Source organism: Trueperella abortisuis (genome assembly GCF_030811095.1).
GTDB lineage: Bacteria > Actinomycetota > Actinomycetes > Actinomycetales > Actinomycetaceae > Trueperella > Trueperella abortisuis.
Window position 1 is genome coordinate 2,061,247 of sequence record NZ_JAUSQL010000001.1, and the last position, 57,671, is coordinate 2,118,917.

The following is a 57,671-nucleotide window of genomic DNA, read 5'->3' on the forward strand; positions in this document are numbered from 1 at the left end:
TATCGTCAATCGAGAAGACAAGGGTGTCACCTATGAATCGACGATTGAAGCCCGTGGCCATCGCCGCGGCACTTGCACTCGGCGCCGCCTCGCTCGCAGGTTGCTCCACCGGCTCCCGCAAGGAGGTGCGCTTCACCTTCTCCAAGCGCGAAGCCATCTCCTTCATGCAAAACGTGGTCGACGACTACAACGCGTCCCAGAATCGCTACCACATCAACCTCGACACCTCGGGCGTCGACGTCGTGTCGGCGAGCTTCGTGCGCGGCAATCCGCCCGATCTCATGCTCGCCAACTACAACTACGAAGTGGCGCGCTTCGTCGAACGTTGCACGCTCTCGGACCTATCCGATACCGACGCCGCAGCCGCAGCTGACCTCGACACGTTCGGTCCGCTCATGATCCAGTATGGCGAGTGCGAGGGCAGGGTCAGCGCCCTTCCCTATTCGATCATGTCCTCGGCCGTCATCTACAACAAGGAGATCTTCGCCGAACAGGGACTCGAGGTCCCCACCACGTGGGACGAACTCATCGAGCTGTGCGACAAGCTCGAAGCCGCCGGCGTCGATCCGTTCTACGCCACGTTCAAGGACGACTGGACGGTCGGCCAGGGCTGGTTCGACTACGCGGTGGGCGGCTCGCTCGACGTCATCGACTTCTACGACCAGATCCACGCCGAGGGTGACCAGGTCGGACCGGGCGCAGCGGCGTCGTTCGAAAAGGACTTCGCCGAACCGATGGAGAAGATGAAGACCCTCACGAAGTATGTCAACCGCGACGCCGCCTCCCGCGCGTACGGCGACGGCAACCTCGCAATCGCCCAGGGTAAGGCCGCCATGTATCTGCAGGGTCCGTGGGCGTTCAGCGAGATCGCGAAGTCGGCACCAGACCTTGACCTTGGCACCTTCCCGCTACCGATGACGAACGACCCGGCCGACCTCGCCGTCCGCGTCAACATCGACCTCGCGGCCATGATCCCCGCCGACGCGAAGGAGCCCGACGGCGCCCGCGACTTCCTCGAATACCTCTATCAGCCGCAGATCATCTCCAGCTACAACGCCTCCCAGCTCGGCTTCACGCCGTTGGTCGGAGCTCCCGCCCCGGATGATCCCCGCGTGGCCGGAATGATCCCCTACTATGACGCCGGCCAGATCTACCAGGGCCCATCCGTCCTTATCCACAAGTCGATTCCCGTTTTTAGCTACGCCCAGGCCATCGCCGTGGGAGGCGACGCCCATTCCAACCTCGCCATCCTTGACCAAGACTGGTCGCGCCTTGCGTATCGCCAGCCGAAGGAGGATTAAATGTCTGCCGCTCCTCTCTCTACAACTACAACAGCCAGCAAGCCGGCCGCGTCAGCGTCCAGCGGGGTTGATGTGCACACGCGTCACCCCCGCACCCGTCGCCGGCGGGTCGAGCCGCTGTACTATCTCTTCCTCGTCCCGAGCGTGATCCTGTTTACGCTTGCAATTACCCTGCCCGGCGTCGTCGGAATCTTCTACTCGTTCACCGACTCGATCGGCATCGGAGATTGGAAGTTCATCGGCCTGACTAACTACAAGGCCCTCTTCACGGATCCGGCGGTCCTGCACGCCTACGTGTTCACGTTCGGTATCGCGATCGCCACGGTGATTGTGGTCAACCTGGTGTCCTTCTTCCTCGCGATCGGTCTGACCTCCCGGATCCGTTTCACGACCACGCTTCGCGCGATCTTTGTGATCCCGATGGTCATCTCGGGCATCATCATCGCCTACGTGTTCAACTTCCTGTTCTCCAACTCGTTGCCGGCGCTGGGCGAGGCCCTTGGGATCGAGTGGATGCAAACCTCCATCCTCGCCAACTCCAACCTGGCCTGGATCGCGATCGTCATCGTCACGGCGTGGCAGGCGATCCCGAGTACGATGCTCATCTACATCGCGGGTCTTCTCTCTATTCCCGGCGAGGTCTACGAGGCCGCCGAAATCGACGGCGCCTCCAAAACTCAGAAGCTCACCCGCATCACGATCCCGCTGGTGTTTGGCTACGTGGTCATCAACATGATCTTGGGATTGAAGAACTTCCTCAACGCCTACGACATCATCGTCGGTTTGACGAACGGCGGCCCCGGTACCGCCACCCGTTCGATCGCAATGACGATCATCACCGGCTTCAACGGCGGTGACTATGCCTACCAGATGGCGAATGCCACGATCTTCTTCATCGTTGCGGTCGCGATTGCCCTGCTTCAGCTTTCGATCACGCGTGGAAGGAACCGACTCTGATGCCTGCTAACGACGCCGTTGCCACGGCCCGTACCCACTCTCCCGCTGTAGCCGGCTCGCCTTCTCGCGACGCCGTTGCACACGCGAAGCCCGCCCGCGGCAAGTCCAGCCGGAAGATGGAGCGGGTGAGCTGGTCAACCACCATCTTGCTCATGCTGGCCTCCATCACCGTGCTTCTGCCTCTCTACGTCACGATCTCGATGGCGTTTAAGTCTGGCTCCCAAGCGGTGGACGGCAACGCGTTCTCCCTGCCCAACCCGATCAGCTTCTCCGGCATTGTCGAGGCCTGGAACCTCACCAAGTTCCCGGTAGGCGCGGGCGTGTCGCTGGCCGTGACAGCCGGGACAGTCGCCTGCACGGTTGTGCTGGCGGCCTGCGCGTCGTACGCGATCGTGCGCAACTGGGACCGCAAGCTATTCCGCTACTCGTTCTACTATCTACTTGCCGCGATGTTCATCCCGTTCCCGGTGGTTGCGCTGCCGCAGATCCAGCTGACCGGCCGCGTCCACCTGGATAACCCGCTCGGCGTGATGGTGCTGGCCACGATGTTCCAGCTGTCCTTCTCGATCATGTTGTTCACCGCTTTCCTGCGCTCGATACCGGAGTCGCTGGAGGAATCGGCACGAATTGACGGCGCCTCCACGTGGCAGACTTTCTGGAAGATCGTCTTCCCGCTTCTTGCCCCGATGGCGGCGACAGTGGGCATCTTTGCCTTCCTCTACGCCTGGAACGACTTCATGATGCCATCCCTCATTATCTCCAACCCGGATCTGCAGACCTTGCCCGTCCGCCAGAATCTGTTCCAGAACCAGTTCTCGAACAACTACAACGTCTCCTTCGCCTCCTACCTCATGGCGATGGCGCCGGCGATTATCGCCTACATTTTCACCCAGCGCTGGGTGATGGAGGGCGTGACTCAGGGCGCGGTCAAGGGCTGAGGACTGATCGCTCTGGCGGCGCGTCATGCGTCGCAGCCATCAACAACGTCAACAACTGAAAGGACCGACATGACCAACGCACACGCAATCACTGCCGAAACGCCGTGGTGGCGCCAAGCCGTGGTCTACCAGATCTATCCGCGTTCCTTCGCGGATGCGAGCGGAGACGGGATTGGCGACATCGCTGGCATCACCTCGCGCGTCGACTACTTGGCCGAGTTGGGGGTCGACGCCGTGTGGCTGAGCCCCTTCTACCCTTCCGAGCTCGCCGACGGCGGCTACGACGTCATCGACTACCGGGATGTCGACCCGCGCTTGGGCACGCTGGAAGACTTCGACGCGATGCTCGCCGCCCTCCACGAGAGAGGGATCAAGCTGGTGGTGGACATCGTCCCGAACCACACGTCGAATAAGCACGTGTGGTTCCAGGAGGCGCTGAAGGCTGGTCGCGGATCAGCCGCGCGCGAGCGTTACATCTTCCGGGAGGGCAAGGGCGAAGACGGGTCGGAACCGCCGAGCGACTGGGTTTCCGCGTTCGGGGGGCCGGCCTGGACTCGTGTGGAGGACGGGCAGTGGTACCTCCATCTGTTTGCCTCCGAGCAGCCCGACCTCAACTGGGCCAAACGGGAGGTACGCGACGAGTTCCTCAAGACGCTCAAGTTCTGGTCTGACCGGGGCGTGGACGGGTTCCGCATTGACGTTGCCCACGGCCTGGCGAAGGACATGAACGAGCCATTGGCGTCGTGGGCGACGATCCAGGCGATGCCGACGACGGGTGGCACGAACCCTCTCTACGACCGCGACGAGGTTCAGGAGATTTACGCCGAGTGGCGCACCCTTTTCAACTCCTATGACCCGCCGCGTACTGCCGTCGCCGAGGCGTGGGTGGACTCCTCGCGCGTGCCACGCTACGCCAGTCCGGCCAGCTTGGGGCAGGCCTTCAACTTCGACCTACTCGAAGCCGATTTCGAGGCCGGCCAGTTCAAACCCATCATCATGCACAACCTGGCGCTCGCGAAGGAGTCGGGGTCGTCGAGCACATGGGTGCTGTCCAACCACGACGTCGTCCGGCATGCCACCCGCTACGGCCTGCCAAACCCGCCGCGTACACCTGGCAGTTGGCGGCCTAACGAGCGGCATGGCGCCCGATGGTTGCTTTCCCGCGGCGAGCTACCGATGGACCGGGAGCGAGGGCTACGTCGGGCACGTGCGGCCACGTTGTTGATCTTGGGGTTGCCCGGCTCCACCTACATCTACCAGGGTGAGGAACTCGGCCTGCACGAGGTGGCAGAGATTCCGGACGACCGCCGCCAAGATCCGACCTTCTTCCGCACCGGCCATGCCGAGATCGGCAGGGATGGTTGCCGCGTGCCGCTGCCGTGGGAGCCCGACGGGGTGTCGTTCGGCTTCGGTTCCACCGAAGCCCATCTACCCCAGCCGGGATGGTTCGCCGATTGCGCCGCTTCGACGGGCGGCAACGAGGGAACGCTTGAGCTGTACCGGAACGCCTTGCACCTGCGCCGCGAGCTGGAGACTCTGGAGGAACTCACGTGGGTGGAGGACATGGGAGCGAACGTCCTGCACTTCCGCCGGCCGAATGGGTGGGAAGTGATCACCAACTTCGGCGAGGAACCCGTGGAGTTGACGGAGGAACAGGCGAAGCGTGTTGTGCTGTGGTCTTGGCCGGCCGCGCCTGACGGGACCTGTGACGCTGGTCGGAGCGGAGCCGGCAACCCCGGCATGAGCGGCACCCTTCCGGGCGAGACCACGGTCTGGCTCCGCGGGTAGCCCCCACCGGCAGCAGGGCCAGCTCCCTGGCTGGTTGCCGGCGGGCCAGCTCCCTGGCGAGATCTGGAGCGTTGCAGGGAAGCTGGGGCGCTGTAGGGACGGCTGTGGGCCCGGACTTGGAAAAGTCCGGGCCCACAGTGCCATCTAGGCTGGCGCTACCTCAGGTCGTACTCGGTAAACTCGCGCGGCCCGCTCTCTGAACCAACGGGCGCGCCGGGTGCGGCTTCCGCACCCGCGGCACCGGCGGCGAAAGCGCCCGGATCACCAGCACCCGGCTGGCCCGCACCCGCGGCGAAAGCACCGGGCAGCCCAGCACCCGGCTGACCCGCGTGCGCTACGACATCTGCCGCGGCAGCGCGGTAAGCCGCACCGGCGTCGCGCGCCGCATCGGCCACGCCCGCGGTCGCCGCCGAGGCCGACTTTCCAAGCCCGGAGAAGAGCTTGGCAAGGCGCTTGCGGAAGATGATCGCCAAGATGATAAGCAGGAGGACGACCACGCCCGCCACGATCCAACCGATGAGCTGGCCCATGGTCGGCCCGGAGGCGTAACCGGTGAACATGATGTAGTTCGAATCGGAGGCCTCGTAACTGACCTGCGAACCATCGCGCGACCAGGTGGACATCGGGTCTTCCCCCCAGTCGTTCATGGTGCCGAGCTTGATCTTGCCCGTCACCTGAGAAACCTCGGACCCGGCCGCGAACTGGTGAGGATCAAGCCCCAGGCCGACGGCGTAGTCGGCGTCGACGTAGTCCTTCTCCCCCTCGGCCAGGTCGCCCACGGTGAAGTAACCGCCAAGGGCTGCGGCGACGCTATCCGCGTCGTCGTCGGACGTGAACGTGAAGGAGTACGTGCGCTTGCCGTCGGCGTCGGAGGTGGTCATCTTGCCCGTCGACGGCGTCAAGGACTTCTCGATGTCGTCAAGAAAGTCCGCGTAGTCGTTCGTGTCGATCACCAGGTCCATGTCAAGGGTCCAGCTCCGGCTCATCGAGATGTCGGCGGTGAAGTCGAGGGAGTCGAAGACGATGCCGCGCTCGAAGCTGAGGTTGAAGTTGCTGCCCGAGGAGTAGGCCACGTTCTCCCCGGACTCAGTGGTAAACCCGCTGGGTGCGTAGACTTGCACCGCCGTCGAGCAGTAATCGGCGCAGATCTGGGTCGAGTCGACCGAGCCGCGATACGTGCGCTTGACCTTCGGCTTGCCCTTGGCCTCCTCGGTGGAGACCTGGAAGGAGGCCGCTCCCTTGCCGAACACCGCCTCCAACTTGGTGGCGACCTCGTCGGCGGATGCCGCCTGGAAAGACGCCGTACGCTGGTAGTTGCCCGCGGCCGGGTCGACGTCGGCATCGACCTTCACGTCCTTCAGGGCTCCGAGGAACTTGTCGTCGAGGGCCTTGACGTCACTGCTCGGCGTCGACATGCGGCTCATGCGGACGACGACGCCGTAGCTCTCGTCGCCGCCGTCGGTCACGTCGACGGTAACGCCGTCAAAGCCGTGGCCCTCGGTCTCGGTGATGGCGATTTGCCCACCCCACTCGTTGGTGTAGGTCTGCCCGCCATAGGTGACGGTGGCGCCGTCCTCGCCCTCGATGACGTTCGAAGCGTCGTCCTGCGCGATGACGCCCTCAGCGACGAGCGCGTCACTGACCCAGGACAGCAGGTGCATGGAGGAGAAGTTCTCAGTGAACTCGAAGCCCTTTTTCAAGGCGTTGTCGGAGGCGAACATCGTGACCTCCGGCTCGAGGTCCTCGCCGGAGGCCTTGACGATAGCGGCGACCTTCGCCTTGTAATCGTCCAGGTCGGTGAAGGACAGGGTGAAGTTACCCGTGACCTCTTGCTCGCTCACGGTCAGCCCCGAGAACTGCAGACCCTCGGGCAGGTGCTTCTTGATCGCGGCCTCGACGGCCTCGTAGCCGCCGGTGATGCGATCCTGGGTGCCGGCGTCGTTGGCCATGGTGAAGGAGATCGTGCGCGTGCCGGCGCCGTTCTCCTCGAGCGCGACCTGCGTGCTCAGGCGCGCGCCACACGCGGTGAGCGTCAAAAGGAGCGCCACTAAGAGCGCAACTAGGCTAAAGCGGTTCTTCGTCATGACTACGACACCAGCTGCACGACGACGAAGAAGATCAGCACGGTCACCACCGCGGCAAGCCCATTAAACAGCGTAAACGGGACAAGCATCGACTTTTCCACCTGCGCGATCCGATTCACGCCCACGTAGTTGGCGATGTTCGCCGCGTAAGCCGTCAGCGCCACGCCCACCAGGAACACGAGCACTCCCAGGAATACCGTGACCACCGTGGGGATGATGAACAAGATCGCGCTCAGTGCGAGCATGAAGGTAGTCGGCGTCGCGGAGACCGTCCACACCGAGGCCACCCGGCCGAACGGCACGGTGACGCCGCGGATCTTCAACGTGAAGTACATAGCGGCTATGTGGCAGAACACCGCCGCCGCGAACACCACGACGCCGAAGAAGAAGATCTCCACCGCGACGCCGAACACGTCTCCCGAATCGAAGACCCTGAAGCCGTAGCTGTCAAAGAAGCTAGCAATGCCATTGAGCGAGGCACCTGCCGCGCCGGCGGGGATGAGCGCCCCAAAGAACACGAAGAGGGCGAGGGCCACGTGCCAGTAGTGCTTGTACGCCTCACCGACCTTGAACGCCTCCACCAGTCGGCCCGACAGGATCAGCTTGCAGACGGCCCACATGGCCGGGAAAGCCCCGCCGACAGACTCTGTCGAGTTCGCGGGCGCCGCGGGGTCGGCCGGCTGCGTGGGGTTCGCGGCGTACGCCGCGTTCGGGTCGTAGGGCGCGGCCGGCTGAGCCGCGCTGGGAGCGTAAGGGGCGATCGGCTGCTGAGCCGCGGCCGGGTCGTAGGGCGCGGCCGGCTGCTGCGTCGCGCTGGGAGCGTAAGGGGGAATCGGCGGCGTGGGCGCCTGTGCGATCGGCGTCGTGGGCGCTTGTGCGATCGGCGTCGTGGGCGCCTGTGCGATCGGCTCGGTCGGCGCCGCGTCGCCCGTCACTAGCGGACGGGTCGCGTCGTCGAGCGGCGCATCCTCGTCGCCATTTTTGCCAGGCATGGGATCATTCTGATTATTCACGATATCCCTTTCATTTGTGCGTATGAGGGGCACGTTTTGTGCAGATTTATTCTAGCGCGGGGCCTCCCGGCCGCGGCGGCCCTTCCACACTCCGACGCCGCCGACAGTTCTCTTGAATATTCCGACTGCCGATCACTATACGGGCCCGCTCCCCCTCACATTCATGAGTTGTGACGGGCAGGGCAGACGGCCGGCGCGAAAGGCCGGGCACAACGGCGTGCTCCCCGGAAGATGGATCTTAACAGTCCAACTTCCGGGGAGCACTTACTGTTGCGGGACCCTTTCAGCTGAGCCCTTTCAGCTGAGCCCCTCCGACTGCCCGCGAGCCGCAAGGCCCACCTACGCTTTACAGGTCGTTGAAGTGACGCACGTAGGTGCTCTCGTTGTCGATCGCCGCACGGCCAGCCTCCAGGCGAGCCACCGGCACGCGGAACGGCGAGCAGGAGACGTAGTTCAGGCCGACCTTCTCGAAGAAGTGGATCGAGTTCGGGTCGCCGCCGTGCTCTCCACACACGCCCATCTTCATGTTGGGCTTGGAGTGGCGACCACGCTGGACACCCATGTCGACCAGCGCGCCAACTCCACCGAGGTCGACCGACTCGAACGGCGAAATGCCGAACACGCCGTAGTCGAAGTACTCGTTGAAGAAGGTGCCCTCGACGTCGTCGCGCGAGAAGCCCCAGGTGGTCTGGGTCAGGTCGTTCGTGCCGAAGGAGAAGAAGTCGGACTCGGTGGCGATCGTGTCAGCCGACACGGCCGCGCGCGGCAGCTCGATCATGTTGCCGATCGGCAGGGACAGCTCCACGCCCGTCTCCTGCGAGACCTCGTCGATGACCTCGACGGCCATGTCGCGCACGATCTGCAGCTCACGCACCCCGCCGATGAGCGGGACCATGATCTCCGGCTTCGGATCCTTGCCTTCCTTCTTCAGGTGGGCGGCGGCCTCAGCAATCGCGCGCACCTGCAGACGGATCAGCCCCGGGATCTTCAGGCCGAGGCGCACGCCGCGCAGGCCCAGCATCGGGTTCTGCTCGTGGTGGGCCTTGACGGCGGCGAGCAGCTCGCGCTCCTCGTCAGTAATCTCCTCGCCCTTGGCCTCCTTGACCGCGAGCTTGACGGACAGGTCGGTCAGGTCGGGAAGGAACTCGTGCAACGGCGGGTCGATGAGGCGCACGGTGACCGGCAGGCCGTCCATCGCGTCGAAGATGCCGATGAAGTCCTCACGCTGGTAGGGCAGTAGCTCAGCCAGCGCCGCGGTCTGGGTCTGCTCGTCGTGGGCGAGGATCATCTTCTCGATCAGCTTGCGGCGCGACCCGAGGAACATGTGCTCGGTGCGGCACAGGCCGATGCCCTGGGCGCCGAAGGCGCGGGCGCGCTTGGCGTCCTCAGGAGAGTCAGCGTTGGCGCGCACAAGCATCCGGCGCTTCTCGTCGGCGTGGCTCATGATGCGGTCCACGGCGCCAACGAGGTCCTTGTCGTCGTCGGTGTGAGCCGCGGCGAGTCCGGCCTCGAGGCCCTCGGCCAGGTAGGTGGTGACCGGGGAGTCCGTGACGGGCACCTCGCCCTCGAAGATCTCGCCGGTGGTGCCGTCGATCGCGATGATGTCGCCGACCTTGAATTCCTTGCCGGTGGACTTGACCTTCATGGTGCCGGCCACCTCATCCACGAGGAGGTCGTCCGCGCCGACCACACAGCAGCGGCCCATGCCGCGCGCCACGACGGCCGCGTGCGAGGTCTTGCCGCCGCGGGCGGTGAGGATGCCCTCGGAGACCACCATGCCCTGGAGGTCTTCGGGGTTGGTTTCACGACGAACGAGCACCACCTTCGCGCCTGCCTGCGTGCGTGCCACCGCGGTGGCGTTGTCCATGACGATCTCGCCCACGGCCGCGCCGGGGGAGGCCGGCATGCCGCGGGTGATGGTGACCTTGGCGGCGTCCTTGTCGAACTGCGGGAAGAGCAGGGAGGTGAGCTGGTCGCCCGTCACGCGGGTGACGGCCTCGTCGCGGGTGATGAGACGCTCGTCGACGAGCTGGTCCGCCACGCGGAACGCCGCGGCCGGGGTGCGCTTGCCCACGCGGGTCTGCAACATCCACAGCTTGCCGCGCTGGACGGTGAACTCGATGTCGCACAGGTCGCGGTAGTGAATCTCGAGGCGGTCCATGATGGACAGCAGCTCATCGTAGGACTTCTTGTCGATCTCGCCGAGCGCGGAGAGCGGGAGGGTGTTGCGGATGCCCGCCACCACGTCCTCGCCCTGGGCGTTCTCGAGGTAGTCGCCGTAGACGCCCGAGTGGCCCGTGGAGGGGTCGCGGGTGAAGCACACGCCGGTGCCGGAGCCCTCCCCCATGTTGCCGAACACCATGGTCTGGACGTTGACGGCGGTGCCGATGTCGTTCGGGATGTGCTCGCGGCGGCGGTAGATGCGGGCGCGCTCGGTGTTCCAGGAGTTGAACACGGCCTCGACGGCGAGGTCGAGCTGCTCGCGCGGGTCCTGCGGGAAGTCGTTGCCGGTGGCCTCCTTGACGATCGCCTTGAACTCCACCACGAGGCGCTTGAGGTCCTCCGTGGTCATGTCCGGGTCGCCGGCGTAGCCCTTCTCAGCCTGGAGGGCGTGGAGGGCGTCGCCGAACGGGTCGCCGTCGATGTGGAGCACCGTCTTGCCGAACATCTGCACGAGGCGGCGGTAGGAATCCCACGCGAAGCGCTCGTCCCCGGACTGCTCCGCAAGTCCGATCACGGACTCGTCGTTGAGGCCGATGTTGAGCACGGTTTCCATCATGCCGGGCATGGAGAACTTCGCGCCGGAGCGCACCGACATGAGCAGCGGGTCAGCCGGGTCGCCCAGGTGCTTGCCCATCTTCGCCTCGACCTCACGGATCGCGCCCGTGACCTGCACATCCAGCTCCTCAGGCGCCGCGCCCTCGCCGAGGTACACGCGGCAGGCCTCCGTGGTGATCGTGAAGCCTGGAGGCACGGGGAGGCCGAGGTTGGTCATCTCAGCCAGGTTCGCGCCCTTACCGCCGAGGAGGTCCTTTTGGTCCTTGTCACCCTCGGTGAAGTCGTATACGTACTTTGTCATCTGCCCTCCGTTGGGAATCATCGTTGTCATGCCAGTATGGGGTGGCTGTAGCCGCCTTGTATCGGCGACCTTCGCCACCCGCATGGGCGGTTGTGCCGCCTAGTATGGGTGGCCTGAGCCACCGCGCACCGCCCTCAAATGTATCACCGGCCGGGCGCCATATGCGACTTTCGACCCGGCTCGCGCCACGGCAGGCTCGCGGATGACGGGCCCGCCCCGCGATGACGTGGGTCGGGATGCCTAGGCGGCGTCACGACGCCGGGTCGGGGTCCGCCGCCTCGATCCTCTCATGCCGCGACAGCGGTTAGCGCTCGGCACTGTTGCGGCAACTTGGCCCATGCACATGTAGGTTGAGCGGACTTGCTGGTGGGCTCGCGTTGTCAAGCCCAGGTTGAAGGGTGTTTTCGAAGTGCCTCCGGTAATAATCTGTTGAGTTCTTCTCTCGTGAACACCTTCAGTCCGGCCTTGTTCAAGCGCTCTTGAGCGATATAGAAACTCTTATCGTCCGTGCGTTCCGTGTCACAGTAGACCTCAGCGGTCTCTGCTATTAGCATGTCACGACGCTTCCGAGCTTCAGCGACGTCAAGATCTGAGAAATCAGCCAGCAGGGACAAGTACTTTCGGCTAAGAAGCCACAGTTGATCACCGGCTTTACGGTGTCGTGCTGCCTTTGCTCCAATCTCGAGACGGAAGCTGTACGAGTTGAGAACCAACAGAAAGAAGGTAATAACCGCAGTGACGGAGGTTATCCAAATATGCTGGGTAAAGAACACCCCTACCAGTCCAGCGGTTGAAAGTGCGGACAGCACAATCTGGGCCACTTTGATACGGTGTTCGATGGTTGCGTCCTTTAGTGTGGTGTATCTGGACCCGGGACTGACCGCGTGCTGATGTGCCAAGTGGCGGTCATCGCGGGTACCTTTCGAATCAACTTCCAATTCTGTCGAAAGGATACAATCACGATGACCGCCGATCCCCATCATATCGACCCCACTGGTTATCTTGAAGAGCTGCTAACCCAGGCCTGGCCTGACTTGATGCGTCAGATGCTTGCCGATTTCATGAACCAGATCCTGTCTGCCCAGGCAGATAGCGTGTGCGGGGCTTCCTATGCCACGGTCTGACCTGAGCGCACTAACAGCCGTAATGGTTATCGTCACCGCCAGTTCGATACCCGCCTGGGCAGTATCGATGTGGCTATCCCCAAGCTAGGCATGGGCTCCTTCTTCCCTGACTGGCTCTTAGAGCGCCGTAGCCGCACCGAGCGGGCCCTGACCAGTGTCATTGCCACCTGCTACTTCAAAGGGGTCTCTACCAGGGGTATGAACGACCTGGTAAGCACGCTCGGTATTGACAACCTATCGAAGTCCCAGGTCTGGCAGATGGCCAAGGAGCTCGATGACACCGTTGAAGACTTCCGCACCCGACCACTAGACAACGGGCCTTATTACTTCATCGCCTGCGATGCCTTGTCGATGAAGGTCCCCGAAGGGGGCCGGGTGGTTAAGACCAGCGTGCTGCTCGCTACCGGGGTCAATGCCGAAGGCTACCGGGAGTTGCTGGGCATGCAGGTGGCTACCAGTGAATCTATCACCTCCTGGACGGGCTTCTCACCTGACCTTCTCGCCCGCGGGCTGAGCGGGGTGTTCATGGTCACCAGTGATGCTCACATGGGCATTCAGGCCGCTGTCAGTGAGTGCCTGCCCCAGGCGAGCTGGCAGCGGTGCCGGACCCATTTTTCTAAGAACCTGTCCTCCATGGTCTCTAAGACCCAGTGGCCGACCCTTTCAGCGATGTTCCACACCATTTTCGCCCAGCCTGACAAGGAGGCCGTTTGGCACCAGGCGAGGGAGGTGGTCAACTTTTGTCAGGCTAGGTTCCCCCACGTGGCTGACAAGCTCGAAGAGAGCCTTGATGACCTGCTGGCCTTCACCGCCGCCCCGAAGGCGGTATGGACCAAAATCTGGTCCAATAACCCCACCGAAAGGCTCAACCGTGAGATCAGGCGCCGCACGGACGTGGTAGGGATCTTCCCCAACCGTGACTCCGTCACCGGCCTGGTTGGGGCGGTCCTAGCCGAACAACACGATGAATGGATCCAACAAAACCGCTACATGTCCCTCACCAGCCTCGAACTGAAGCGTCCTGGGTTTAGTTCCTACCTCAGCTAAGGAAGGATTGAACTATGCCTAGAAAGTATTCCGTCGAGTTCAAGGAAAAGGCGGTCCATCAGATCATCGAAATGGTCCGCCTGGAGTCTTGCTCACTCCACCGCGCCTACACGGAGGTCGGTGAGCTCCTTGGAGTATCTCACCACACGTTGCGGGCTTGGTACCGTGACAGCGCTTCAGTACGTGATGACTCTGACGCTTCAGGTGGCGAAACAATGGAAGAAGAGCTCAAGCGTCTGCGCCGTGAAAACCGCGAACTAAAACGAGCAAACGGGATTCTTAAGACAGCTTCGGCTTTTTTCGCAGCGGAACTCGACCGACCCACGACCAAATGATCTCCTACATCGACGCGTACAAAGATCAGTTTGGGGTCGAGGCCATCTGCAGAGTTCTAAAACAGGCAGATCGTGGATTCATCACCTCTCGTGGCTACCGCAAGGCGACCACTCGTGTTCCCAGCGCAAGGACCTTAAGCGATAGCCTGCTTATCCCAGAGATACAGCGTGTGCATGCGGAGAATTTCTCGGTCTACGGCATCCGCAAAATGTGGCACGCGATGAACCGTGAAGGCTTTCATATCGGCCGCGATAAGACTGCACGACTGATGAAGCTAGCAGGTGTTTCCGGCCGCCGACGTGGGCGAACCCCTGTGACAACGATTAGCCCGAAGACACCGGATCATCGCCCGGACCTAGTGCAGCGAAACTTTCGTGCACAAGCGCCAGGCAGGTTGTGGGTTGCCGACATTACCTACGTTCGCACCCTGTCAGGATTCGCCTATACCGCGTTTGTCGTGGATGTATTCAGCCGAAAAATTGTTGGTGTTGCTACACGCTCGACGATGCGTACCGATGCGCTGCCCATGGAGGCTTTGGAGCATGCGTTAACGACTGCCGGACGAATCCATGGAAACCAGTTAATTCACCATAGTGATCGGGGCAGCCAGTACGTGTCACTGAAGTATTCCACCGCCCTAGCGGAATCCGGAATCCGTCCGAGTGTGGGAACAGTCGGCGATTCTTATGACAATGCTCTAGCCGAAACAGTCAATGGTCTCTACAAGGCTGAACTGATTCATGCCCGGGGCCCGTGGACGTCGGTCGGAGAAGTCGAATTGGCCACCTTGCGGTGGGTGCATTGGTGGAACACCAAGCGGCTTCATGAAGCTTTGGACTACGCTACCCCACAGGAAGTAGAAACCGAGTACTATCTCACCCAGCCCATCAACACAGGGCCGTAAAAGAAGCGGAACTAAACCCAGGACGCTTCACACAGGTCAAGCTCACCATCGCCACCAACACCATCGACCACGACACCATCGACCACCCCAAGCAGATCACCGCCTAACCACCCAACAACCACCCACCAATCAAAATCGAAAGGCAGATACACCACGACCGTGGACTTGACCCAACCATGTCGGTGCGCACGTTCTCCGAGGTTGCGGTAGAGGTCGATAGCTACTCTGAGATGAGCATTTCATCAGCGGATCTCGATAGTAGATGTTTTGATGCAAGTGTTAGGAACGTGCTTTTTGAAGCAGGGTGGTGACGATCGTGAAGCGGTGTGGTGACGATCGTGAAGCACTTTCGGTGGGCTGATAACTATTTCTACTAGCACGTGACAATCCGGTTGCGTGCTTGTTAGAAAGGACGTCAGCCGTGACTGATTACCGGTTGATTATCAAGCTCCTGCTTCAGGGGCTCTCGTATCGGCAGATACAACAACGCTGTGGTGCTGCTCAGGCCACGATTGCCAAAGCGCGCAAAGCCATTGATTCCCATGGCATCACCAGTGAACTTTTAGAGTCGTTAGACGATTCGGCGATTACTGATCTCATTGGTGATGGTCGACTCGTAGTCGCTGATGACTTCGTTGGTATCGATTTCGATGTTGTGATCAAAGCTCGTACCGGCAGGAACAAGACTCCACTGCGAGTGCTGTGGTCGACCTATCTTGACCAACCAGCACCACGTGGTCTGAAGTTCTATAGCTATGAGCGCTTCCGCCAGCTGGTGGCTGCCCATGTTGCCACCCAAGGCGTGACCGCACTGATTGTGCACCAGCCGGGCCATACCATGCAGGTGGATTGGGCGGGGTCGACCATGGCAGTTGTTGATCCGATTACGGCTAAACGCAGCAAGATCCATATCTTTGTTGCTTCACTGCCGTATTCAGGAATGGTCTTTGCCCATGGCTTCATTGATGAAAAACAACCCTCGTGGCTGGAAGGGCACCGCTTGGCCTTCGAGTATTTCGGTGGCGTTACTGAGGTGGTTGTTCCTGATAATGCGTCTACGGCATCGAATCAGATTGCCAAAGGTGAACGCGCACGACGAGTCAACGCGAAGTATGAGGAATTTCTCGAGCACTACAACACTGCTGCTCTTCCAACTAATCCTGTTCGCCCACGTGAAAAAGGCAATGTGGAATCTGGAGTCAAGATTGTAACCAACTGGGTGATTCGCAAACTTGCCGATGTGGTCTTTGCCAGCCTTGACGACCTTAATGACGCGGTTGCCGGACAGGTTGAGGCGATTAATCATCGCCGCCCGTTTCGCAATCAGCAACGTAGCCGCCAGGATATCTTCGAAGAACTCGAATCTGACGAACTAGGTAATCTTCCTGCAACAGGGTGGGTAGATACCGTGTGGAAGAAGTCGAAAGTCACTCCTGACTGGCATATCACGATCAATACCGTGAAATACTCGGTGCCTTACCAGCTGGTGGGACGAAGTGTTGATGTGCGTATCCGTGGGCAGATCCTTGATGTCTTTGCCGATGGCCAAGCTCAGGCTCGTCACCAGGTCAGTGTCCAACGCGGTGCCTATGTCACCGATGTTGAACACGCTCCGCCGGGGATGGCCCAGGCTAGGAACCTATGGACACCGTCGTACTTTGTGACCCAAGCATCCCGGATTGGGCCGTATACCCGGCAAGCTGTTGAAGCGTTGTTGGCATCGAAAAAGATTACAGCCCAAGGCTTTCAACCAGCCCGCAACATCATCAAGCTAGGTAAAGCTACAGAGAATAAACTAATTCTCGAGCAAGCATGCCAGCGCCTTCTAGGAGATGAAGGCCACCGCCAACGAGCTATTAGCTACACCGCGGTCAAGAACATGATGGCAGTCATCCGCCATGAACAATCCACACGGCCAACCGCCCCGCCCACGCGGGAATCTGCACCAGCAACTCCATCACAGCCAGCACCGTCATCGCGTTCCCAATCACGCGGCATGCTCGGCGGGCGTGAGCAATTCTCACTGAGTGCTTTGATGAAAGAAGGAGACAACTAATGACTTTTTCTACCGCACCACGTCAGCATCTAGACGACACGTGGATGGAAACCTTCACCAAGCTACGCATGACTGCCTTTGGCCAGACCGTTATCAGTATGGCCAATGACAGTGCCTTTGATGAGTGGACGTTTTCAGACAAGATCATCTTCGCTGTAGAAAAAGAGGTTGCAGCTCGAGCAGAGCGACGATTTGCAAAACTGCTCAAGGCATCAATGACACCCCTGCCCGATGCTTGTGCTGCTGATATCCGTCACACACCAAAGCGCAACCTCACCCGTGAGTTAACTAGCCGGCTAGCGCATTGTCAATGGATAGAACACGCCAGCAACGTCGTTATCCTGGGCAAATCATCAGTCGGAAAGACCTATCTAGCCTGCGCTCTCTTACACGAAGCATGTAAGCGGGACTATTCAGCCAAGTTCTTCCGAACCGCAGACCTAGCCGACCAACTGGCCGTACTCGACCGCAGCGATCCCGCACGGTTGAAATTCATCAACCAGATAGTTGGCTGTGACCTGCTCGTCCTCGATGACTTTCTCACCACTCCAATTAGTGGTGAAACCGCCAACGAGCTGTTCAATCTTCTAGCAGCACGAGAAGGCAGAGGATCGACCATGGTCACTTCCCAATTCGCCCCAGAAGACTGGTACGAATCAATGCCTGATCGAGTCGTGGCTGAATCCCTACTCAACCGCCTTGTCGGCGGGGCAGAAATCGTCAACGTCGACGGACCGAACATGAGGCTGGCACCAACAGTGTCCTAGTCCTCAGCAATAACTAAGCGCGTGGGTGACAACCGCTTCACAATCGTCACCCACGCGCTTCACGATGCTCACCATCGCGCTTCACGATCGTCACCACACCGCTTCATTTTCCACGCTCGCAACAGCAAGATCAGGTGTGCGCATTCGTGGGCGATAGTGAATCGGGTGCGACTCTCCGGAGAATCCCGTAGCACCTCATGGTCGATGACGATTGTCTGCGCTGGGAATACGATGTCAGCTTTGGCCCCACCTTCGCGAACGATCGATTTCTTGAGGTCCTGGAACACTGACATTCCGAGGATACTTCCATCCAAGCTGAGTTCTTGGTAGTCAATATTGGCGTCGAGCTGAAATTCGGCAAATGCTCACTATCGAGCGGTATTGCTTCGCGCAGGTGTGCGCCATCGTGGTACTTGGCAAGCAGCCTTTCAGCCTTCGTTTCAAGCCTATTTTTGCTGAGGTAGAGTGGTTGGAGGGTCACTAGTTTGAATCCCCGCCTTCAATAATGTTGATGATGTTCTCCCACTACCTGTCGCGAGATTCTGCTCTTTGGCGCGGCGAAGGGCAACGCGAGCAAGATCTGTTTCCATGGTGTAGCCGGACAGATCTGCGGAAACTTGGTTCTCGCGAGTCAATGCGGCCAGGTCAAACATTTGCTCGCGCTCAGCCCTGCTCAGTTTCAGAGCAGTTGCAATCTCCTCCAGCTTGCCATCGGGTGCGGCGCGACGGCCTTTCTCAATATCACTGAGATAAGGCGCAGTCACGCCGATCATGTCAGCGAAACGTCTCATGGTGTACTCATGCTGTTTGCGACGTTCGGCGACGAATCTCCCGAACTCAAATTGGTCGCTCATGTATCCTCATAGCGTGTTCGCTACCATGCGAACACGCGAATCCTGCGGGCTGCAAGAGGTCTTCTTGGGACGCGTCGTGCGATCCTTCAGGCTGTCCGGGCAGCTAATCCTTGCGGTTGAGACGATCGTGAATCAGGGGCAGGAGCACGCGGTCAATATCTGCTTTGAACTGTGGATCGGAGAGGTACTTGATCGCAAAATCCTGGTTCTGATTCATGCGTTCGAGCACAATGTCCTTGATGCGCTCGTCGTAAACGATGGCGAACATGTCCAGCGAGTTGCGGGCACGTGACTGAACCTCAGGGTCGTCAACCATGTCCTCGGTCAGCTGCTCAATGACTTTGTCCATATGAGTGAACTCGGTGCCCCAACGGTCGTTGAGCTTGGAGAGGATGTTCGACAAAGTGTCCTTCTCGTCCTCGCTGGCACCACCCGTATCGGGATTGTTCGACAGTTCGCCCTCCTCATCAGCGAGCTCGATCGAACCTTCGTACACCTGCTGCAGGCGGTAGTACTGCAAGGCGACCTCGTCCTCAAGGCTCGGCGCGGGGGCACCGTCGATGTGGAGCTTTCGCACCAGGAGCCTGGCGTATGCGGCAAAGCGGTGGAGGCGCTCGTCGTCGTAGCGGATGATATGTGTCAGGAAGTCATAGTTGCGGGTGAACTTGTTCATCCTTGCCCGCACTTCCAGTTTGTCTTCTTCGTCAAGCTCGTTGAACCGGCCTACCGCTGGGTCAAGGTAGGCGTTGAGCTTGCTGAAGTCGAGATTCGTTTGCTTTTTCTGCTCGGTGAAGAACACCTTGGCAAAGCCCTCGATTTCCTTGTCTGTCCACAAATGGTATGAGGCAAGGAAATGGTACAGGTCGTAGACGATGTTGGGGTCGGTTTCTTCCGTGATACCAGTCGAGATGTAGTAGTCCTGGAAGGACCTTTGAATGTCCTCTGCGGAGTTGACGAAGTCGAGCACGAAGGTGTCGGTCTTTCCCGGGTGCATACGGTTGATCCGTGACAGCGTCTGTACGGCTTTGACTCCGTGGAGTTTCTTATCCACGTACATGGTGTGCAACAAGGGCTGATCAAAGCCTGTCTGGTATTTCTCGGCAACCAGCAGCAGCTGGTACTCGCCGGTGGCAAACCTCTCGGGTAGCTCGGCTTCGGGGATCTGGTTGAGCTGTTCTTCGGTGTACTCGGCACCCTCGTCTTCGACAGTTCCAGAGAATGCCACGAGCACTCCAAGGTCGGTGTAGCCTTTCTGCGCAATATAGTCGCGGAAGGCGAAGTAGTAGCGCACCGCGTGAAGGCGAGATCCGGTGACGAGCATCGCCTTGGCGTTCCCGCCGATCTTGTGGGCAACGTTGGTGCGGAAGTGCTCAATGATGATCTCCGCTTTTTGCCGCAGGTTATATGGGTGCAGGCTCAGATACTTGCCCAGGGCTTTGTTTGCCTGTTTGGTGGAGTACTCGGGGTCATCAGCCGTGGTCTTCCCGACCCGGTAATACGTCTGGTACGTGGTGTAGTTCTTCAACACGTCGAGGATGAAGCCCTCTTCGATGGCCTGACGCATTGAGTACACGTGGTAGGGGCGTGGAGTAGCATCCGGTACCGGAGTGCCGAAGATCTCTAGCGTCTTCTGTTTCGGCGTCGCAGTGAACGCGAAGAACGACAGGTTCTGCTGACGTCCCTGTGTGCGCAGCTCCTCGGCGATCTGCTCGTCAACCTCTAGTTGTTCCGCTTCGACCTGAGCTTCGGCGGCCGCGTAGCGTTCAAGCAGGTCCTCCTCGGACTCCTTGCCAGCAGTGGCGGTGTCTGCAAGCACTTGCTTGAGCTTCTCCGACGCCTCGCCTGTCTGTGACGAGTGAGCCTCATCAACGATGACGGCGAAGCGCTTACCAGTCGTCGCCACATTGCTCACGTCAACAAACGGGAACTTCTGCAACGTGGAAATAATGATCTTCGCACCATCGGCGAGCGCCTCTGTCAGTTGGCGTGCGTTCTTATCGACCCTCACCACCACGCCAGCGGTGTGATCCATTGCGTAGATCGTGTCCTGCAGCTGTTTATCCAGCACGCGCCGGTCTGTGATCACAATGATCGAATCAAAGACTGCGCGCTGCTGGTCATCGTGCAGGTTCGACAGGTGGTGGGCAAGCCACGCAATAGTGTTCGATTTACCTGACCCAGCCGAGTGCTGCACCAGATAGTTCTTCCCTGCACCGTGGATTTTGGCGTCGGCCACGAGCGCACGCACGGCATCAAGCTGGTGGTAGCGCGGGAAGATCAACTTGTCTTTGCGCCGGTCGCTCTCGTGTGGGATGAACTGGACGAACCGATGCAGAATATCCAGTAGGGAGTCCTTCGCCAATACCTCCTCCCACAGATAGGAAGTCTTGTACTTACCCGGCACTGGCGGATTCCCAGCACCATTTTCAAAGCCACGGTTAAACGGCAAAAACACCGTGTCCATGCCCGCGAGCTTGGTGGTCATCCACACCTCGTCAGTATCAACGGCGAAGTGCACCACCGCGCGGCGGTTCAGCCCGAACAAGACCTCACTGGCTGGGCGGGACCGCTTGTACTGGTCAACAGCATCCCTATAGGTCTGGCCGGTGAGCTGATTCTTCAACTCCATCGTCACCACCGGGATACCGTTGACAAACAACACGGTGTCAACGGAGTTGGAGTTCTTCGTCGAGTACTGCAGCTGGCGGACCACAGTCATTCGGTTCGCCCAGTACTTCTCTGCCAGCAGCTCGTTGAGGTCGGAACCCGGGGCGAAGAACACCAGCTTGAAACGGGCACCAAGATCTTCTACTCCGCGGCGCAGCACCTCCACGACGCCGCGCTTGTCGAGCTCGCGAGCAACACGCTTGCAGAACTTCTCACCAGCCTTCGCCCCATGAATGCGCTCTAGGCGCTCCCACTGCTGAGGTTGGGTCTCGCGCACAAAATCGAGTAGATCCTGCGGATACAAACCAAGCTGCTTATCAAAACCGGCCGATGGCCGTGATTCGTAGAGGTCGAACTCGGAAGGACCGACATGAGTCAACCAATACTCGATCTCATCTTCAAACCTGCGCTCCGACGTATCCATCACGCCACCTCTCCCACACGAACCTTGCCCGTCACGGCATCATTAATAACCTGCTTGCGATACCTACCCAAAAGCTCAATCTGCCTGTTAATGCCCTCTATAGTCGAATCAATTACCTGAGTTTCTTTTTCCAGATATGCCACAATTGCGGCTTGCTCGCTCATAGGCGGAGAGAAAAACGGAATCGAGCGGAGTGCAGACATTTTAAAATCCCATTGATCAGTTCTGATCCCATAGGAGTCCCTGCCAAAAAAGGGGATGTACGCGTCCGATCTGATCGCCCAGTTGAAGAATTCTGGATTAGGGTGATTTAGATCAAACACGTAATACGCGGGACTTACGATTCCATCTAGTCTAGAGATGCCGTAAGAACCTCGCCATGCCTTCATTTTATTCATGGCAAACTGCCCGCGATCTACGGCTAAGTATGCGCTAAGGTTGTCCGGGAGCCTATTGTGATTATCCGGAGATCCCTCTGTTTCTCGATCCACAACTCCGTTTACTCGCTCTACTGACAGCACTCGGCGCTTAGGTTTGTTCTTGACACTTACTCTGCGAAGCATACTCTTGAGAGAGGCTTCCGCCCAGTGCGAGGGAATATCACCGATCCATTCGATGCCGCTATCTTTCATGGGCGCGTCAGGATCCAGGCCGCGAGTCACCGTACGTGCAATCAACTCACGCCGATACCGCTCCAACAGCACCACCTGGCGCGACAGCTTTTCGATGAGGGCGTCAATCTCGGCAGTCTTCTGGTCCAAATAATGCACGATTAGTTGCTGCTCATGGAGTGGAGGCTGAAGAATTGTGACGTCATTGAAAATACGCTGTGTGATGCTGTAGACCTTTACCCCCTGAACTGACCGCTGGATCTGTTGACGCCAGCTGGGCGAGATCATCTGATAGGCTATGTACTTGTGGCGGAATCCTGAATTCGGTCGTGCGATAAGCGCGTGATATCCGGCATAGAGGGTGTTGCCGCCTGCAGCGCGAACCATGTTCCCCGCGCCTTCGGTGTCCTCGCTTGTGTCGGCAAAGACGATGTCTCCTTTTTCTAGGAGAGCGCGTCCTAGTTGTGCCTCCTTGACCAATTCTTTTGGAATATAACGAATATGCTGGTCGGAAATGCGAACGCCGGGATTATCTTTGGCGTGTATCTGTCCGTAATTAATCACGGGTAGTCCGTGATCACTGAGGTCCTGCTTCTTTATGTCAAGACCACGAGAAAACCTATAAGCTTTCGAGAATCTTACAAGATTCCAATTGTCTGGAACTCTATCCACCCAGTCCTTTCCACTCATTACTTCACCTGCTCTTGGAAGAGTTTGGCGATGTCCGCTTGGATGCTCGCGGAGAGGGCTTGTATTTCGGCGAGGGTCTCGGTTGGGTCGCCGAGTTCTTCGTATTTGTAGAAGTAGCGGGTAAAGGGGATCTCGTATCCGATCTTAGTTTTGTCGGGGTCGATCCATGCGTCGGGGGCATAGGGGATCACTTCGCGCTGGAAGTATGCCTCGATATCCTCTCGGAGCGAGATCTGCTCGGTATCGCGCAGGTCCGGATCGGGTTCCGGGTTGCCTTTCGTATCAAGGCAGATGTCAGCGTCCGGGTTCTTTACGCCGAGTTCTGCCACGATCTTGCGCAACACCGCAATACTGATCTTCTGGCCGCGCTCCTTGATGCCTTTACGGAGCAAGTCGGTGAACTCGTCTCGGTTGAGGTATATCTTCTCAGGGTCGAGCCCAGCTAGCGTATCAAGGATCGCGCGCTGGAGCCGTTGTCCTTCTTGGATCTGTTCGCTTCGGGCGGGCTCGGTTTTCTTCTTCGAGGTTGCAAGATCCGTGAAGACCTTTGTCTGCTGGAGCTGGTCGAGGGCTTCTGTGGTGGTTTGGAAGCTCAACCTTAGCGGGCGTTCCACGACAACCTCATGGTAAGCAAAGTCTTCGGTGTCGAAGATCTTTGACTCTTCGGTTTCTTGGAACGCGCCGTAGATGCGGGTGATGTCCGCGATGTGCGCGGGCGTGAGCTCCTTACGCTTTTCACCCAAGGGCTTACGCATCCGCTGAAAGTAACTGGTCGCGTCGATCAGTTGCACCTTGTTCTTGCGGCGACGTTCCTTCTTATTTGAAAGAACCCAAATGTAGGTGAGGATGCCGGTGTTGTAGAACATCTGATCCGGTAGAGCGATGATCGCTTCCAACCAGTCATTTTCAAGGATCCAGCGGCGGATCTCAGATTCGCCCTGCCCGGCTCCACCTGTGAAGAGGGGCGATCCATTGAATACGATGCCAATCCGTGTGCCAGGAGCATTCACGAGGTCCTGTGGATCGTAGGGCTTCATCTTCGAGATCATGTGCTGCAAGAAAAGAAACGAGCCGTCTGAAACACGAGGCGTTCCAGCGCCGAAGCGACCCTGGTACCCCTTTCGTTCAGCTTCTTCATGAATCGGGCCAGCGTACTTCTTCCAATTCACACCAAAAGGTGGATTGCACAGCATGTAGTCAAAGTGGAGGCCCGCCGTCTGGTCATTGGTGAGCGAGTTGCCAAAGTAGATGCGTTCCTGGCTTTCGCCCTTGATCATGATGTCCGACTTCGCCACCGCATACGTCTGCGGGTTGAGCTCTTGCCCGTAGACCTCGAGGCGGGCAGTGTCATTCAGATCCTCAACATGCTGCGCAGCGATCGAGAGCATTCCGCCGGTGCCGACCCCGGGGTCATACAGCGACGCCATAGCACCGTCTGCACAAAGCCGGTTGATGTCTTCTTCTGGATTAAAGAGAAGATTGACCATCAAGCTTATGACTTCGCGCGGGGTGAAGTGTTCACCAGCGGTTTCATTTGACAGTTCGGAGAATCGGCGGATGAGCTCTTCGAAGATGTAGCCCATCTGGTCGTTACTGACTACGTCGGGGTGAAGGTTAACCTTTGAGGACGTGAACTCGCTGAGCACCTGATACAGCAGGCCTGCTTTGTCGAGGCGTTCGATGACGTTGTAGAAGCTGTACGCCTCCATCACTTCACGCGCGGCAGGCGCGAACGCTTGCACGTAGTAACTCAAGTTCTGCTCAAGATTGTCCGGGTCATCCAACAAGGTCTTGAGCGTGAAGTTCGACGTATTCCAAAACGGGTAGCCCGTAGCCTTGACGTACTGCAGCTCCTTGATCTTGCTCGGAACTGAGGTGGCCTTGATATTCAGGACTGCTTGCTTCGTATCCACGAGAACGGAATCGAGTCGGGTCAGCACAGTGAAAGGCAACACGACGTCACCGTACTCGTGTTCCTTATAGTCGCCACGCAGAATCTCTGCGATGTTCCAAATCAAAGCAACGTGGCTAGTAAGTCTGTCAGTGCTCACTCGGGTCGATTCCTTCATTCATCAGTCGCTCGTAGCGGTCGTTCGAGATCACCACGGCGATCGGTTTTCCGTAGCGCAGAACGTAAGCAGGCTCGTCCTTGTCTGAGACCTCCTTGATCAGGCGCGATGCCTGACCACGCGAAAGATCACCGATGTTGATGTGACGCATCGGAACCTTGCGCTTCTTGGTCGCCATGAGTCTCCCTTTCGTTCTTACGGACCACCTCAAGTCTCCCACACAAGCTGGGGTCATGGACGGAAAAACGCGGCATCTTTACATGTAGATTACGACCAATAGTTACATGTAAATATGGATGAGAATCTGCGGATTTGACTGTCGAGTAGGTGAACGACCTACAATGACAAGTTCAACTCACGCCCCCTCAACCTGAACTCGCCAACGCAGGGCGCACTCCGCACCCCCTGCTCGGTTGGCGACGCTGCACGTCAGCGCGGAACGGCTCATGGAAGCACACGGACGCTGCGCGTTGAGCGCGACAACCCGCACCAGAAACAAGAAAACCCCTGTTCAACAGGGGTTAGGCGGCAACGGCGAGTCTTATCAAATCCGCGGTCTTCGGCTCGAGCACGCGGCCTTGGTAGGGTTGCAGCATTTCGACCAGGGTTTGTACCACGCTTCGCGGGGTGTAGAACGCACCGCCCTCTTTGCCGGTCTCTTTGCCTGCGAATTGGCCGAGGAAGTATTCGTAGACTGAGCCGAGGACGTCGTCGGAGCCGTGGTCGGCATCCATGCCAAACCCGATGGTACCAATGAGATCAACCAGCCCGCCGAGGCGCTTCTTGTCGAGCCCTTCCCTGCCGTAGTTGCGTGGTAGCACACCGCGCAGGCTGGAGTTCTCACGTTCGATCAGCTGCATCGCTTGGTCAATGAGCTGGCCGATCTCGGGCTGCTTAGCTTTGGGCTTGCAGTTCACTCCAGCGTGCACCTTCGGGCACCCAGAACACGTTGTGGCCGGTGTACTCGTCACGGTCTTCGAGAAAGTCATCGAACTGGCTCTCGTCGATGCCGTCGGCGGCGAGCTCATCCTTGAGCGTGGCGCGTCGTTCCTCGAACCGGTCGGACACGTATTTGAGGAACACAAGGCCAAGCACCACGTGCTTGTATTCGGACGGCTCTTGGTTGCCGCGTAGTTTGTCGGCCGCGTCCCATAGTGTTTGCTCTAGAGTTTTCTTGCTCTTAGCGGCCATTCGCTACTCCTTGCCGGACTGGGGACTGCTGCTGGTTCGGTTAACGATTTTCCTTCTGATTCTAGGCCGCGGGTGACACAGCTTGGTTCCATGATTGTTTCATATTCCGTAGGTGTCAATTCTCCAAAGCCCATTGACGTTTCCTCCGGTAGGTTCTTGCGGTCAATGCACTGCTATGAGGGAGTGTGTTAGCTATGGGAAGGAGTGATCCGGAATCGTCATCGACGAACCCCAAGACTCTGGTTTTACTGTCGCGGACGCCTGCCACCTCATGTCCACCCCGCCAACCAGGGCAGCGGGTCTACTCCTAGACGCGGACGGCTACAAATGCGCCTATTACCGCAAAGATTTGCGTTCAGAAGGAACAATTCCAGCCGGCGGGTATCCCCAAACCGGTGGGATTGACAAGCGGGTTAATTAAAAAGTCGTTGCGGATGAGGCTAGTGATTTTAGCTGGCCAGGTTGTTCCAGGCGAGGTAACTCGGATGAGGCTAGACATGACGGTGAGCACGCCGAACACCTGCCCGCTTTGTCCTTCAGGGAGTGCGGAAAATTGCGGCTGTGTCCGTAGCGCCGCGGTGGGTGCTGGCGCGAACGATTTGTTCCATAGCCTGGCGTGGTGTGCGCAGTGGTTCCGTACGATGGTGAGCTGTTCCATCCACCGTACGAGCGGTGATTGGAGTTTGGCTTTGCGTTGCTGGTTCTTCGACAAAGCCCCTAAGTCGATCACGAATCCCAAGTCCTCGGCAATGACGCGCTGATCGAGCTTGTCAAGTTTGTTGTGTATAAGGGGTTGGTTTTACAGGTAGGGGTTCATGCGGTCGGGGTAGGCCGCGGCCAGTTGGGCCAGGGCCTGTTTCCAGTTTGTTGTCACCTGCCCTTCGATCAGTCGGCCGCCGCCTTTACGCTCAGTAGCGGCTTTGCCTTTGTCCTTGGCTCGTTGACGAGCCCGGGTGTCTTCGATGTCGCAAATGGCTAGCCATAACAGCTTGAGACCCGCATCGTCGTTAGGGAACTGGGAGCGATTCTTCGTCACCTTACGCAGCTGGTAGTTCAGTGACTCGATAGCGTTGGTGGTGTAGATGACCTTGCGTAGGGCTGGCGGGAACTGCAAGAACGCCGGTGTTGCGCTCCCAGGCATTTTCCCAGGTCGCTACCGCCGAGGGGTACTTCTGGCCCAGGTTGGAGGCAGCGAACTTCTCCAGCGCGGCCCGGGCTGCCTGCTCGCTGGCGGCGGTGTAGATCGTCTTCAAGGACGCTGAGACGGCCTTGCGATCTTGGTAGGCCACGAAGTACTTCGCGGCCCGGATCAGGTGGACCACGCAGGTTTGGACCAAGGAATGAGGCCAGGTGGCCTCGATAGCCTCAGGCAGGCCCACCAGGCCATCACAGCACACGATGAGCACGTCTTGCACGTCCCGGTTGGCCAGCTCGGAGCACACGGTCGCCCAAAACGAGGACCCCTCGTTGTCTTGGACCCAGATGCCCAAGACGTGCTTGATGCCCTCGATGTCGACCCCGACCGCGATATGAGCCGCCTTCGAGCGCACTCTGCCTTGGTCGCGGACCTTGACCCGGATCGCATCGAGATAGATCACCGGGTAGAACTCCTCCAAGGGCCGATCCTGCCAGGTCGCAACCGAGTTTTGAACCGCGTCGGTGATCTTGGAGATCGTCTCATGGGACAGCTCCGTGCCGATCGTCTTAGCCAGGTGGTGCTGGATGTCTGGCACGCTCATCCCGCCGGCATACAAGCTGATGATCATCTGATCGAGCCCGCCTAGGCGCCGTGAGCCTTTCGGGACCAGCCTGGGGGTGAAGGACCCTTCACGGTCACGGGCAATAGTCAGCTCGATATCGCCAACCTCGCTGGCCACGGTCTTGGTATACGACCCGTTACGGGCGTTCACTGGCCGGTCAGATTCGGCCTTGGCTTGCCGGTCATGGGGCTTATAGCCCAGGTGGGAGGTCATCTCGGCTTGCAAGCCGCGCTCAAGGGCATCCTTGATCAGGGCAGGAAGCATGCCCCCATCACCGGTGAGCTCGATATCGCCTGAGTCAATCCGGGCAAAGAGCTCATCCAACGCACCACTGGCCTTCAACTCAGCAACAACATCGCCACCAACAGGGCCGGTCTTCTCATCAACTGTCATGGTCATAATCGAATCCTTTCATCAGATCCTCATACACAAACCATTTGACACCCTCGCTGGAAAAGTTCGCTGCCTCCAACCTGGGCCAGAAGTACCCCTCGGCGGTAGCGACCTGGGAAAATGCCTGGGAGCGCAACACCGGCGTTCTTGCAGTTCCCGCCAGCCCTACGCAAGGTCATCTACACCACCAACGCTATCGAGTCACTGAACTACCAGCTGCGTAAGGTGACGAAGAATCGCTCCCAGTTCCCTAACGACGATGCGGGTCTCAAGCTGTTATGGCTAGCCATTTGCGACATCGAAGACACCCGGGCTCGTCAACGAGCCAAGGACAAAGGCAAAGCCGCTACTGAGCGTAAAGGCGGCGGCCGACTGATCGAAGGGCAGGTGACAACAAACTGGAAACAGGCCCTGGCCCAACTGGCCGCGGCCTACCCCGACCGCATGAACCCCTACCTGTAAAACCAACCCCTTATACACAACAAACTTGACAAGCTCCATCGTAATACCGTATCGCGAATCCCTGGGCTTGCCCGCCAGGCTCTGCTCAATCAAACTTCAACGAACCCAGAACAATCCCAAATGGCATCTGACAACTGCTGCAAAATACGAGACAATGTCTCCAGAGCTAAGTACCTCTGAGGTAACCAAAAAACCAGCTACAAAGGAGCATGATGGCAGAACTGCATTTGCGGAAGATCAAGGCCAAGCTCAAGGAGCTTTATTCTGAGTTTTACGACCACTTGAATACAAACCTTCCCAAGGATTCTGAAGCCAGCATCTGGTCAAAACTGCTCGCAGGCCACGCTCTCCATCACTACGGAAATGCGCCCATTGAGAATCTGTCTGCGTTCGTGGTCGACGGGGTCCAGGACCGGGGAATCGACGCTGTGTACTACGATGACGTAAACCACCAACTGACTTTCGTACAGTCAAAATGGAGTTCCGATGGTAGCGGCTCGCTGATCTCCGAAAAGGATGCCGGAGAGTTTGCAAATGGTATCTCCGAAGCGATGACTGGTACTTTTCCCTCTAATGCGAATAAAGCACTGCTATCGCTGAACGAGATGTTCGAAAGAGCTAACACTGACTACGACATCACAATCAAGCTCGTTATCATCTCAACCTCGACTAAGGAAATTCAATCAAACGCGCAAAAGCGAATTGAGGATGGACTCGTACGCGTCCTTGGAGAAGACTATGAACTGGAGATAGCTAATCAGTCAAAGACATACCTGACTTTTTCTAACGAAGAAACCGGCAGAGGCGCAGCCTCCTTCGAACTCCTTCTTCACGATATCGGCGTTTTAGCCGAGCCATATTACGCCATTTATGGCTGGGCTACAGGTCGCGATATTGCTGATCTCGTTAACACAGAAGGAAAGAACATTTTCGCCCGCAACATCCGAGGCGTATTAGGCAACACTCCAGTCAATGAGGATATCCGTCAAACTGTTATCGATGAACCTGAGAACTTTTGGTACTTCAATAACGGATTGACCTTCTTGGCTGACGACGTGAAGGCACCACCACTACGTGACCGAGCGACCGCTAAGCTAAGAATCGACATGGGTTCGATTGTCAATGGCGCCCAGACTTCTTCGACTCTAGCTCGTCTTGGCGAGTCCGATCAATCTGATAAGTTAAATAACGTCCGCGTCCAGGTACGACTGATCAGTGCTAGAAACGCTGGAGAAGACATCGATTTCCCCCGGCAGGTCACTCGCTTCAATAACAGCCAAAACGGCATGGGCGCAAAAGAATTTGTTTCACTGGATGATTTCCAGAAACAGCTCCAGAAGGAAATCGACGCGCAGTTCGGACGGAGCTATTACATCAGGTCTGGAACTGGCCCCTCCGATTTCGCAAATTCTAACGACTTTGACCTACAAACCGCGACAATCGCCCTAACATGCGCAAGGCAGAATACTAACAATGTAGTGCGGGCAAAATCAGGAATTGGAGCATTATGGAAGGATGTAACGAAGCCTCCTTACACTGAGATTTTCGACCACTCCTCCACAACAGCACTAGCGTTAGTCAAGGCTGTCGATGCCTTCAAGGTGATCGAGACCTTCCTTCAGGGTCAAGCAGGATCGACTGTGACAATCGATCGCGGAGGCCAACGACCACTCCGGCATGATAACGTTGCGCGCCATGGCAACAGGTTGTTCCAGCACGCAATCATGCGAAAAGGCCTAATCTTCAACGAGCAGGTTTCTGAGAAGTCCAGCCGCGATTGGGTTAATGGTTTGGATTTTGAACGCCTTTTTTCGGTTTTTGCTGAACAGATCTACGCGAACTACCCAGACGCTTACCTTGCCTACCTTTTCAAGAATCAGGAAAAGTGTTCAGTTCTGATCGAAGCTTTCGATAAGAATCAGGACCTGCTTTGACCAAATGTCCCGAATCTTAACGACTTGGCGGCGCTATCCCACAAACGCACGAATCGACAGATCGTGAGGGAGTCTCACCATTCTGCTTCGTACTAGTTCAAGCTCTCCACCAACGGGTTGCACAGCCTCACCAATGCGATGCCTACGCCAAGCAAGGCGTATTACCCAGGGTGATTGTGAACATTTGAGATAGGTGAAGAGCTCCGAGTCGAGGTTAGCCATAGTCCAACCTCGACTCGGAGGTCTTCATGACTTACACCAGTGCTCCCCTGACCCCGGCGGGGCGTCGTCGCCTTGCTGTGCTTATCGTCAAGAACGGCTGGTCGTTGCGGCGTGCCCCAGAGCACTTTCACAAGGTCGCAAGACTCATCCAGAAATCCTGCGTCTAATTTCAAGCATCACCACATCGAACGGAAGCCCCTCGCCACGGTCGTCCTCACCGCTCTGGGAACCGGAGTCCTGACCGGCTACTTCAGAGTCGGCGGCAGCTTCGTCGTCGTGCCCGCCCTCATCCTCGCGTTCGGCATCCCCATCCGCTTCGTATCGGCGACCTCGCTCCTGGTGATGGCGCTGACAACCGCAAGCTGGCTGCTGGCGCGAATCGGTACCGACCTCGCCATCGACTGGAAGGTGACGCTGGCCTTTGGCATCACCTCCATGGTCGGCGGGCTCATCGACGGGCCGATGTCGAAGAGGCTACCTGCCAAGGCACTTTCCATCACCTTGCCTACCTCCTGCTCGTGGTGGCCGCATTCGTCAGCACGATGAACAGCTGATCGCCACCGACCCCGATAGGCAAGGCGAAAGCGCGGGCGGCTCCCTCGAGCCGCCCGCGCCCACCTGCCTGAAACGGCGCCTGAGCCACACGCCCGAATCTCCCGCGGGCACCCGCCCGCGCCCATGCCGATGGGGGCCGGGCTACGGCGTCGTCGGCTATCGCCTGCCGGGCGGAGCGGAGGGGTCGTGCGCGAGCCGGGCCACGGCGTCGTCGTTGACCGGCCCGCGCCCCGGCAACCGGCCCGCACCGCCGCCCCTACTTCAAACCCGAGCGCACGAACGCATCCACCACGTAACGCTGGAGGAGGATGTAGATGAGCAGCACCGGGATCGTGGCGAGCCCGGCGGCGGCCATGGTCGCGCCCCAGTTGTAGCCCACCTGGCCCAGGACCGCGCGCACCCACCTGCACGATCGCGTTGCTCTAGCGCAACACGATCGTGGGCCACAGGTACTCGTTCCACGCCGAGATGAAGCCCATGATCGCAATCGCCGCGAGCGCCGGCTTCATGTTCGGCAGCACGATCCGCCACAGCGTGGACCAGCTGGAGCGGCCGTCGATCTTCGCGGCATCCAGCAGGCCTTTGAGGAACACACGCATGTGCTGAACCACCAGGAGCACCGCGAAGGCCGTGGCCAACTGCGGGATGATCACACCCGCAACCGACTTCAGTAGCCCCATCCGGGCGATGAGGAGGAAGTTCGGGATCATCGTCACCCGGAAGGGCACCAGCCACGATCCGATAAACAGGAACATGAGGATCCGCCTACCCGGGAAGCTCCACACCGCGAAGGCATACCCGCCGAGCACGGCGATAACCATCTGGGCAAGCGCCAAGGTCGCGGCCATCACGAACGTGTTGACGAACATCCCGCCAATCGGGATCGCATCCCATACGTACGTAGAGTTCTCCAGGCTGAGCGGCCACAGGAACAGGGTTTGGTCGAGCGCCGGGGCCGCGGGAAGCAGTCACGGCCGAACCCCGTCCGTTCGCGGGACGATTTGAGCCGCATCTTCGCCACATAGGAAGATGAGGCTCAAATCGTCCCGCGAAGGGCGGCCGACCACTGACACGGAGATGGAACCGGGCCCGGAGGCCCACATTGTCGGCGCCCGCCACCACGCCCGGGCGCCGACAACCTCCCAACGCCCAGATCTCCATTCACACCAGTCACAATTACCCCGCACGCCACAGCTGTAACAGCTTCGACCGGTCACACGCCCAAATCTCGCCAGGCCATTTAAATTCCCTGGAGGATTCCGGGGCGATCTTCGCATATAAAAGATCTCTCCGGAATCGTCCAGAACTATTAATCGCCTCGGCCGATGCTCACGGGCCGCCAACGACAATGCCCTCCTAAACGTGCAGAGTCTCACCCTGCCAGGCTGCACTTCTCTTGTAGAATTGTCACAAGGAGGGGCAATCATGGTAAGCGTATTTGACGTTGCGTCACAGTTTGTTGACCGTGCCGACGGGACGATCGAGGCTGTCAAGCTTGAGAAGCTATGCTTCTACGCTTTCGGCTGGTACGCGCACCTGACCGGCGAGCCACTGTTTGGTGAGCAGTTCTACGCCATGAAATACGGCCCTGTTGTGGGGCAACTCCTCAGCGCCCACGCCGGGCGCACTGCCGTGGACCAAGAAGTGTTGTCCCCGCAGTTCAGCGCCTGGGAAACGAAGCCCCAGAAACCCACTGGTTACGTGGAAGCGCTTATCGACTACGTGTGGGACACGTACGGCACTTACGAATCGTTCGCCCTCGCCGAATACTCTCACAAAGAGAGTGTTTGGCAAGACGCCTGGAAACACAAGCCCGAGGGTAGCAAACGAGCCGACCTGCCACACGCCGATCTGATCTCTTATTTCCTCGCCCGCAAGCCCCGACCCGACGAGGTTACTGGCCTGCCGCCCGCAATGCTCACGAAGGTCAAGCGCGAGGTGCTCGAAGAGGCCGAACACAGCTCCTCGATTCACCGCGCATTTATCGAGGCAATCCGGAAACAGCGCTCGGCATGACCCACGAGAGGTTGGCCAGGTTTCTCGCCAATAAGGGCCTTCTCCTGCGCCCGTTGGATGACGATCACATCATCGACTGGTTCGACTGCGGGCGAGATAAACATATGAACTCGTGGCTATGCAAGCACGCTCGCAGATGGCAAGACGAGCACCTATGCCAAGTCTGGGTGCTGTCTTCCACCGAGACACCAGGAGAACCGATCGGATTCTTCACCCTGTCCGCACACCAGGTCACTCCCGAGTCCGTGCCCACAGCCCACCGCACAAACGCCCGAGATAACCGGGCCTGGGTGAATAACCTTCAAGCCTCATTCCCTGCCTCGCTACTGGGAAAGTTCGCACTTGCCGCCGGTTTTCAGGGACAAGAATTCGGGGAAATCCTCATGCTCTGCGCATACGCTCAACACCTGGAAGCAGCCTCCCACCTAGGTGCCAAGTTCCTTGTCTTGGACGCCCAACACAGCAACCTTGCAGCTTATTACGAAACGCGTTTCGGATTTCTACACACGTCTCGAGTAGAAGGTCACGAGCGCATGATCAAGTCTACTAAAGCGATTGCGGCCGAACTAGCAGAAGCGCTCTAACCCAACTTCGCTGCGTGGGCACACCCGGCGGTCAGACCTACGGAGGCCTGGCTTCGTCGATGTTGATGCCGCTCAGGCCAAGGCACGCACTTTCACCCGCCTCTCTGCGACAACACATTCGTGTCAACCTGCGGTTGACCCTCCTCATGGAAGAGCCCTCCCTTATTCAACAAGCCCACCAAGCCATCAACGTGGCCGAACGCCAGCTCGAGGACGCCGTCGCCGCCGCGCGCAATGCCGGCGCCTCGTGGGCTGACATCGGGGGCACGCTTGGCGTCTCGCGCCAGGCAGCCCTCAAACGCTTCGGCTCGGCCACCAGCCCATTCACAGGAGAAACCATGACAGCCACGCCCACTCAGGACCTCATCCCCATCGCCGAAACCTTCCTCCGCCACATCGCCGACGGCGACGCAGACGCCGCCACCACCATGATCCACCCGCAGGTGCGCAAGCAGCTGCCCTGGAGCGCGATCGCACCCATCTGGGAAGCGGTGCTCGCCGAATACGGCGCGTTCGAGCGCTTTGAGGACTCGCAGGTCGTGGGGGTGAAGGGCACCCGCCAGAAGACGCCGATCGCTCAGGCGCTGCACAGTAAGCACATTGGCACGAGGTCGGCGAGGCCATGGCCAGAGTCGCGCTCGACCGCAACCGTGAGGTGGTCGGGGTGCTGCTGTCGTTGGAGGCGACCGAGTATCCATTCTAAGGACGGTCCGGGCAGCCCGGGAGACGGGCAGAATGGGTCGGCGGACATTTGCGGGACGATTTCAGCCCCATCTGCACATATACGCAGACGTGGCCGAAATCGTCCCGCAAATTCTAGAGCTCGAACAAGACCGGGGCGTTCAGGCCTGCCAGGGGCACGCCTCGATAGCGGACGGGTGACGGAGACTCAACGTCGGCTCACTATCACACTACCGCTCGCATTGCCGGCTGACGCCGCGAAGGCAACACTTTCTTATATCGCCATTTAGCGATACTATCGTCTTATGACGATCAGCAGTCCACCCCTCGACCACGGCGCCACAGCCGTCTACGCCACCCTCTTCCACTCCCTGTCCGACCCCACCCGCCTCGCCGTCCTCCACCACCTCTCCTACGGGGAACACCGCGTACGCGACCTCGTCGAACACCTCAACCTCGCCCAATCAACCGTCTCCAAACACCTCTCCTGCCTCCTCGAATGTGGCCTCATCGAGTTCCGCGTCGAGGGTCGCGCCTCCTGGTACCGCCTCGCCGACGCCGAGGATCTCGCCGCCCTCCTCCAAGCCGCCGAGCACCTCCTCGCCGCAACCGGCTCCCAAGTCACCCTCTGTTCACAGCTCATGCACCCCTCCGAGGCCTAACCATGTCCCATCACCACATTCACTCTCACTCAGGCTCGGCTGCCGACCCCTCCGCCACGCACGGCCACCGGCGCCGCCTCGCCGTCGTCGTCGCAATCACGGGCGTCATCGTGGCCGCACAGCTCGTCGGCTCGATCATCACCGGCAGCCTGGCCCTGCTCACCGACACCGTCCACGCCCTCGCCGACCTCTCCGGGCTGGTAGTCGCGCTCATCGCCGCCACCCTCATGCTCCGGCCCGCCACCAACCGCCACACCTGGGGCTTTCGCCGCATCGAAGTCATCGCGGCGCTCGGGCAGGCCCTGCTGCTGCTCGTCGTCGGCGGATATGCCGTCATCGAAGGCGTGCAACGACTATTCCAGCCGCCAACCGTGCCCGCCGGCGAGCTCCTCGTGTTCGGCGTGATCGGGCTGGCCGCCAACCTCACCGGGCTACTCGTCCTCCATGACAGCCGCGACGCCAACCTCAACCTGCGCGCCGCCTTCCTCGAGGTCCTCAACGACGCTCTCGGGTCGCTCGGCGTGATCGTGGCCGCGATCGTCATCTGGACCACCGGCTTCCAACGCGCCGACGCCCTAGCGGGCCTCTTCATCGCCGCACTCATCCTCCCACGCGCCTTCATCATCCTGCGCGAGACCATCCGGGTGCTCATGGAATTCGTGCCAGACGGACTCAACCTAGAAGAAGTGCGCCAGCACCTCAGCGAGGTCGACCACGTAGTCGAAGTCCACGACCTGCACGCCTCCGCCGTCGCCACCGGGCTGCCCGTCCTTACCGCACACGTCGTCCTCGACAACGAATGCTTCGCCGACGGCCACGCCCAGCAGGTCCTGCGTCAGATGCACGAGTGCGTTGCCAGCCACTTCGACGTCGCCCACACAACCTTCCAGCTGGAAGTGCCCGGGTTTCATGCCGACGGGCGAACGTGCTCGGTGCCGCAAGAAACCAGCTAGGCTGCGCCAGCAGCGAGAGGCCAGCCCGGGCGAATGTTAAAACTCCAGGTCAGAGCACCGCTCTCCCGCCGATGGAGAAAGGCGCCCTCAAGTCTCCAGTTCAGACTCAATCTGCGCATCAACACCGACTTCGTGGATGGGCAGGCCACCCCGGACTACGATGGCCCTATGAGCCTGAGTAATCCTGATCTGTATGCGCCCGGTGGGTATGTCGTCCTCGATTTTGAGACGACGGGTTTCTCATTCGACCACGGCGACCGGGTGCTCGAAGTCGGGGTCGTGAAGCTCGACCCCGAGGGGCGCATCGTCGGCACCTTCGAGACGCTCATTAACCCCATGCGGCACGTCGGCGCCACGGAGATCCACGGGATCAGCGCTTCTGACGAGGTGGCCGCGCCCGCATTTGGCGACATCGCCGACCACTTCGCTGCCATCTTGGACGGAAGCGTCTTCGTGGCGCACAACGCCAGCTTCGATGCGCGCTTTGCTCACGGCGAGCTCACGGCAAGCGGGAACTTCCTCGGTAAGTCCATCCCCTACCTGTGCACGATGACGCTGGCCAAGCAGTACAAGATCGGCAGGACAGCGAAGCTAAGCGACGTCACCCTCGCCCTCGGGGTCCGCAACAGCCACGCACATAGCGCACTCGCCGACGCGATCGCCACCGCGCAGGTACTCGAATACTTCCTTCGCGAGACGTCGGCCAGCAAGGATCCTTTGTGGCGCAAGGCGGTGGCGGCTGCGAGCGCCTGTGCGGACTATCGCCACGGCGAACTGACCGAGGATCCACTGCACATCACGCGTGCCGACGCCGCCCGGGCGCGGGAAGCATTGCGTAGCGGGGCGTGGGTGAACAAGGCGGTGGGCGCGCGGGACATCCCGGACGAGTCGTTGGCGGCGCAGTACTTCCGCCTGCTTGATGCCGTGTTTCTCGATCGGGATCTGTCGGCTGCCGAGGAGCGGCAGCTCCTCGAGTTCGCGGCGCAAAACCAGTTGTCGAGCGTGGCGTTGGCGGACATCCACCAGCGATACCTGCGGTCTCTTGTGGAGGCAGCCTGGGCGGACGGCGTTGTCACGCCGGAGGAGCGGGAGACGATTGAGGTCGTGGGCAGATACCTCGGCATCTCGCCCGAGGATCGCGAGGCGGGCTTGCCGACGACGACGGCGCCCGGCGCGCCGGCTGTTGTGCCGGTACCCACACCGGAAGGCGAGGCGGAGAGCGGGGCTGAATCCTCACCGGAGGGCGAGGTTCGCAGCAGCCTGCTTGACTCGTGCATCATGCTTGCCCCGGGCGATCGCGTGACTGTGACGGGTCCGGTGCTACGCACGCATGCCGAGTGGGAAGCACTCCTTGGGGCACACGGCGTTGCGGTAGCGGGCCTAGCAAAGAAGACAAAAGTGCTGATCGCGGGAGATATCAACTCGATGAGTGGCAAGGCGAAGAAGGCCCACGACTACGTGATCCCAGTGATTTCTGGGGCGGCCGCCGACGAGCTGATCCGGTTCACCGAGGGCGGGCGTTAGCGCGCCGCTAGGCTGAGGGCCGGTCCGGCACCGCGAACCTCTGCTACCGCGGAGACGGCCAGCCCCGTTAAGATGATCTAGCACATCACACCAGTTCGCGCCGCGCTCAACCACGGCGCGAAGCTCACCCGAGGACACGGCGAATTGAAACTCCATACTTCCCGCACACGAACCAGTTTCCGTTCACGCTTTTCAGCTCTCGCCTCCGCCGCGATCCTCACGCTCGCGCTCGCCGTGCCGGCCGCCCTCCCAGCCGCGGCCGCGCTCGATGGCGACACCAACCCTACCGCTCGGCCCGCTGCTTCGATCCTCTTCTTCCAAGACGGCCACGACATCGCGCCCGTCAAGCAGGGCACCAAGGATTGCCCCGAGTTCCACGGCGGCATCGCCCGCCTCTCCACGGTGTTGGCCGAGCAGAAGGCGCTAGGCATTCCGGTTGACGTGGCGTTCGGCGGCGACCTCGGCGGCGGCACCCTCTTCGGCGCGCTCTTCCGCGGGAGCGCAATGGTCGATGCGTTTAACCAGGTCGGGGTGGACGTCGCAGGCTTCGGCCAACACGACTTCGACTACGGCCTCGACACCCTCCGCACAAACATCGCGAACTCGACCTTCCCGTGGGTCTCCTCGGACCTGTCGGTTGCAGGCGCACCAATCAACGGCGAAGAAAACGTCGCCATCATCCGTCAAGTAGGCGACGTGAAAATCGGCTACCTAGGCCTCACGCTCGGCATGGAAACAACCTCAGCCGGCAAAGATGTCGACCAGGCCGACTACGTCGCCGCGGCGAAAGCAGCCGTGACGAAGCTGGAAGGCGCCGACGTCGTCGTCGCCCTAGCCCAGTTCCCCCTCGCCGCGGACGCCACGCGCCTACTGACCGAAGTCCCGCAGATCGACGTCGTGCTCCGCGAAGAGAACTCATTCGCCCAAGAAGGCAACGACGTCACCACGCTCCCCGACGGCCGCTTCGCCGTCGCACCGGAGGGCAACTACGGCTCACTCGCGCGGATCAACTTCATCAAGAACGCCGACGGCACGTGGCGCGCCACGCACCAAGAGGTCCAGATCAACGCCACCGTGGCCGAAGACCCCGCCATCCTCCCCCTCCAGCAGAAGTACATCGACGAGCTGGATAAGCGACTTGCCAAGCAGGTCGCCTGCTCCGACCAGGCGTACACCCGCCCCCAGTCACTCGGGGCGCTGGCAGCGGAGGCCTTCCGTAACGCCGCCGATGCCCAGATCGGCTGGCTTAATGCGGGCGGCATGCGCGCAGACCTCGCCGCCGGCCCACTCGCCATGAAGGATATCCTCGCCGTCTTCCCCTACAACAACCAGGTGATGAAAGTGGAGGTCACAGGTGCACAGCTTCGCCTCGGCCTCGAGCAGGGCGCAGACTCCGCACCCGCCGGTAACAGCGGTGGCTACCCCATCCTCGCCGGGGCGAGCTTCACCTACGACGACGACGGCCAGCCCGGCGCCAAGATCACCGACCTCAAGCTCGCCGACGGGACACCCATCAGTGACTCGGACGTGTTCACCCTCGCCTTGACGAACTATGTGGTCAATGGTGGCAACAAAGTCACCGCTTTCGGTTCCGCGAAGGTGCTTGTGGACGCGGGTTTCGCCGGGTCTGACTTCGACGCTCTCGTCGCTCAACTCTCTAAGACCAGCAGCTGCGAGGCGCCGGGAACTGGTGAGACTCCCGGCCCGGACATGCCGGGCAGTCCGGACACCGATGAGACACCGGCCCCCGGCGCGGGTTCCTCGCCTGCGACCGGAAGCAACGGCACCGGGGACGGCACCGGGGACGGCCACGGGGACGGCTCCGGCAACGGCCACGGGGACGGCTCAGGGAACGGCACCGGGAACGGCACAGCGAAGGCGCCGTCTTCCGCCTCGAGATTCGACGGACCCGCATCTACGGCAGACGGGACGGCAGGTCGCACCAGCCGGCTCGAGAATACGGGCGCGGACGTCGCGACGCTCGGCTTGGGCGGGGCGCTTGCTATCGCAGTGGGCACCTGCCTCGTCCTTTCCGCGCGACGCGTCGTTAGGCGCCAGGGTTAAACACGCCGCATCCGCCGGGGCCGTCGTGCCCGCCACACCCGCCGGGGCCGCCGCCCCTAGCCAGCGACGACTCCCGGAACTGCTTCTATCAGTGTCCCGACGGCGACGCACGCGAGCAGTACGCCGAAGCTCAGCGTGAGTGTAGACTCCCTGACCCGCGTGGTCAGCTTCGCTCCGACTAATCCGCCGCCCATGCTCGCCGCTGCGAAGGCCAGCGCGATGCCCCAGTTCAGCTCCACTCCCGTGCCGATCCTTCCCAGCAATCCGACGGCCGAGGCGATGATCATGACCAGCAGCGACGTGCCCGTGGCTTTCTTCGGCGAAAAGTGCAGGACCAGCACGAGCGCCGGCACCACGGCGAATCCGCCGCCGACGCCAAAAAACCCGGTGAGCACACCCGTCAGGGTGGCTACTGCCGCGAGCGCCAGCGGGCTCACCGCTCGATCCTCGCTGCCACCGCCCGCACTCTCGCCCCGCATCGTCCAGGCGTTACGAAGCATCACGACCGCCACCACACTCAATAGCACACCAAAGGAGGCCATGAGGAACGCGGGCGCCACCAGCGCCGATAGCCGCGCGCCCACGAACGAGCCCAGCGCGGACAGTGCAGCGAAGACCAGACCATCGCGCCAATTGACCCGCCCGGCACGCGCGTGCGGGATAATAGACACGCACGCTGTTAGCGCCACGATGACCAGGGACGCCGCCGCAGCCTGATGCGGCTCCTGCCCTAGGATATAGACCAGGATCGGGACAGAGAGAATCCCTCCCCCGGCACCAAGCATGCCGACCACCACGCCGACCGCCAGACCAATCATCGCCGCGAGAATCATGCGCGCCATCCTAGAATTCGTTCTGCACGATTCAACGGCAGCAGCTGGCTCGCCGCCAACGCCGCGCCACGCTCCGCCAATGACATCGGCTGTGAGCCAACCATGGGAGCCCCCTTCCCCTCAATAAAACGCCACCGCACTGCCAAGACCCGTCCTCACCCGATAAGTCTAGAGCCGCCCTCCGACAAAAACTCTTCGCGCGGATCATGCGCTGCCGCAGTGGGCCACGGTGACCACAGAGCTCGCACACGGAGACTCTTGAGCGGGCCGGATCGTGGCCAAAGTGGCCCTAGACGACCGGTCCCCCGACCAACAGGTATGGAGCAGATTCTGGCCCCGGCCTATCACAAGGCGGTCTGTCCCGCGAAACGCGGGGCAGACCGCCTTCTCGCGTGTCCGGGTTCGCGCCCGAGGACTACCTAACACTGTCTGCGCCCGGGTGGCCCGCCGTGAGTCATGTAGCTAACTGGTGAATCTGAGAGCTTTCATCGCCAAAACCGACCCTTCCGGCCCCAAAACTCACCAGTTAGTCACGCGGGCCACCACCCCCGAAACCCCGAACCGATCGCCCCCTGTAGCTAACTGGTGAATCTGAGAGCTTTCATCGCGAAAATCGGCCTTTTCGGCGCCAAACTCACCAGTTAGCCACGCCGGCCGCCAAGAAGGCCAGCAGCTCACTGCGGAAGGCGGACAGCCCGGCCCGCAGCCCGTGGAAACTTCCTCTTGGCATCAGACCGCACTGATAGTGTTGTGCCACGGGGAACAAGTGCAGTTGAGAGGGGGCACCAGTGGTAGTCCGCGTGAATGTCACGCCCGAGCTCCTGACCTGGGCAACTGAACGTGCCGGCTGGGATGACGACGACATTGCAAGGCGCGCCCCTCACTTTCACGAGTGGGTGAGCGGACGCCGCACGCCTACCCTGAATCAGATCAAGAAGTTCGCCGCCGATACCTATACCCCATTCGCTGCGCTCTTTCTTGAAGAGCCTCCTGCCGAGTACATCCCCATCCCCGACATGCGCACTCTGGGCAACCGGGAGGTAGCCAAACCATCCGCCAACCTTCTCGACACCATTTACGAGTGCCAGACTCGCCAAGCTTGGTACATGGAGTACGCGGAAGAGATGGAGCTGCCGGAGGTGCCGTTCATTGGGACGGCGACCGCTCAGACTCCCACAGCACAGCTCGCGGCCAAGATGAGCGAGTTGCTTGGCTTCGATGTTGCCCGCAGGTGCACGCTCCGCACAATCAGTGAAGCTCGTAGTGCCCTGATTGACGTTGTCGAGCAGGCCGGAGTCCTAGTGATGGTCAGTGGAATCGTCGGAAACAATACTCATCGCAAGCTGAATGTGACAGAATTCCGCGGATTTGCGCTGGCCGATGTCCGCGCGCCCCTGATCTTCGTCAATGGCGCAGACACACAGGCCGCACAGATCTTCACAATTCTTCACGAGCTTGCCCACCTTTGGCGAGGACACAGCGCGCTTTCTGACGCGGAGGCGGCATCGCAGGCAGGGAACGCCGAAGAGTTGTGGTGCAACCGCGTGGCTGCAGAGGTCCTCATTCCTCAAGACGAGCTCCACAAACACTATGCTGGGCGCCTCGATGAAGACGAGCTTGAACGCCTCGCCGGGCTCTTCAAGGCGAGCACGCTCGTCGTGCTGAAGCGGCTCTTTGATGTCGGGCTATTGACGTGGGACTCGTATCAAGAAGCCTACGACGCCGAGCGCCGACGGGTTCTTAAGCTCATTGACAGCCGTCCAACTCCGAGCTCCGGAGGTGATTTCTACAGGACGCATCCTCGCCGAGTCAGTGCGAGGTTCGCTCGGGCCGTCGTCGAAAGCGCATTCGCCGGGGCAACGCCATTCCGAGACGCCTACCGCCTCCTCGGCACGAAGAAGCCGTCGACGTTTGAGAACCTGGCTGACAGGCTCCTCACGGCATGACGTACCTGCTCGACGCCAACGTCTTCATCCAAGCCAAGAACCTTTACTATGGTTTCGACTTCGTACCCGGTTTCTGGTCGTGGTTAGACATGGCCTTCGAACAATCTCAAATCCGCAGCATCACCGCTGTGCGAGACGAGCTCGTGCAGGGTCAAGACGAGCTCAGCACGTGGGCGCGGGACAGGGGGCAGTTCTTTCAGGAAATCGACTCCGCTACTACGCGCCACTTCACCGAGCTCAGCACCTGGGTTTACCGCAGTAACTTCACACAGGCTGCACGCCGAGGCTTCACCACTTCTCACACCGACTTCTTGCTCGTAACCTACGCTCGCGCCCATAATCTCACCCTCGTCACTCACGAGACTCTTTCCGCGGGCTTTAACAGGGTCAAGATTCCCAACGCGTGCCAAGCACTCGGGGTTGAGTACACCAATACCTTCGACATGCTCAGACAATCTCAGGTCAGGCTGACCCTTTCCGGGTAAACATACTGTCTCCGCCCGGGTGGCCCGCCGTGAGTCATGTAGCTAACTGGTGAATTTGAGAGCTTTCATCGCCAAAATCGGCCTCTTCGGCGCCAAACTCACCAGTTAGTCACGCGGGCCACCATCCCCGAAGCCCCCAACCGATCGACCCCTGTAGCTAACTGGTGAATCTGAGAGCTTTCATCGCGAAAATCGGCCTTTTTGGCGCCAAACTCACCAGTTAGTCACGGAACCGGTCCACGCTGCCCCCATTCTCCCCGGCGCGCCGTGGCACAACAGTCGCGCGCCAGGCCACAAGCCCGGCCTCGGCGGCGAGAGGCATTCTGGCTGTGTTCACTTCAACGAAGAAGGGCTAACACCATGACAACTACTTCCACATCCGAACACACGCAGCTGTCCAAGGCGAAGCTGACCACTGCCTCGATCGTGCTGCTCGTGGTGGCCGCATCCGCACCTCTCACTGTTCTTGCGGGCGGAGTGCCCACCAACTATGCGGTCTCCGGTCTCAACGGTGTGCCCGGCACGTTCCTGCTGCTCGGCGTCGTTTTCCTCATCTTCACGGTCGGCTACGGGCGGATGAGCTCGCGTATCCAGAATTCGGGCGCGTTGTACGCCTATATCTCCGAGGGCCTGGGCAACCGGCAGGGCATTGCCGCGGCGATCCTCGCGCTCGTGTCCTATAACATGATGCAGGTCGGCCTGTTTGGCATGTTCGGTTTCTCGGGCGCGAACTTGGTCGAGGCGCTGACGGGCGTGAGCGTTCCGTGGTGGGTGGTTGGCGGCCTCGGGTGGCTGATCATCGGCTTCCTGGGTATGAAGAACGTCGACTTTTCCGCCAAGGTGGTGGGCGTCATCGTGGTGCTGGGCGTGGCGATTGTCCTGGTTGTGGCGGTGCTCGGCCTTGTCAACGCGCCGGAGGGCATTACTGCCGACGGCTTCCTGCCCGGCCAGATCGCCACCCCGGGAATCGGTGTGTTGCTTGCTTTCACGCTCGCCGCGTTCATGGGTTTCGAGTCCGGTGCGATCTACTCCGAGGAAACCGTTGACCCCGAGCGCACGATCCCGAAGGCGACCTATATCGCGGTTGTGACGATCGCGGTTTTCTACGCGGTGACGTCCTGGGCATTCACGATGGGCATTGGCCCGTCGGCAATCATCGACGAATCGGTCACGTATGGTCCCAACCTTATGTTCCTGTTCCTCGAAAGTTACAGCCCGGCGCTATCGTATGTGGCGCAGCTGTTGTTTGTGCTCAGCCTGCTCGCGGCTCTCATTGCGTTCCATAACGCCGTGGCCCGCTACTTCTTCGCTCTCGGCCGCGCCCGCATCTTGCCCGCGTTCTTCGGGAAGGCCAGCGACGACGGCGCCCCTGTTGGCGGTTCGGTCGCGCAGTCGTTGATTGCGGTTACGGTAGTGGCGGTGTTCGTGCTGGCTGGCTTTGGCTCTGAGCTCGGCGACCTTTACCCTGTTCTCACGCTCTTCACGTGGATGACGAACGGGGCCGCGTTCGGTGTGGTGTGTCTGCTGGCGTTGACGGGTATCGCGATTTTGGTGTGGGCGCGGCGCGAGGACCGCGATGCCGGGTTGTGGCGCACGACGATCGCCCCTGCGGTTTCCGCTGCAGGTCTCATCGTTGTCGCGGTGCTGGTTGTGGTGAACTTTGACCTGATGATCGGGGATACCGGGCCGGCTTCGCTGCGCTGGGTCATGCCGGGTCTGATCGTGGCGACCGGGCTGGTTGGGGTTGTGGTTGGCGAGCGCCTCAAGCGCAGGAGGCCCGAGATCTACAATCACTTGCACGAGCAGCTTGACCGCATCGAGGGGTAGGCTTCGGGGGATTGGTGTGGCGCGCCGCCTGCCTGCGGGACGAATTGAGCCGTATCTGAAAAGATACGGCCCAATTCGTCCCGCACAGCCCCCTACTATCGGGTGCCTACTGCTCTAGTTCGTGGATCACCTTTCGGGCGGTCTCTACGCCGGTTTCGAGCGCCCCGTCAACCACGACGCCGCGCCAGCCGCGCGCCCAGTCCGCGCCTGCGAAGTGCAGGCGCGAGGTCGATTCGCGGAAGTGGTGCCAACCTTCCGTGAACTGTCCCTGGCGGAGGCTTGCCCAGGCCTGGCCCGACCACTTGTCGGCCACCCAGTCGTGGCCGGTGCAGTCCACGACCTCCAGGTCGTCAAACCACTGGTTGACGATTGCCTGCGCGTCCTCGATGTTGCTCAGATCCACGGCGTCGTGATCGGAGCCGAATCCCACGAGGATCGTGGTGTCGTCGTCCATGAAGTACTCCGAGCGCATGACGGAGATTTTCGCCGGGGACGGCGCGTACCCGAACACGTTGTGGCGCCCTTTGACCTTGATCCAGATCTTGCAGCCGGTGGAGTTCCACTTGTCCTCGATGGTTTTGGTGATGGTGGCGGGCAGGGCCGGGTTGAATTCGATGTTGCCCAGCGCGCCCACGGGCACCGTCACGATCACGGAGTCGGCCTCGATGATTTCCCCGGACTCGAGGTAGACCTTGGCGCCCTCGGTATCGTGGTCGATCTTGGTCACGACGGTCTGGAGGCGGATCGGCCCGGTGAGGTCGCCCGCGATCCCGTTGTATAGGCCTTGCATGCCGTTGACCAGCTTGTAGCGCAGCGTCTGCGCGTCCAGCAACGACAGTCGGTGATCGGACAGCGCCACCCATTGCTTCGCCATCAGCACCGACGTCGTCTCCGGGTTGCCGATGTACCCGGCTGACCAGTAGGCGTTCGCCAGGTCGATTTCCTCCTGGGTGAAGTCGCCCTCGCGTAGCACGTCGAGTACTGAGCGTTTGTCGTCTTTGATGAACTGCTCGCGGATTTCGGCCGGCCCATCGTAGTCGTCGGAGAGCACCCACAGCGGGTTGTAGGGGTTGGGGAAGTACTCGTCGGAGTTCTTGAAGATCTCGGCCATCGGGCGGGCGAGGCGGCGGTCCATCTCTTCCTCGGTCGCCACCACGATCTCCCCGTCGGCCAGCCAGCGCGCTTCGTCGGTGTGGGGGCTGGCCACGATGTCTTGCCCGTAGCGGGTGATTTCGCTCCAGATGTGCGGTTGGAACCAGTGCACCCACGTTGCGCCGATCTCGAGTGGGCGGCCCATCCTCTCGTCGGTCCACGCGCGCCCGCCGATGCGGTCGCGCGCCTCAAGGATCTGGTAGTCGATACCCTTCATCTGCAGCTCGCGCGCCGCCACTAGGCCCGCGAACCCGGCACCAACAATCACAACATGTTTCGACATGACGTTTCCTTTCCTCTATGCGTCTTCCTTGACGCCAAACGATGTCACTTTTATGGTGCTCGTCATGTCGGATTTTTCCTTGTGCTTCGGCGCAGGCCAGTTGTCACTCAAGGATCACGACGCCGCGGGTGCGGCTCCGGCCGCCGCTGGTGCGGCTCCGGCCGCCGCTGGTGCGGCTCCGGCCGCCGCTGGTACGGCTCCGGCCGCCGCGGGCGTGGGTAACGGGTGATTCTGCGGACTTTGGTCGGCAAAACTGGCATTTTCATCCCTAGGATCACCAGTTGTCCACGCTCCGTCCCCCTATTCCCCCTTCCCGAGGACGCTGCGCCGGTAGGCGCTGGGCGAGATCCCGAAGCGGGCGGTGAAGGATTTGGACAGGTGTGCGGCGTCAACCAGCCCGTAGCGCGAACCGATGGCCTGGATGGTGTCGGATGCGAACCGAGGATCGGCGAGGCTGTCGCGGATCTTGTCCAGCCGCAAGCGCCGGATGTAGGAGCCCACGGTCTCCCCGCCTCGCGAGAACTGGGAGTGTAGGTGGCGCACGGACACGAACAGACTGTCGGCGATCATCCGCGGGCCGAGCTCGGGGTCGGCGAGGTGGGCCGCCACGAAGCGCCGCACTTGGTGGTTGAGGCTCTCGGTGTTGTCGGTGTCCGCCAGCAGGTCGGAGGCGATGACCGACACCAGCATGTCCAACGCGGACCTGACCAGCGGGATCGCGTAAATGTCCTCGAGCGCGCGGAGGTTTCCTGCGAGCTGCTCGAACAGCGGCACCGCCACCCTTCCCAGCCCGGACTCGCGGGAGATCGGCACGGCGGAGATCTTTTCCAGGTCCGAATCGGGCAGATTCACGAACGATTGCGGGAAGATCATCACCAGCGTCCGCTGCGGGGCCGGATACTCCAGCACGTAGGGGCGCTGGGTGAAATAGACCGCCAGGTTAGACGGTTCAAGCACGCACCGCCGCCCATCCTGTTCCAGGATCGACGATCCTTCCAGCTGCAAGCTCAGCTTGCAATAGCCCTTTTCACCCGCGGGGATGTCCGCGGCGCGGCGTTCCACGCGGTGGGCCGGCGTGCGCATGTCGAACAGGTCGATGTCCCCGACATGGATCGCCTCGAGGCCCACCTCGAAGTCGGACTTGTCCTCCGGCGTCGTGATGTGAAGCGTGCCGAAGGCCTGCTGCGCCGCCACGTGCCATTCCTCGAAATTCAACGACCCCTGCAACACCTTCGACACGATGCCCCCAAGCGAACACTGTTCAACAATCGGCGTGCACGCTTTCACAATCAGCGACCGCCCGCCCGTTGCGAGACTGGTCATCGTTGAACGAGTCGTGCAAGGAGGCACCGTGAAGCAGTACAGCTACCAAGACATTCTCAACTCTATCGCACCCGGGGGCGGCAGCGTTGAGCTGAAAAACCCCTCGACCGGCGAGGTCATCGCGGCTATCAGCTACGACAGTGCCGACGACGTCGCGGCCGCGGTCGACGCCGCCGCCACCGCCCAGCGCTCCTGGGGAGCTCTCACGCACGCGGAGCGGTGCGAGTACCTCGTGCGCTGTGCCGAGGCGATCGAGGACAACGCCGAGACCCTCGCTGAGCTGCTCTCCCGCGAGCAGGGCAAGCCGCTGAACGGGCCGAACGCCCGCTTCGAGGTGGGCGCATGTGCGGCGTGGCTGCGGGCCACCGCAGCCATCCCGGTGGAGGAGACCGAGGTCGTCAACGACGGCGACACGTTCGCCACCCTCGCCTACCGGCCCATCGGCGTCGTGGGTGCGATCGGCCCCTGGAACTGGCCGATGATGATCACCACGTGGCAGGTTGCCCCTGCCTTGCGTATGGGAAACGGCGTGGTGGTCAAGCCGTCGGAGTACACCCCGCTGTCGGTGGCGGCGCTGGTGAGAGTGCTCAACGACGTGCTGCCTGAGGGCGTGCTGAGCATCGTGGTGGGCGACGGCGCGATCGGCGCGGAGCTGACCACGAACCCGAGGGTCGGCAAGATCATGTTCACCGGGTCGACGGCGACCGGCAAGAAGATCGCGGCCACCGCCGCCGGCGACGTCAAGCGTCTCACGCTCGAGCTCGGCGGCAACGACGCCGGCATCGTGCTCGACGACGTCGATCCGCGGGCCATCGCCGAGGACCTTTTCTGGGGCGCCTTCATCAACACCGGCCAGACCTGCGCCGCCCTTAAGCGGCTCTACGTGCCTGGCTCGATTTACGACGACGTCGTGGAGGCGCTGGCCGAGGTGGCCACGGCGATGCCGATGGGCGACGGGCTGGATGAGCAGAGCGTGCTCGGGCCGTTGCAGAACAAGGCGCAGTTCGACATCGTGAAGGAGCTGGTGCGGGCCGCCGTGGATGGCGGTGCGCGCGTGGTTGTGGGCGGGGACCCGGACGAGGATCAGCCCGGCTACTTCTACCCCACCACCTTGGTGGCTGACATCGCCCCGGACAATCCGCTGGTGGTCAAGGAGCAGTTCGGTCCGGCGTTGCCGATCGTGCGCTACGATGACCTCGACTGGGCGATCGAGCAGGCCAACGCCCTTGACTTCGGGTTGGGCGGCTCGGTGTGGTCCGCGGATCGCGAGCGCGCCCGCGAAGTGGCGGCCCGTATCCAGGCGGGGACCGTGTGGATCAATAGCCACGGCGGAGTGGATCCGCGCATCCCGTTTGGGGGCACGAAGGGATCGGGCTACGGCGTGGAGTTCGGCGAGCTTGGCCTGAAAGAGCTGGCGGTTGCGCAGGTTATTAACGGCTAGTGTTGGCTCGGCTGGTGGGCCTGGCTTTGGCCGAGCTTGGACGCGGCTTTCGCCGGGCCCACCCGCTTGCGCTCTAGTTCTGGTGCCAGGGGCCGTGGAAGAGGCCCTCCTTGCCAAGCATCTCGAAGCCGTGGGCGCCGAAGTAGTCGCGTTGGGCTTGGATGAGGGCGGTGGGCAGGCGCCGCGAGCGCGCCGAGTCCAGGTAGGCGAGGGTGGCAGGCAGATTGAGGATCGGCGCCTGGGCGAGGGCTGCGGCGCTTACCACCTTGCGCAGGGAGGGCAGGTATTCCTCCACGCGCGCGGAGTGCTTGGTGAGGATGTCCATGGGGTCGCCGGACTCGACCAAGCGTGCGAACTCGTCGAGCATCGCGCATCGGATGATGCAGCCGGCGCGCCAGCCCCGGCACACTGCTGAGAGGTCAACGTTCCAGTCGTAGGCCGCCGACGCCGCCCGGATCACCTCGAGGCCTTGGGCGTAGGCGACAAGCTTGGCCAGCCACATCGCCCGGCGAAGGTCCTCGGCGTCGAGGTCGACGGCGAGGGCGGAGGCGCCGCCCGGGCGGGGAGCGTCGCCCACCGCGCCGGCGGCGTAGCTAGCAGCGCTGGCCGCGGCACCACCCGCGGCACCCTCCGCGGCCCAGGCCCCGCGCAGGCGCGAGGTCGAGGCGAAGCGCGCGAACAGAGCTCCGGACAGCAGGCTGGCGTCCACGCCCAGCTCGACGGCGGCCACCGTCGACCACGCGCCGGTGCCCTTGTGGGAGGCCCGGTCGCTGATCTGCTCGATGAAGTTCCCGCCGGTGCGCAGGATCGCGGCACTGATCTCGAGCAGGTAGGAGGACAGCTCGCCGCCGGCCCAGCCGTCGAGGACGTCAGCTACGGCGTCGTTATCAAGCCCAAGGACGTGGCGCAGGAGGTGGTAGACCTCCGCGATGACCTGCATCTCCGCGTATTCGATGCCGTTGTGTAGTGTCTTGGTGAGGTGGCCGGCGCCGTCGGGGCCGACGTGGACGGCGCAGCTTGTCCCATCGCCGGCCCGTGCGGCGATCGCTTCGAAGACGGGCCGCAGTACCGCGTATGATTCATCCGTTCCGCCCACCATGAGGGCCGGACCGGTGAGTGCCCCCTCCTCGCCGCCCGAGGTTCCGCACCCGACGAAGTGGATCCCCCGCTGGCGCATGAGGACCTCGCGTCGACGGGTGTCACGGAAGTGGGAGTTGCCCATGTCCACCACGACGTCGCCGGAATCCAGGTGCTCCGACAGCTCGGCCAGCACGGAGTCGACGGCGGGGCCCGCGGTGACCATGAGCAGGATCTTCCGCGGGCGGCGCAGGTTGGCCACGAATTCGGCGGCGCCCACGGCCGGCACGAAGCGACCCTCGCCGCCGTGAGCCGCCATGAATCGGTCGGTGTAGGCGGGGTCAATGTTGGTCACCGCCGTGGTGAAGTGGCCTGCGAGGTTGCGCGCCAGCGCCGCGCCCATCACGCCCAGCCCGTACACGCCCACGTCTGCCGTCGCGTGCGCGTCGTCGTTGCCGGCGCCCCGCGCGTTGAGGATGTGCTTGATTTTGGCCTGGACGTCGTTGGCGATCTCGGTGGGTGTGCCCGCGATGTCCACGACAGCGCCGAGCTCGTCGGGCTGGAGCGGCTCAAGGGTGGCGTACTGGGAGTCGAGGAGGGAGGCGGGCATGAAGTGGCCGGTGCGCGCGGCGAGGCGGGAGGCGAGCAGGTCGCGGTCGCCGTCGAGGTGCATGAAGAGGACGCGGGCGCCTCCCCTGCGGAGCACGTCGCGGTAGCTCTTCTTCAGCGCGGAGCACGTGACGATGGTCGATCTTCCCTCGTTTTCCTTCTCTGTCATCCAGGCGCGGATGGTTTCGAGCCAGGGCCAGCGGTCCTCGTCGGTGAGTGGGATGCCCGAGTGCATCTTGTCCACATTCGCCTGCGGGTGGAATTCGTCAGCCTCGGCGACGTCCCATCCCCAGCGATCTTGGAGGATGCCGGCCACGGTGGTCTTGCCACAGCCGGCCACTCCCATGATGACAACGTGAATTGTTTCAGCCATTTTCGTAATCCCCAGCTTCGTTGCTCGTACGATGAATCACGCCGCCGCAGTGGTAAACTTGACGCCGTATACTTATCAAAATACCTCAAAGGTAATACTATTCGCAAGCTAAGAGACTACTTGCATATGGTGTTGAACGGAAACGGACGACGCAGATGACCAACTCACGATTCGAAGACATCCTCCAGGTCCTCGGGCCGCGCATCGCCAACGGCGAACTCGCCCCCGGCGAGGCCATCACGCTCGCGGACATCGAAGAGGAATTCACCTGCTCACGCACCGTCGCCCGCGAGGTCCAGCGCAGCCTCGAGGAGTGCGGCTTCGTCGTCCCCCAACGACGCCGCGGCCTCATCATCCAGGGCCTCGAGAACTGGGACGTGCTCAACCCGCGCGTCATCCGGTGGCGCCTGAGCGGCCCGCACAGCGACCGCCAGATACGCTCCCTCATCGACCTTCGCGAGGCCATCGAACCGATGGCCGCCGAACTCGCCGCCCAGTTCGCCTCCCGCGACCAGCGCGACAAGCTCATCGCCCTCAGCGCCGAGCTCACCCGCCTCGGATCGGTGGCCACCACCGACGAGTTCATGGACGCCGACGTCCGCTTCCACACCCTCATCCTCGCCGCCTCGGGCAACGAGATATTCGTCGCCCTCGCCTCCACCATCGAGGCCGTGCTCAAGTGGCGCGCCGAGAACATGCTCATGCCGCCGCGCCCCGAGCCCCGCGCACTGCGCGACCACGAGGCGATCGCCCGCGCCATCTACGCCGGCGACACGACGACGGCACGCGAGGCCATGCGCGACATCGTCGCCGAGGTTCGCACCGCCTTCGACTCCCGCACGCCCAACGTGCTCCGCTTCGACTAGAACGACGCCGCCGGGGCCTTTCGTTAGGCCCCGGGGGCCATGTTTTCTTTGGTTAGGCGCCGAGGGCCTGCGCCGCAGCCGCCCGCACCCCGCCCCGCACGATCAGGTCCAGCAGTTCACCCACACGGGCGGTAAACTCCTCGCGCTCGGCCAGTTCCTGCGGGAACAAGCCCGAGGTCATCACGGCCCGCGCGTGTTCGGCCGGGCTGGTCGCCCCCGCCGTGGCTGCCGCCAGGAAGTCCCGCTTCGGCTCGACCATCGCCTCCGCTATCGGCCCGGGCACGAAGCCCCGCGGCGGGCACACGCACGCGATCCAGGCCGCCACCAGCAGCGCCATCTGCTGCGGCATCTTACCTTGCCGCAGCAGGCGCAGCGCCGGCACGGGCACGCGTTGCAGGATCTTCGCCGAACCGTCCGAGCCCACCCGCGCCACGAGGTCGCCGAGTGCGAAGTTGGTCCAGCGCACGAAGAGTTGGTCCACGTAGGCACCCGCGTCGAAGCCGGAGGGCAGGTCAATCGAGGGCAGGAATTCCTCCTCGATCGCGCGCCGCACGCACGCCTCCACGAAGTCTTGGGTGCGCGATGCGGGGATCGTCTCGCGCCCGTCAAGCGCCCCGAGGTAGGAGATAAGGGAGTGTGAACCGTTGAGCAGGCGCAGCTTGACCTGCTCATACTTCTCCACCTCGTCCGAGAAGATGACGCCCTTGGCGTGCTCCCAGGCCGGGCGGCCCGCGGCGAACTTGTCCTCGATCACCCACATGGTGAAGGCCTCCGCCGGCACCGGAACCTCGTCCCAATAGCCGGCTAGCTCGGCCACGTGCTCGCGAGTGGCGTCGGTGGTGGCGGGCACGATCCGGTCCACCATGGCGTTGGGGAACGTCACCGACTCCCCGAGCCACGCGAGCATGGGCGCGTCGGCGCCCGCGCGGGTAAGAAACTCGACCACGAGCGCGTGGGTGAGCGTGCCCGCGCTTTGCATGTTGTCGCAGGACAGGATCGTGATCGGGGCCCCGCCCTGCGCGTAGCGGCGCTCGAGGCCGCGCGCGACGAGCCCGATCGTCGTCGTGGGCGCCGACGGATTCGCGATGTCGGCGAGCGTCTCGGCGTCGGTGAGGTCGAGCCCGACGCGCTCGGGGTCCTTGCGGTAACCGTTTTCGGAGACGGTGAGGGTGACGATCTTGTGTGCGGGGTCGGCGATGGCGGCGACGACGGCGGCCGGGTCCTGCGCCGCCACGAGCGTGCGCCGGTGCACGTCCACCACCCCGACCTGCTCGCCGTCCGGCGTCAGCTGCAGGACGGAGTAGAGGAAGTCCTGTTCGGACAGGGCGTTTGCGACGCGCGGCGAATGCGAGGCGACGCCAACGATACCCCACGGGCCCGGTTCGACGGCGAGGGCTTGCGCGGTTGCCACGGCGGCGTGTGCGCGATGAAACTGGGCGAGCCCAATGTGAACGATCCCGGTTTGTTCTGGGGCGGGCGCCCCGATCCGCAGATCGCGATGGCCTGCGAGCGTGGCGCGGGAAAGGCGCGGAAGATGACGTGAATTGGGGGACTGAGAAGTAGCGCTTCGTGACATTCGTTCCACCTTTGCAAAGAAATCACTTTGTTTTGCGGCTTACAAGTTGTATGATACCAGATAATTCGTAGTATCATATGAATATTGGTTCGGAAGTTCGGGCGACGACGCCCACACTTCTACCTCAACGCCGAGAGAACCAAGGATTGGAACATCATGGAAAACTGGGAACAGACTCTGTCAGCAGGTCCGCTCCTCGGCATCGCCGCAGCGGGTATTCTGCTCATCCTCGTCCTCATTATCAAATTCAGGCTACACGCCTTCGTTACCCTCGTCCTCGTGTCGGTGCTGACCGCCATCGCCACCGGAATCCCCACCGATTCCCTCTACAACGTCGTCATGAGCGGCTTTAGATCCACGCTCGGCGACGTCGGCATCCTCGTCGGCTTCGGCGCCATGCTCGGCAAACTCATCGAGCACTCCGGCGGCGCCCAAGCCCTAGCGGACTCAATGATCCACAAATTCGGAGAGAAGCGCGCCCCGCTTGCCCTCGGCGTCGCCTCCCTCCTGCTCGGCTTCCCGATGTTCTTCGACGCCGGCCTCGTGGTCATGCTGCCGATCGTGTTCGCCGTTGCCGCTCGCCTCGGCGGGCCGATCCTCCTCTACGCCTTCCCGACCGCGGCCGCGTTCTCGGTGATGCATGTGTTCGTGCCGCCGCACCCCGGACCCGTCGCCGCCTCCACCTTCTTCAACACGAACCTCGGACTCTTGGTGATCGTCGGCGTCGTCGTGGCGATCCCCACCTTCTACGTCACCGGCTACCTCTGGGGTAAGTACGTCAGCCGCAAGTACAACTTCACGGAAGTGGTCGGCTCCGTGTTCGGCCGCGACGGCCACGACGTGAAGAACCCGCCCAAGACCTCCACCGTGGTCGCGATCCTGCTCCTGCCGATGCTCCTCATCTTCCTCAACACCGGCGTCGACTTCGCCACCAAGGCCGGCATGATCACCGGCACCGAGGCGTGGGCGCAGGCGTTCACGTTCGTCGGAAAGTCCGGCATCGCGCTCCTCATCTCCGTGCTCGTCGCCCTGCCGGTGCTCGGCTCCACCCGCGGCATCCACGGCACCGCCCTCGAAAAGCTCGTGGACTCCTCGCTCGCGCCGATCGCCTCGGTCGTGTTCATCACCGGCGCCGGCGGCATGTACGGCGGGGTGCTACGCGCCTCCGGCATCGGCGACGCCGTGGCCTCCCAGATGGAGAGCCTGGGCATCCCGATCATCCTGGCCGTCTACCTCGTGGCGCTCATGCTGCGCCTGGCACAGGGGTCGACCACGGTCGCCCTGACCACCGCCGCGGGCCTCATGGCTCCCGCCGTGCTCGCCGGGAACTACTCCTCCATGCAGATCGTGGCCATCACGTTGGCGTGTGCCGCGGGCTCCGTGTTCGCCAGCCACGTCAACGACTCCGGCTTCTGGCTGGTCGGCCGCCTCCTCGGCATGGACGTCAAGACCACGCTCAAGACGTGGACCGCCCAGCAGGCACTCGAGTCCGTCATGGTCTTCGCCCTGACCCTACCCATCTTCTTCCTCTTCTAAGTTCAGCCCAAGGAGCACATCATGAAGGCAGTACGCATTCACGGCAAGGACGACCTCCGCATCGAGGAAGTCCCCACACCGCAGGCCGGCGACGGCCAGATCCTCATCCGGGTCTCACACGCCGGGATCTGCGGCTCCGACCTGCACTATTACTTCCAGGGAGCCAACGGCGCGTTCGTCGTGCGCGAGCCGCTCATCCCCGGCCACGAGCTGTCCGGCGTCGTCGCCCACGATCCCTCCGGCACGTACGCCGAAGGGCAGAAGGTGACCGTCCACCCGGCGCGCTTCGGCACGCCCTCCCAGAAGTACGGCCGCCACCTGTGGCCGAACGGCAGCTACCTCGGCTCGGCCTCGACCTGGCCTCACACGCAGGGTGGCATGAGCGAGTACCTGCTCGTGGAGGACTTCATGGTTGTCCCCGTGCCGGACGACATGGAGCTGACCACCGCCGCGCTCGCCGAGCCGTTCGCCGTCGGTCTCCACGCGATCAACGTCGGCGGAGGCGTCGAGGGGCGCAAGGTTCTCGTCAGTGGCGCCGGGCCGATCGGGCTGCTCGCCGCGGCTGGAGCCAAGGCCAAGGGGGCCGCCGAGGTCTGGGTTTGCGACGTCCTCGATGGCCCGCTCGCCCGCGCGAAGGCGCTCGGGGTGGATCGGGTGGTGCGCACCGACGTCGAGCACCTGCCTGACTTCTACTTCGACACCGTGCTCGAGTGCAGCGGCGTTCCCGCCGCCATCAACACCGCCTTCGAGGCCATCGAGCGCGGGGGAATCGCGGTGCAGGTGGGCATGCTCCCCGCCGGCCCGCAGCCCATCGCGCTTGCCACCATCATCTCCAAGGAGGTCCAGCTCCGGCCGACCTTCCGCTTCGACGACGAGATCACCGACGCCGTGGCCCTGCTCGCCGCGCGCCCCGAGATCGCCGACGTCGTGGTCACCCACACCTTCCCAGCCGACGACGCCGCGGCCGCCTTTGCGATCGCCAAGAACTCGCAGGAGTCGGGGAAGGTGCTCGTCGCCCTTTCATAGCGGGCGTTAGCGTGCGGGGCCTGGGCGATGAGCCTGGGCCCCGTCGCCTACCGCCAAGATGAGCGGCTCGGAGCGATCCGCACCAGCTAGGGGCGCTGGCCGCCCGCCCCACACCAGCTATCCACCGCCCCAGAATCGGCTAATTTGCGCCGGTTCAGGGGCGGTTTAGCCTGCCCTAAACCACCCCTGATGAGATTTAAACCGGGTTTGACCTGACGTTTCCTAGCCACGGTTTTTTGGGTCGGTGCACAGTGGTTTCACCGCGCCACAACGATGTGGCGAACACGTCCGCAACGATGCGGACGCAACCATCACCGAAAGGAACCCATCATGCCAGTGTCAATTTCCGGCCGGAACTTCCTCAAGCTCCTCGACTTCACGCCCGACGAGATCCGTTATCTCCTACGCCTGTCGAAGCAGTTTAAGGCGATGAAGCTGGCGGGAACCCCTCACAAATACCTCGAGGGCAAGAACATCGTCCTCCTCTTTGAAAAAACCTCCACTCGCACGCGATGCGCCTTCGAGGTAGCCGGCTACGATCTGGGTATGGGCGTGACTTACCTCGACCCCGGCTCGTCGCAGATGGGCAAGAAGGAGTCGATTGAGGACACGGCGCGCGTGCTCGGGCGCATGTACGACGGCATCGAGTACCGCGGATTCGCCCAGGATATCGTTGAAGAAATCGGCGCAAAAGCCGGAGTTCCTGTGTGGAACGGCCTGACAACCGAGTTCCACCCCACGCAGATGCTGGCCGACATGCTCACGGTCGAAGAAAACTTCCCCGATGGGCTGACGGGAAAGAAACTCGTGTTCATGGGCGACGCGCAAAACAACGTCGCCAATTCGCTCATGGTGGTGTGTGCCAAGCTCGGCCTCCACTTCGTGGCGTGCGGTCCTAAGGAGCAGATGCCCGCCGAAGACCTCGTGGCCACCTGCCGTGAGATTGCGAAGGAGACACAGGCGCAGATCACCCTGACGGACGATCCGGAGGAGGCCGTCGAGGGCGCGCACGTGATCTACACCGACATCTGGGTCTCCATGGGCGAGCCGGCGGAGCTGTGGGAGAAGCGCATCAAGCTGCTCGAGCGCTACCGCGTGACCACGGAGCTCATGAACAAGGCACGAGAGGACGCGATCTTCATGCACTGCCTGCCCTCCTTCCACGACGTCAACACGACTATCGGCGCCGACATCGCCAAACAGTTCGGGGTGACCGAGATGGAGGTCGCGGATGAGGTCTTCGAATCCTCGCGCTCGCGCGTCTTTGACGAGGCCGAGAACCGCATGCACACCATCAAGGCCGTCATGTACGCCACGCTTTCCTGAGGCGGCCATCCATGACAGAGAATATCGTTGTTGCGCTCGGCGGTAACGCGCTGGGCAAGAGCCCCAAGGAACAGCTCGACCTGATCGCCGCCACGGCATCCCCAATCGCTGATCTGGTGGAGCTGGGCAACCAGGTCACCGTCACCCACGGCAACGGACCACAGGTAGGCATGATCAAGGTCGCCACTGACGTGGCGGCCAAGTCCTCCACGACGCCGTCGATCCCATTCGCCGAATGCGGCGCCATGTCGCAGGGTTACATCGGCTACCACCTCCAACAGG

Annotated in this window: 44 protein-coding genes and 4 pseudogenes (1 of these 48 running past the window's edge); 28 read left to right on the plus strand and 20 right to left on the minus strand. The window is 61.4% G+C overall.

The window, feature by feature from the left end:
* The first annotated feature begins 32 nt into the window (after window positions 1-32).
* The 4 genes from J2S45_RS09310 to J2S45_RS09325 all read left to right on the plus strand — a co-directional run bounded on the left by J2S45_RS09310 (window position 33) and on the right by J2S45_RS09325 (window position 4,984).
* On the plus strand, window positions 33-1,301 hold the full coding sequence (locus J2S45_RS09310; protein WP_307635204.1) for an ABC transporter substrate-binding protein: 1,269 nt from the start codon (window positions 33-35) through the stop codon (window positions 1,299-1,301).
* A complete protein-coding gene (locus J2S45_RS09315) occupies window positions 1,302-2,258 on the plus strand; it encodes a carbohydrate ABC transporter permease (RefSeq protein WP_307635205.1) in 957 nt (318 codons plus the stop codon). It begins immediately after the preceding gene.
* The gene (locus J2S45_RS09320) at window positions 2,258-3,196 is read left to right on the plus strand and encodes a carbohydrate ABC transporter permease (protein ID WP_307635206.1); all 939 of its coding nucleotides are present in this window, start codon (window positions 2,258-2,260) and stop codon (window positions 3,194-3,196) included. The genes J2S45_RS09315 and J2S45_RS09320 overlap by 1 nt, the downstream gene beginning before the upstream one ends.
* A gap of 69 nt (window positions 3,197-3,265) precedes the next feature.
* A complete protein-coding gene (locus J2S45_RS09325) occupies window positions 3,266-4,984 on the plus strand; it encodes a glycoside hydrolase family 13 protein (RefSeq protein ID WP_307635207.1) in 1,719 nt (572 codons plus the stop codon).
* A 155-nt stretch (window positions 4,985-5,139) separates the two neighbouring features.
* Here the strand turns inward: J2S45_RS09325 and J2S45_RS09330 are convergent, their stop codons facing one another.
* From J2S45_RS09330 to J2S45_RS09345, 4 genes are all read right to left on the minus strand, one after another.
* Window positions 5,140-7,068 (minus strand): hypothetical protein, encoded by a 1,929-nt coding sequence (locus J2S45_RS09330; RefSeq protein WP_307635208.1) that lies wholly within the window; start codon window positions 7,066-7,068, stop codon window positions 5,140-5,142.
* Between the two features lie 2 nt (window positions 7,069-7,070).
* Window positions 7,071-8,060, minus strand: coding sequence for a hypothetical protein (locus J2S45_RS09335; RefSeq protein ID WP_307635209.1), 990 nt, complete (start codon window positions 8,058-8,060; stop codon window positions 7,071-7,073).
* A 367-nt stretch (window positions 8,061-8,427) separates the two neighbouring features.
* Window positions 8,428-11,160 carry a pyruvate, phosphate dikinase gene (gene ppdK, locus J2S45_RS09340; protein ID WP_307635210.1) on the minus strand — a complete coding sequence of 911 codons (2,733 nt, stop codon included), beginning with the start codon at window positions 11,158-11,160 and terminating at the stop codon, window positions 8,428-8,430.
* 380 nt (window positions 11,161-11,540) lie between these two features.
* Window positions 11,541-12,143 carry an SLATT domain-containing protein gene (locus J2S45_RS09345; RefSeq protein ID WP_307635211.1) on the minus strand — a complete coding sequence of 201 codons (603 nt, stop codon included), beginning with the start codon at window positions 12,141-12,143 and terminating at the stop codon, window positions 11,541-11,543.
* Between J2S45_RS09345 and J2S45_RS09350 the strand changes: the two are divergent.
* The 4 genes and pseudogenes from J2S45_RS09350 to J2S45_RS09365 all read left to right on the plus strand — a co-directional run bounded on the left by J2S45_RS09350 (window position 12,123) and on the right by J2S45_RS09365 (window position 17,394).
* A pseudogene (locus J2S45_RS09350) lies at window positions 12,123-13,331 on the plus strand (IS256 family transposase). The gene J2S45_RS09345 and the pseudogene J2S45_RS09350 sit on opposite strands and share 21 nt — an antisense overlap.
* Window positions 13,332-13,345: 14 nt before the next feature.
* Window positions 13,346-14,571 (plus strand): IS3 family transposase gene (locus J2S45_RS09355; protein WP_307635212.1). Its coding sequence is split into 2 segments (ribosomal slippage): window positions 13,346-13,625 and window positions 13,625-14,571, totalling 1,227 coding nucleotides; the frame shifts between segments, so codons are not numbered across the junction.
* A gap of 421 nt (window positions 14,572-14,992) precedes the next feature.
* Window positions 14,993-16,627 (plus strand): IS21 family transposase, encoded by a 1,635-nt coding sequence (gene istA, locus J2S45_RS09360; protein ID WP_307634289.1) that lies wholly within the window; start codon window positions 14,993-14,995, stop codon window positions 16,625-16,627.
* Entirely contained in the window at window positions 16,627-17,394 is a 768-nt protein-coding gene (locus tag J2S45_RS09365; RefSeq protein WP_307634288.1) for an ATP-binding protein, read from the plus strand. The genes istA and J2S45_RS09365 overlap by 1 nt, the downstream gene beginning before the upstream one ends.
* 446 nt (window positions 17,395-17,840) lie before the next feature.
* Here J2S45_RS09365 and J2S45_RS09370 read toward each other — a convergent pair whose 3' ends face one another.
* The 9 genes and pseudogenes from J2S45_RS09370 to J2S45_RS09410 all read right to left on the minus strand — a co-directional run bounded on the left by J2S45_RS09370 (window position 17,841) and on the right by J2S45_RS09410 (window position 28,059).
* Complete coding sequence (locus J2S45_RS09370; protein WP_307635213.1) at window positions 17,841-18,248, minus strand: helix-turn-helix domain-containing protein; 408 nt, start codon at window positions 18,246-18,248, stop codon at window positions 17,841-17,843.
* Window positions 18,249-18,351: 103 nt separating this feature from the next.
* Complete coding sequence (locus tag J2S45_RS09375; RefSeq protein WP_307635214.1) at window positions 18,352-21,339, minus strand: type I restriction endonuclease subunit R; 2,988 nt, start codon at window positions 21,337-21,339, stop codon at window positions 18,352-18,354.
* Window positions 21,339-22,640 carry a restriction endonuclease subunit S gene (locus J2S45_RS09380; RefSeq protein WP_307635215.1) on the minus strand — a complete coding sequence of 434 codons (1,302 nt, stop codon included), beginning with the start codon at window positions 22,638-22,640 and terminating at the stop codon, window positions 21,339-21,341. The genes J2S45_RS09375 and J2S45_RS09380 overlap by 1 nt, the downstream gene beginning before the upstream one ends.
* Window positions 22,640-24,691 (minus strand): type I restriction-modification system subunit M, encoded by a 2,052-nt coding sequence (locus J2S45_RS09385; protein WP_307635216.1) that lies wholly within the window; start codon window positions 24,689-24,691, stop codon window positions 22,640-22,642. The genes J2S45_RS09380 and J2S45_RS09385 overlap by 1 nt, the downstream gene beginning before the upstream one ends.
* On the minus strand, window positions 24,681-24,887 hold the full coding sequence (locus J2S45_RS09390) for a type II toxin-antitoxin system Phd/YefM family antitoxin (protein WP_307635217.1): 207 nt from the start codon (window positions 24,885-24,887) through the stop codon (window positions 24,681-24,683). Before J2S45_RS09390 ends, J2S45_RS09385 begins: the two co-directional genes overlap by 11 nt.
* A gap of 343 nt (window positions 24,888-25,230) precedes the next feature.
* Window positions 25,231-25,626 carry an N-6 DNA methylase gene (locus J2S45_RS09395; protein ID WP_307635218.1) on the minus strand — a complete coding sequence of 132 codons (396 nt, stop codon included), beginning with the start codon at window positions 25,624-25,626 and terminating at the stop codon, window positions 25,231-25,233.
* Window positions 25,604-25,900: a type I restriction-modification system subunit M N-terminal domain-containing protein gene (locus J2S45_RS09400; RefSeq protein ID WP_307635219.1), complete on the minus strand. Its 297-nt coding sequence runs from the start codon at window positions 25,898-25,900 to the stop codon at window positions 25,604-25,606. Before J2S45_RS09400 ends, J2S45_RS09395 begins: the two co-directional genes overlap by 23 nt.
* Before the next feature lie 355 nt (window positions 25,901-26,255).
* Window positions 26,256-26,630, minus strand: coding sequence for an Abi family protein (locus J2S45_RS09405; RefSeq protein WP_307635220.1), 375 nt, complete (start codon window positions 26,628-26,630; stop codon window positions 26,256-26,258).
* 69 nt (window positions 26,631-26,699) lie between these two features.
* A pseudogene (locus J2S45_RS09410) lies at window positions 26,700-28,059 on the minus strand (IS256 family transposase).
* A 47-nt stretch (window positions 28,060-28,106) separates the two neighbouring features.
* Here J2S45_RS09410 and J2S45_RS09415 point away from each other — a divergent pair.
* The 4 genes and pseudogenes from J2S45_RS09415 to J2S45_RS09430 all read left to right on the plus strand — a co-directional run.
* Window positions 28,107-28,515: pseudogene (locus tag J2S45_RS09415) on the plus strand (transposase); the annotation flags it as partial.
* 209 nt (window positions 28,516-28,724) lie between these two features.
* The gene (locus J2S45_RS09420) at window positions 28,725-30,449 is read left to right on the plus strand and encodes an AIPR family protein (RefSeq protein WP_307635221.1); all 1,725 of its coding nucleotides are present in this window, start codon (window positions 28,725-28,727) and stop codon (window positions 30,447-30,449) included.
* A 248-nt stretch (window positions 30,450-30,697) separates the two neighbouring features.
* A pseudogene (locus J2S45_RS09425) lies at window positions 30,698-30,799 on the plus strand (IS481 family transposase); the annotation flags it as partial.
* Window positions 30,783-31,217 carry a sulfite exporter TauE/SafE family protein gene (locus J2S45_RS09430; protein ID WP_307635222.1) on the plus strand — a complete coding sequence of 145 codons (435 nt, stop codon included), beginning with the start codon at window positions 30,783-30,785 and terminating at the stop codon, window positions 31,215-31,217. The pseudogene J2S45_RS09425 and the gene J2S45_RS09430, both read left to right, overlap by 17 nt.
* A 265-nt stretch (window positions 31,218-31,482) precedes the next feature.
* Here the strand turns inward: J2S45_RS09430 and J2S45_RS09435 are convergent, their stop codons facing one another.
* Window positions 31,483-31,626, minus strand: coding sequence for a hypothetical protein (locus J2S45_RS09435; protein ID WP_307635223.1), 144 nt, complete (start codon window positions 31,624-31,626; stop codon window positions 31,483-31,485).
* 22 nt (window positions 31,627-31,648) lie between these two features.
* The gene (locus J2S45_RS09440; RefSeq protein ID WP_307635224.1) at window positions 31,649-32,095 is read right to left on the minus strand and encodes a carbohydrate ABC transporter permease; all 447 of its coding nucleotides are present in this window, start codon (window positions 32,093-32,095) and stop codon (window positions 31,649-31,651) included.
* A gap of 556 nt (window positions 32,096-32,651) precedes the next feature.
* On the opposite strand from J2S45_RS09440, the gene J2S45_RS09445 reads away from it, so the two are divergent.
* The 6 genes from J2S45_RS09445 (at window position 32,652) to J2S45_RS09470 (ending at window position 39,710) form a co-directional block, all read left to right on the plus strand.
* Window positions 32,652-33,242: a Panacea domain-containing protein gene (locus J2S45_RS09445; protein ID WP_307635225.1), complete on the plus strand. Its 591-nt coding sequence runs from the start codon at window positions 32,652-32,654 to the stop codon at window positions 33,240-33,242.
* Window positions 33,243-33,972: 730 nt separating this feature from the next.
* The gene (locus J2S45_RS09450) at window positions 33,973-34,797 is read left to right on the plus strand and encodes a hypothetical protein (protein ID WP_307635226.1); all 825 of its coding nucleotides are present in this window, start codon (window positions 33,973-33,975) and stop codon (window positions 34,795-34,797) included.
* Window positions 34,798-34,812: 15 nt separating this feature from the next.
* Window positions 34,813-35,169: an ArsR/SmtB family transcription factor gene (locus tag J2S45_RS09455; protein ID WP_300049098.1), complete on the plus strand. Its 357-nt coding sequence runs from the start codon at window positions 34,813-34,815 to the stop codon at window positions 35,167-35,169.
* 2 nt (window positions 35,170-35,171) lie between these two features.
* Entirely contained in the window at window positions 35,172-36,122 is a 951-nt protein-coding gene (locus J2S45_RS09460) for a cation diffusion facilitator family transporter (protein WP_307635227.1), read from the plus strand.
* A 168-nt stretch (window positions 36,123-36,290) separates the two neighbouring features.
* Entirely contained in the window at window positions 36,291-37,646 is a 1,356-nt protein-coding gene (locus J2S45_RS09465; protein WP_307635228.1) for an exonuclease domain-containing protein, read from the plus strand.
* Window positions 37,647-37,790: 144 nt separating this feature from the next.
* Window positions 37,791-39,710: a bifunctional metallophosphatase/5'-nucleotidase gene (locus tag J2S45_RS09470; RefSeq protein WP_307635229.1), complete on the plus strand. Its 1,920-nt coding sequence runs from the start codon at window positions 37,791-37,793 to the stop codon at window positions 39,708-39,710.
* Between the two features lie 56 nt (window positions 39,711-39,766).
* Here J2S45_RS09470 and J2S45_RS09475 read toward each other — a convergent pair whose 3' ends face one another.
* Window positions 39,767-40,552, minus strand: a complete 786-nt coding sequence (locus tag J2S45_RS09475) for a sulfite exporter TauE/SafE family protein (protein WP_307635230.1) — start codon at window positions 40,550-40,552, stop codon at window positions 39,767-39,769.
* A gap of 779 nt (window positions 40,553-41,331) precedes the next feature.
* Here J2S45_RS09475 and J2S45_RS09480 point away from each other — a divergent pair.
* The 3 genes from J2S45_RS09480 (at window position 41,332) to J2S45_RS09490 (ending at window position 44,801) form a co-directional block, all read left to right on the plus strand.
* Complete coding sequence (locus J2S45_RS09480; RefSeq protein WP_307635231.1) at window positions 41,332-42,489, plus strand: ImmA/IrrE family metallo-endopeptidase; 1,158 nt, start codon at window positions 41,332-41,334, stop codon at window positions 42,487-42,489.
* Window positions 42,486-42,974, plus strand: coding sequence for a DUF4411 family protein (locus tag J2S45_RS09485; RefSeq protein WP_307635232.1), 489 nt, complete (start codon window positions 42,486-42,488; stop codon window positions 42,972-42,974). The genes J2S45_RS09480 and J2S45_RS09485 overlap by 4 nt, the downstream gene beginning before the upstream one ends.
* A 360-nt stretch (window positions 42,975-43,334) precedes the next feature.
* Complete coding sequence (locus tag J2S45_RS09490; RefSeq protein WP_307635233.1) at window positions 43,335-44,801, plus strand: APC family permease; 1,467 nt, start codon at window positions 43,335-43,337, stop codon at window positions 44,799-44,801.
* A gap of 106 nt (window positions 44,802-44,907) precedes the next feature.
* Here the strand turns inward: J2S45_RS09490 and J2S45_RS09495 are convergent, their stop codons facing one another.
* The gene (locus tag J2S45_RS09495) at window positions 44,908-46,236 is read right to left on the minus strand and encodes a flavin monoamine oxidase family protein (protein ID WP_307635234.1); all 1,329 of its coding nucleotides are present in this window, start codon (window positions 46,234-46,236) and stop codon (window positions 44,908-44,910) included.
* Between the two features lie 64 nt (window positions 46,237-46,300).
* Between J2S45_RS09495 and J2S45_RS09500 the strand changes: the two genes are divergently transcribed.
* Window positions 46,301-46,465 (plus strand): hypothetical protein, encoded by a 165-nt coding sequence (locus J2S45_RS09500; RefSeq protein WP_307635235.1) that lies wholly within the window; start codon window positions 46,301-46,303, stop codon window positions 46,463-46,465.
* A gap of 71 nt (window positions 46,466-46,536) precedes the next feature.
* Here J2S45_RS09500 and J2S45_RS09505 read toward each other — a convergent pair whose 3' ends face one another.
* Window positions 46,537-47,559 carry an AraC-like ligand-binding domain-containing protein gene (locus tag J2S45_RS09505; protein WP_307635236.1) on the minus strand — a complete coding sequence of 341 codons (1,023 nt, stop codon included), beginning with the start codon at window positions 47,557-47,559 and terminating at the stop codon, window positions 46,537-46,539.
* 28 nt (window positions 47,560-47,587) lie between these two features.
* Here J2S45_RS09505 and J2S45_RS09510 point away from each other — a divergent pair, with 28 nt between their 5' ends.
* A complete protein-coding gene (locus J2S45_RS09510) occupies window positions 47,588-49,000 on the plus strand; it encodes an aldehyde dehydrogenase family protein (protein WP_307635237.1) in 1,413 nt (470 codons plus the stop codon).
* Window positions 49,001-49,073: 73 nt separating this feature from the next.
* Here the strand turns inward: J2S45_RS09510 and gndA are convergent, their stop codons facing one another.
* Window positions 49,074-51,059 (minus strand): NADP-dependent phosphogluconate dehydrogenase, encoded by a 1,986-nt coding sequence (gene gndA / locus J2S45_RS09515; RefSeq protein WP_307635238.1) that lies wholly within the window; start codon window positions 51,057-51,059, stop codon window positions 49,074-49,076.
* Window positions 51,060-51,214: 155 nt separating this feature from the next.
* On the opposite strand from gndA, the gene J2S45_RS09520 reads away from it, so the two are divergent.
* A complete protein-coding gene (locus J2S45_RS09520) occupies window positions 51,215-51,925 on the plus strand; it encodes a FadR/GntR family transcriptional regulator (RefSeq protein WP_307635239.1) in 711 nt (236 codons plus the stop codon).
* A gap of 52 nt (window positions 51,926-51,977) precedes the next feature.
* On the opposite strand, the gene J2S45_RS09525 is transcribed toward J2S45_RS09520, so the two are convergent.
* Window positions 51,978-53,501 carry a mannitol dehydrogenase family protein gene (locus tag J2S45_RS09525; protein WP_307635240.1) on the minus strand — a complete coding sequence of 508 codons (1,524 nt, stop codon included), beginning with the start codon at window positions 53,499-53,501 and terminating at the stop codon, window positions 51,978-51,980.
* Window positions 53,502-53,585: 84 nt separating this feature from the next.
* Between J2S45_RS09525 and J2S45_RS09530 the strand changes: the two genes are divergently transcribed.
* The 4 genes from J2S45_RS09530 to arcC form a co-directional block, all read left to right on the plus strand.
* Window positions 53,586-55,037, plus strand: coding sequence for a GntP family permease (locus tag J2S45_RS09530; protein WP_307635241.1), 1,452 nt, complete (start codon window positions 53,586-53,588; stop codon window positions 55,035-55,037).
* Between the two features lie 21 nt (window positions 55,038-55,058).
* On the plus strand, window positions 55,059-56,063 hold the full coding sequence (locus tag J2S45_RS09535; RefSeq protein ID WP_307635242.1) for a zinc-binding dehydrogenase: 1,005 nt from the start codon (window positions 55,059-55,061) through the stop codon (window positions 56,061-56,063).
* Between the two features lie 330 nt (window positions 56,064-56,393).
* Entirely contained in the window at window positions 56,394-57,389 is a 996-nt protein-coding gene (gene argF, locus J2S45_RS09540; RefSeq protein ID WP_296929729.1) for an ornithine carbamoyltransferase, read from the plus strand.
* Between the two features lie 11 nt (window positions 57,390-57,400).
* Window positions 57,401-57,671 carry the beginning of a carbamate kinase gene (arcC, locus tag J2S45_RS09545; protein ID WP_307635243.1) on the plus strand. 665 nt of this gene lie beyond the right edge of the window, so only the first 271 of its 936 coding nucleotides appear in the window; it begins with the start codon at window positions 57,401-57,403; its stop codon lies beyond the right edge, outside the window.

Excerpts from the sequence above, each read along its gene's own strand:
- J2S45_RS09310 (WP_307635204.1), top strand. The coding sequence starts at position 33 with ATGAATCGACGATTGAAGCCCGTGGCCATCGCCGCGGCACTTGCACTC.
- J2S45_RS09315 (WP_307635205.1), top strand. The coding sequence starts at position 1,302 with ATGTCTGCCGCTCCTCTCTCTACAACTACAACAGCCAGCAAGCCGGCC.
- J2S45_RS09320 (WP_307635206.1), top strand. The coding sequence starts at position 2,258 with ATGCCTGCTAACGACGCCGTTGCCACGGCCCGTACCCACTCTCCCGCT.
- J2S45_RS09325 (WP_307635207.1), top strand. The coding sequence starts at position 3,266 with ATGACCAACGCACACGCAATCACTGCCGAAACGCCGTGGTGGCGCCAA.
- J2S45_RS09330 (WP_307635208.1), bottom strand. The coding sequence starts at position 7,068 with ATGACGAAGAACCGCTTTAGCCTAGTTGCGCTCTTAGTGGCGCTCCTT.
- J2S45_RS09335 (WP_307635209.1), bottom strand. The coding sequence starts at position 8,060 with ATGCCTGGCAAAAATGGCGACGAGGATGCGCCGCTCGACGACGCGACC.
- ppdK (WP_307635210.1), bottom strand. The coding sequence starts at position 11,160 with ATGACAAAGTACGTATACGACTTCACCGAGGGTGACAAGGACCAAAAG.
- J2S45_RS09345 (WP_307635211.1), bottom strand. The coding sequence starts at position 12,143 with ATGATGGGGATCGGCGGTCATCGTGATTGTATCCTTTCGACAGAATTG.
- J2S45_RS09365 (WP_307634288.1), top strand. The coding sequence starts at position 16,627 with ATGACTTTTTCTACCGCACCACGTCAGCATCTAGACGACACGTGGATG.
- J2S45_RS09370 (WP_307635213.1), bottom strand. The coding sequence starts at position 18,248 with ATGAGCGACCAATTTGAGTTCGGGAGATTCGTCGCCGAACGTCGCAAA.
- J2S45_RS09375 (WP_307635214.1), bottom strand. The coding sequence starts at position 21,339 with ATGGATACGTCGGAGCGCAGGTTTGAAGATGAGATCGAGTATTGGTTG.
- J2S45_RS09380 (WP_307635215.1), bottom strand. The coding sequence starts at position 22,640 with ATGAGTGGAAAGGACTGGGTGGATAGAGTTCCAGACAATTGGAATCTT.
- J2S45_RS09390 (WP_307635217.1), bottom strand. The coding sequence starts at position 24,887 with ATGGCGACCAAGAAGCGCAAGGTTCCGATGCGTCACATCAACATCGGT.
- J2S45_RS09400 (WP_307635219.1), bottom strand. The coding sequence starts at position 25,900 with ATGGCCGCTAAGAGCAAGAAAACTCTAGAGCAAACACTATGGGACGCG.
- J2S45_RS09420 (WP_307635221.1), top strand. The coding sequence starts at position 28,725 with ATGATGGCAGAACTGCATTTGCGGAAGATCAAGGCCAAGCTCAAGGAG.
- J2S45_RS09440 (WP_307635224.1), bottom strand. The coding sequence starts at position 32,095 with ATGTTCGTCAACACGTTCGTGATGGCCGCGACCTTGGCGCTTGCCCAG.
- J2S45_RS09445 (WP_307635225.1), top strand. The coding sequence starts at position 32,652 with ATGGTAAGCGTATTTGACGTTGCGTCACAGTTTGTTGACCGTGCCGAC.
- J2S45_RS09450 (WP_307635226.1), top strand. The coding sequence starts at position 33,973 with ATGGAAGAGCCCTCCCTTATTCAACAAGCCCACCAAGCCATCAACGTG.
- J2S45_RS09455 (WP_300049098.1), top strand. The coding sequence starts at position 34,813 with ATGACGATCAGCAGTCCACCCCTCGACCACGGCGCCACAGCCGTCTAC.
- J2S45_RS09460 (WP_307635227.1), top strand. The coding sequence starts at position 35,172 with ATGTCCCATCACCACATTCACTCTCACTCAGGCTCGGCTGCCGACCCC.
- J2S45_RS09465 (WP_307635228.1), top strand. The coding sequence starts at position 36,291 with ATGAGCCTGAGTAATCCTGATCTGTATGCGCCCGGTGGGTATGTCGTC.
- J2S45_RS09475 (WP_307635230.1), bottom strand. The coding sequence starts at position 40,552 with ATGGCGCGCATGATTCTCGCGGCGATGATTGGTCTGGCGGTCGGCGTG.
- J2S45_RS09485 (WP_307635232.1), top strand. The coding sequence starts at position 42,486 with ATGACGTACCTGCTCGACGCCAACGTCTTCATCCAAGCCAAGAACCTT.
- J2S45_RS09490 (WP_307635233.1), top strand. The coding sequence starts at position 43,335 with ATGACAACTACTTCCACATCCGAACACACGCAGCTGTCCAAGGCGAAG.
- J2S45_RS09495 (WP_307635234.1), bottom strand. The coding sequence starts at position 46,236 with ATGTCGAAACATGTTGTGATTGTTGGTGCCGGGTTCGCGGGCCTAGTG.
- J2S45_RS09500 (WP_307635235.1), top strand. The coding sequence starts at position 46,301 with ATGTCGGATTTTTCCTTGTGCTTCGGCGCAGGCCAGTTGTCACTCAAG.
- J2S45_RS09505 (WP_307635236.1), bottom strand. The coding sequence starts at position 47,559 with ATGACCAGTCTCGCAACGGGCGGGCGGTCGCTGATTGTGAAAGCGTGC.
- gndA (WP_307635238.1), bottom strand. The coding sequence starts at position 51,059 with ATGGCTGAAACAATTCACGTTGTCATCATGGGAGTGGCCGGCTGTGGC.
- J2S45_RS09520 (WP_307635239.1), top strand. The coding sequence starts at position 51,215 with ATGACCAACTCACGATTCGAAGACATCCTCCAGGTCCTCGGGCCGCGC.
- J2S45_RS09525 (WP_307635240.1), bottom strand. The coding sequence starts at position 53,501 with ATGTCACGAAGCGCTACTTCTCAGTCCCCCAATTCACGTCATCTTCCG.
- J2S45_RS09535 (WP_307635242.1), top strand. The coding sequence starts at position 55,059 with ATGAAGGCAGTACGCATTCACGGCAAGGACGACCTCCGCATCGAGGAA.
- argF (WP_296929729.1), top strand. The coding sequence starts at position 56,394 with ATGCCAGTGTCAATTTCCGGCCGGAACTTCCTCAAGCTCCTCGACTTC.